Genomic DNA, 49,147 nt, shown 5'->3' on the forward strand with positions numbered 1-49,147 from the left:
CGTGCCGGGGAGGATTGCAGAAGAGCCATCAAATCTTCCAGCCCGAATGGATCGCGACCAGGCCGCCCAGCAGCGGTTCGACCTTCGTCTGTACGAAACCCGCCTCGCCGATCATCCGCTCGAACGCCGGCATGGTCGGGAAGCGGCGGATCGATTCGATAAGGTAGCGATAGCTGTCCTCGTCGTTCGCCAGCAGCTTGCCGAGCTTGGGCACCAGCTTATGCGAATAGGCATCGTAGACATCGCCGAACAGCGGCCAGGTCGTCGTCGAGAATTCCAGGCAGAAGAACCGTCCGCCGCGCCGCAGCGTGCGGTGCGCTTCACGCAAAGCCTTTGGGATATCGGTCACGTTCCGGATACCGAACGCGATGGTGTAGGCATCGAAGAAGCGGTCGGGAAATTGCAGAACTTCCGCGTTCGCCTCGGTCCAGACCAGGCCGTCGATCCCGCGTTCCTGCGCACGCTCCATTCCGACTTCGAGCATCGCCGGGTTGATGTCGGCCACCGTCACGCTCGCACCCGATTTCGCCAGGCGGAAGGCGATGTCGCCGGTGCCGCCGGCCATGTCGAGCACCTGCTCGCCCGGCCGCGGCTTGACGCGCGCGACGAAGCGATCCTTCCACAACCGGTGCATGCCCCCCGACATGGCGTCGTTCATCAGGTCGTAGCGGCTCGCCACATTGGCGAAGACGGCGCCGACGCGGCTGGTTTTCTCTTCCGGGGCGACGTCTTCATAGCCGAAGGACACGGTGTCAGTCATGGCACCCGCCCTAGCGAAGCCTTGTGGCCCCCGCAAACGCAACCTAGCTCTGTCCGGTGCCAGAGCTTCCCGAAGTCGAAACCACCGTCCGCGGTCTTGCGCCCGTGCTCGACGGCCAGCGCCTGTCGTCGGTCGTCACCCGACGTGGCGACCTCAGGCGCCCGTTCCCGGCGGAGCTGGCGCAGCGGATGACGGGAGCGACCGTCACCGGCCTGTCGCGGCGCGCGAAATACGGGCTGATCGATACCGATCGTGGCGACACGATGATCTTCCACCTCGGTATGTCCGGGCGGTGGCGGGTCGATCCGGAGGAATTGCTGGCGCACGATCATCTGGTGATCGAGACGGATGGCGGGCGGCGGTTGGCGCTGAACGACGCCCGACGGTTCGGATCGGTCGATCTGGTGCCGACGGCGGATGTTGCCGACTGGCCCGCGTTCCGCGCGCTGGGGCCAGAACCGCTGGGGCCGGACTTCACCGCCGCGCATCTCGACGCCGCGTTCGACGGGCGAATCGCCTCGATCAAGCAGTTGCTGCTCGACCAGCGCATCGTCGCGGGGCTGGGCAACATCTACGTCTGCGAGGCGCTGTATGAAGCGCGCATCCGCCCGTCGAAACCCGCGGGGCAAGTGTCGCGACCCAGGCTCGCGCGGCTGATCGAGGGCGTCCATCTGGTGCTCAATGCGGCGATCGCGGCGGGGGGATCGACCTTGCGCGACTATGCCCGTCCGGATGGCGAGCTCGGCTATTTCTCGAAGCAGTTCAAGGTCTATGGGCGCGAGGGGCTGCCGTGCGAATGCGGTGGTGTGGTCGCGCGCTATGTCGAGGGCGGTCGATCGACCTTCTGGTGCCCGAAGTGCCAGCGGTAGGTTGACCGAATCACCACTGCACGGTAAGGGCGCCGCTTTCCCGGCTCGTGGAGACTGTCCGCGCGCCTTCAAAACAGCAGGAACCGAACGTAATGGCGAATACGCCTCAGGCGAAGAAGCGCATCCGTCGCAACGAGCGTCGCGCGGAAGTCAACGGCAACCGTATCGGCCGTATCCGGACCTTCGTGAAGAAGCTCGAGTCGGCACTGGCCGCCGGCGACAAGGAAGCCGCTACCGCCGCGATCGCGCAGGTTCAGCCGGAAATGGCCCGCGGCGTCGCCAAGGGCGTGCTTCACAAGAACACGGCGTCGCGCAAGTTCTCGCGCCTGACCAAGCGCCTCGCCGCCCTCGGCTGAGGCTGCCGGCGCCGGTTCGGCGCTGAACGGTTGATCTGAATTATGGCCCCGTCGGGATACTCCGGCGGGGCCATTTTCGTGTCCGCTGACGGTCGGCGGAACGGGGTGAGAACGCGCGAAAAGGTCCGATTTGGGGAATCCAGCTTTTACCGCGATTCGCGCGGACTGATGGGTGTGGTTCCGGATAAGATGCTGATATCGTTGGATAAGAAATTTTTCCGACGCAAATGCGTGAGTCAATCCGCTTTATTTCAGTTTCTTGACGGCCCCGCGGGTTGATCGACTCGTTCAGTCGCGACACAACGGCCCTCCGGTCGGCGGTCGCTGGCTCGGCATTTGACAGATTCGGGGCATTTTGGGTCGGGACAGGCGTTCCGGCTCGGGGGACACTTGTCGGTTGAGAACAGGGGGGCTGGCGCATTTGCGCGGGCCTCGCGGGGAAGGATTGCGCGCGTGGCATTTGGTTTGGCCAGGATCGGGGATGCGGACGACGCCGTGGCGAAAGCCTGGGCGCGCGTGCGCACGAACCTGCGCCACTCGGCCGGCCAGCGCCTGTTCGACCAGTGGCTGAAGCCTGCGACGCTGATCGACGGCAGCGATGCCGATCAGGTCCGTATCGGCCTGCCCAGCGCGTTCATGACGACGTGGGTGAAGAGCCACTACGCCGATCGCCTGTTCCATGAATTCCGCGTGTTCCTGCCGCAGTTGCGGTCGGTGTCGGTCGAGACGGTCAGCGAGACGAAGCCGCGCGCGCTGACGATCGATGCGCCTGCGCCTGCGCCGTCGCCCGCACCCGTTCCGGCGCCGGCACAGGCTGCGATCCGGAGCGCCGAGCGTCCGAGCTTCGACCCGCGCTTCACCTTCGACCGGTTCGTCGTCGATGCGTCCAACCGCGTGGCGTTCAACGCCGCCCGCGCGCTTGCCGAGCCGGGCCGCCCGCGGTTCAGCCCGCTGTACCTCCACTCGGGCACCGGGCAGGGCAAGACGCACCTGATGCACGCGATCGGCCAGGCGTTCCTCGACGCCTGCCCGGATGCGACCGCGCTCTATATGCCGGCCGAACGGTTCATGTTCGAATTCGTCCAGGCGCTGCGCGCCCGCGATACCCATGCCTTCAAGGCACGGCTGCGCGGCGTCGACCTGCTGATGATCGACGATCTGCAGTTCATCTCGGGCAAGGATTCGACGCAGGAGGAATTCTTCCACACGGTCAACGAGTTCATGGGGGCGGGCAAGCGGCTGGTGATCGCAGCCGATCGCAGCCCGATGACCCTCGACGGCATCGAGCCGCGGCTGCTGTCGCGGCTGGGATCGGGCCTGGTCGCCGATATCAAGTCGCCCGAGCTGGAGCTGCGCCGCGCGATCCTGAACGCCAAGCTGGCCGATGCCCCCGACGCCGATGTGCCGCACGACGTGATGGAACTGCTCGCCAGCCGCATCACCGGCAGCGTGCGTGAACTGGAAGGCGCGCTGAACCGGGTCGTCGCCTATGCCCAGTTGAACGGGGAAGCGATCACGATGGACTTCGCGGTCGGCGTGCTGGGCGACCAGTTGCGCGGCAGCCAGCGGCGCGTGACGATCGACGAGATCCAGAAGGCTGTCTCCACGCATTTCGACCTGAAGACGATCGACTTGCTGTCGGCCCGCCGCGCGGTCGCGGTCGCGCGACCCCGCCAGATCGCGATGTATCTCGCCAAGCGGCTGACGACGCGCTCGCTGCCCGAAATCGGCCGCAAGTTCGGCAACCGCGACCATTCGACGGTGATCCACGCGGTGCGCCGGATCGAGGAACTGCGCGGCACCGACCGCGATGTCGACAGCGCGGTGAACACGCTGCTGCGGCAACTGGAGCGCTGACGGACGCCTTCGCACTGCGTCAGCCATTCGAGGCGTCGCGACGTCGGGCAGCGGTGCGGGACAGCCGGTCCGTCTGACGACGTGGCGTCAAGGGCCGTGGTCAATCCGTCGTCCTTAAAGCGCGCGCCGGGCCATCATCTCCGCGGCGCGATCCGTCGCCAGGCGCGTGTCGGTCGCCAGCTTCTTCACTTCGGTCGCCACCACCGCAAAGCCGCGTCCCGCGTCGCCGGCCCGGGCCGCTTCGATCGTCGCGTTCAGCGCAAGCAGGTTGGTCTGCTGGGCGATCGTGCCGATCGTGCGGACGATGCCGTCGACCTCGCCCATGATTTCCTCGAGCGCGCAGGCCGTACGCTTGGCCGCGGTGATATCGGTGGCGATCTTCAGGATGCGGTCGGGACGGCCATCGGGACCGAGCACCGGATTATAGGTCGCCTGCAGCCATAGCACGTTGCCGTGTGCATCCAGCCGACGGTACTCACCCTGGTCGAAGTCACCGCGGCTCAGCGTCCGCCAGAATTCGGCATAGGCCGGCGACGCGGCATAATCGGCGTCGCAGAAGATGCGGTGATGCTGCCCGATCAGGGCCGATCGCGCATAGCCGAACAGTGTGCAGAAGAGCGGATTGACCTCGACGATCGTCCCAGTCGGCGTGAATTCGACGACCGCCTGGGACCGGTTGATCGCGGTCCATGCCGCTTCGATGCTGCCGCGTGCCTGCGTCATTCGTCCTCGCCTCGTGAATCGGGGCTAGGATAAAATACGCAAAATACGATTAACGTACATTAGGCACGCGAGGCTCGATGCTCAGACGAGCAGACCGACTGCATCCTGCGCCTTGCGCAACGTCGGGGCGGCCAGCGCCTGCGCCCGCAGCGCACCGCGTGCGAGTTCGGCGGCGACCGCGGGCTTGTCGCCCAGCAGGGCGACCAGCCGGTCGCGGATCGGCGCGAGCGTGGCGATCGCGAGATCCGCGAGCGCGGGCTTGAACGCTCCGAAGCCTTGTCCCGCAAACCGATCGACCACCGCCTGCGGCGTCATGTCGGCCAGCGCGGCATAGATGGTGACAAGGTTCTTCGCCTCCGCACGGGTCGCCAGCGCGTCGAAGCTGTCGGGCAGGGGATCGGGATCGGTGCGCGCCTTCTTGAACTTCTGGACGATCAGGTCGTCCGGATCGACCAGGTTGACGCGGCTCATGTCGCTGGGGTCCGACTTCGACATCTTCGCGCTGCCGTCGCGCAAGCTCATGATGCGCGGCGCGGCCTTGGAGATGAGGGGCTCGGGCAGCGGAAACAGATCGACGCCGAAGTCGGTGTTGAACTTCTCGGCGATGTCGCGGGTCAGCTCCAGATGCTGCTTCTGGTCCTCTCCCACGGGTACATGGGTCGCCTGATAGGCCAGAATGTCGGCGGCCTGGAGCACGGGGTAGGTGAAAAGTCCGACCGGCGCGCCGTCGCGGTTCTTGCCTGCCTTGTCCTTCCACTGGGTCATGCGGTTCAGCCAGCCCATGCGCGCGGTGCCCTGCAGGATCCAGCACAGCTCGCTGTGCGCGGGCACGCGGGCCTGGTTGAACAGGATCGACCGGTCGTCGATGCCGGCCGCCAGCAGCGTTGCGGCCATCTCCAGCGTCGTCGCGGTGCGTTCAGCCGGGGTGATGTTGCCGGTCAGCGAGTGGAGGTCTGCCAGGAAGAACAGGCATTCTCCCCCATCCGTGCTGGCAGCGTCCTGCATCGACACCCACTGCTTGATCGCGCCGAGGTAGTTGCCGAGGTGCAGGTTGCCGGTGGTCTGGATGCCGGAGAGGATACGCATGGTCAGTCCTTCGTCGCGCGGCGCGCGGTGAGTTGCTTGATGTCCGTCAGGCGGTAGGCGCCGGTCGCGAAGCAGGCGAGGACATAGATGCCGCCGCCGGCGCCCACCAGCAGCGCGAGGCCGAGGAACCGTTCCCAGATGCTGCCGAGCAGCCACGGGTCGAGCATCCGCTGGCCGGCATAGAGCGTCGCCCCCATCATGATCGCCGCCAGCAGCAGGCGCGGCACCCGGCGCTTCACCTGCGCATCGGGCGCGAAGTGTTCGCGCAGGCGCAGCGTGCGGTAGAGGAGTGCGAGGTTGACCGCCGCGGCGATCGCGGTCGCCAGCGGCGGGCCGACATGCTTGATGAGCGGGATGAGCGCGAGGTTGAGCACAAGGTTCACGCCGACCGAGATCGTTGCGAAGCGCACCGGCGTCCGGGTGTCCTCGCGCGCATAGAAGCCGGGCGTCAGCACCTTGATGAGGACGTAGGCCGGCAGTCCTGCCGAGAAGGCGGACAGCGCCCAGGCGCAGCGCTGCGTATCTTCCGGCGTGAACTGGCCATGCTGGAGCAGGCCGCGCACGATCGGTTCGGCAGCGATCATCAGCGCGGCGGTCGCGGGGAGGGTCAGAAACAGCGCAAGCTCGATCCCGCGGTTCTGCGTCGCCATCGCTTCGGCCTCGCGGCCCGAGGTCAGCAGCCGCGACACGGTCGGGAGCAGGATGGTGCCAAGACCGATGCCGATCAGTCCCAGCGGCAGCTGGTTCAGCCGGTCGGCATAATAGATGTACGAGATCGAGCCTTCGTCGAGCAGGTAACCGGCCAGCGCGGTCGAAACGAGCAGGTTGATCTGCACGGCACCGGCACCGGCCGCGGCGGGCAGGATGAGCTTCAGCAGCGCGCGGACTTCGGGGTCGAGCTTCGGCGCGCGCAGCTTCAGCGACACGCCCGCGCGGCGGCACGCCCAGGCAAGCCACAGGAGCTGCAACACGCCGCCGATCGGAACCGCCACCGCCTGGGCCTGCGCGGTCTGGTACGGGTCGCCGTGGAAGACGACCAGCGCGGTGACCATCGCCAGGTTGAGCAGGATCGGAGCCGCCGCATTGACCCAGAATTTCTGGAGCGAATTCAGGATGCCCCCCAGCAGCGAGGCCAGGCTGATCAGCATCAGATAGGGGATCGTGATCCGCGACAGCGTGACGGCGAAGTCGAACTGCTCCGGGGACGGGGCCTGCTTCGAAAAGCCGCCCGACAGCGCCCAGGTGATCGGCCAGGCCGCTGCCAGCATGACGACGGTGAACAGCACCAGGATCGCGAACAGCACCGCCATCGCGCGTTCGGCAAAGGCGAGCGCGATCCCCATCTCGCCGCCCGCCTCGCTCACCTTGCGGTTGAACATCGGGATGAACGCGGCGGTGAACGCCCCTTCGGCGAAGAAGGCGCGGAACATGTTGGGCAGGCGGAAGGCGACCAGGAACGCGTCGGACGCGAAGCTCGCGCCGACATAGGTCGCCTGGAGCGAGTCGCGGACCAGCGCCAGCACGCGGCTGGCGAGCGTCAGCCCGCCGATCGAGCCCAGGGCGCGGACGAGGTTCATGCGCGGATCAACACTCCCCCGTTCGCTCGAGCGCGAACGGGAGGATATGCTGCAAAGGCTTACGCCTGGCCCGCCGGCTCGCCCTCGGCGAGCTGCTCCTGCTGCGCCAGCTGCTGGAGGTAGAGCTGGCCGAAATCGATCGGGTCCAGCATCAGCGGCGGGAAGCCGCCGTCGCGCACCGCATCCGCGACGACGCGGCGGGCGAAGGGGAACAGGATGCGCGGCGCTTCGCCCAGCAGGAACGGCTGGACATGCTCTTCGGGAATATTGCGCAGCCCGAACAGCCCGGCATAGGTCAGGTCGACGACGAAGGCGACGGTGCCGTCGTCGGTCTCGGCCTTGGCATCGATCTTCAGGACGACTTCATGCACGTCCTCGCCGACCTGCGCGGCACCGATGTTGAAACCGATGTCGATCTTCGGCGCGCCGCCGGCCGACTGGTAGATCGCCGGGGCGTTCGGATTCTCGAACGAGAAGTCCTTGATATACTGCGAGATCACGCCCGCGACGGGGCTGGTGTCGGCACCGTTGCTCATCGGTTCGCCGGTGGCGCTGAAATCGTCGGCCATGTGCTAATTCCCTGTTAGGCAACGCACGCGCGCCTGACGCGTTGGCAGGGGCGACGTGCGAAAAAATCGTCGTCGCGCCTAGCAGGGCAGGGCGGCGGTTTCAACGGCGGCAGCGTCGGTTTGAACTCGCCCGCTGCCGGGACTATGTAAGGCGTTCAGTGTTCGGAGGTCCGGTGTTAGTTTACGTCATCCTGCTCGCGATGGTTGCGGCGTTCCTGGCGCTCCGTCTGTATTCCGTGCTCGGCAAGCGGACGGGCCATGAGCAGCAACCGCTGCCGCGTGCCGCCGAGGATCGCCCGGTCGCGCAGGCCGTGCCCCGCACGATCGACGTGACGCCGGAAGTACGGGAAAGCGGCCCGCGCGCCGTCGAGACGGGTGCCGAGGGTGGCCTGCGCCAGATCGTCCAGGCGGATTCGGGCTTCGACGTCGCGCAGTTCATCGAAGGCGCCAAGGGTGCATACCGCATGGTGCTGGAGGCGTTCTGGAAGGGTGACCGCGAAACGCTGGCCTTCCTGGTCGAGGACAATGTCCGCGGCGAATTCGAAGGCGCGATCGATGCGCGCGACGCCGCCGGCGAGACGCTGGAGAATCGCCTTGTGTCGATCGAACGCGCCGCGATCATCGATGCATCGCTGACCGGCAAGGTCGCGCGGATCACCGTGCGCTTCGACGCCGACATCGCCGCGGTGACGCGCGACAAGGACGGCACCGTCATCGCCGGGTCGATGACCGATGCGGTCGAGACGCACGACGAATGGACCTTCGTTCGCGACCTGAAGGCAAGCGATCCGAACTGGAAACTGGCCGATACCGACGAGGCGTGAGGACCCGCGTGTTCCTGCCTGCGCGGGAGCTATGGTGCAGTTTCACGGTATCGGTGGTGTTTCCTATCCCGGCGCCGATGCTTTATGGCGGCCGGGCGGTAGTCCGGCCGTGATGCGTTCCCAAGAGGTTACATGAAGCGTTTGATCGTCGCCGGCCTGACGGCGAGCCTCCTGTCCGCCTGCTCCAACGCCATCGTTCCCGCAGCGCCTGAACCGGTCGGCAGCCGTGCGCCCGCACCCCGATCGCAGTCGAGCTATCCGGCACCCCGTGAATCGACCGTGCCGGTCCGCCAGCCGACGCCGTCCACCCCAATGCTGCCGATGCCCGGTCAACCGACACCCGCAGGCGTCACGACGGCTGCGGCGGCGGGCCTCGTCGCCGGTCCGCCGATCGCCTCGTTGCCCGTTCCGGCCGACGATGCCGCCGCCGCGCTGTCGGCGTTCCGGACGTCGTGCACCGCACTCGTCCGCCGCACCGATGTGTCGGGCCTGACCCGCGGCGCCGACTGGCAGCCGGCTTGCGACGCCGCGCGCCAGGCGTCCGACCGCGACGCGCTGGGCTTCTTTGCGCGCTGGTTCGAGAGCGTACAGATCGCCGACGGCAAGGCCTTCGCGACGGGCTATTACGAACCCGAAATCGCCGGATCGCGCACGCGCGGCGGTGCGTACCAGACGCCGGTCTATGCCAAGCCCAAGGATTTGGTCGAAGTCGACCTGGGGCTGTTTTCCGCCGACCTGAAGGGCAAGCGCATCCGCGGCCGGGTGGATGGTGCCAGCTTCGTACCCTATTACGACCGGACCCAGATTGAGGAAGGCGCGCTGGCCGGTCGCGGGCTGGAAATCGCCTATGCCGCCGATCCTGTCGAATTCTTCTTCCTGCAAATCCAGGGCTCGGGCCGTCTGCGCCTGCCCGATGGCGGCGTGATGCGGATCGGCTACGATAGCCAGAACGGCCGCGAATATACCGGCATCGGCGCACTGATGCGCCAGCGCGGGCTGCTGACGCCCGGGCAGGCGTCGATGCAGGGTCTGATGGGCTGGATCCGCAGCAACGGCCAGGCCGGCACCGACCTGATGCGCGAGAATAAGAGCTTCGTATTCTTCCGCGAACTGACGGGGCCGGGCCCCTTGGGCGCGATGGGCGTGCCCGTCGTCGGCGGGGCGAGTGTCGCGGCCGACCCCAAGTTCATACCGCTCGGCGCCCCCGTCTTCCTGTCGATGGACCGCGCCGATGCCAATGGTCTCTGGATCGCGCAGGACACCGGCGGCGCGATCAAGGGCGCGAACCGCGTCGACACCTTCTGGGGGGCGGGCGATACGGCGCGCGCGACGGCGGGCGGCATGGCGGCGCGCGGGACCGCGTTCCTGCTGCTGCCCGCGGGCACGCTTGCGCGGTTGCAGGGGGGTATGCCGCGTGTCGAACCGTCGCCTCTCCCCTGACGAATCTGCGCTCTGGCGCAAGGTGATGGCGGGCGTCCGGCCGCTCGCGGGCCGCGCGCCGTTAACGCTGGGTGCGCCGTCACTGTCGCCGCCGGTGTCGCCCGTCATGACGCATCCGCAAAAGGTCCGTGCGCCCGCGCTCGCCAGGACCGCCGCTGCGCCGGCGCGCAAGCCTGCGCCGAAGCCGATCGATGCGGCCACGCTGGACGCGTCGTGGGACCGGCGGCTGTCACGCGGGCTGGTGTCGCCGGACCGCTCGGTCGACCTGCACGGCCTGGGCCTGCAGGGCGCCTATACTTTGCTGGACGAAACGCTGGCCCGCGCCATCGCGACCGGCGACCGCGTCGTCCTGCTGGTGACCGGCAAGCCGCCGCCGCGCGAGTCCGAACGGCCGCACGCGCGGGGTGCCATCCGCGCGGCAGTCGGCGACTGGCTGGCCGCGTCGCGTCACGGCGACCGCATCGCCGCGGTGCGTGGGGCGCATCCGCGTCACGGCGGGAATGGCGCAATTTACATCATTCTGAAGCGGCCGCGGTAAAGTTTCTTAACCTTCCCCGTTGATACATGCCCCTCTTCGGAGCGGCAGGTGCCGTCCGACGGGGGATCGCGCGCGTCCGACATGGCCAGTACGTCGCTCATCAATCGCGCGGGATTTTACGCGATCGGTGCCGGGGCGATGGCCTTCGTCCTGACCTTGCTGGCGATGGGCCATGGCTTCTCCGACGGACGCGGGATGACGCACGCGGCCATCGCCGGTGTCGTGTGCGCGACGCTGTGCTGGTTCAGCGTCTATCGCAGCCTGAATACGAGCGCCGCCGCGCTGGACGCCGCCATCGACCGCTTGGTCGCCGCGGCGAAGGGAGACCTGGAGGCCGATGTGCCCATGGTGGTCGTCACCCATGCGCCGCCGCTCGCCCACGCCATGGCCGACCTGTTTCAACAGCTCCATACCCATATCGACGGCGTGCAGCGACTGGCGCTGTTCGACCCGGTCACCGGCCTGCCCAATCGCACGCATTTCCGGCGGGCCGTCGAATGCCAGCTGATCGACCTGCCGCTCGACGCGCGCGCCGCGCTGTTCTTCATCGACCTCGACCGGTTCAAGCGCGTCAACGACACGCTGGGTCACGCGGTCGGCGATCAGTTGCTGGCGATGGTCGCCAACCGGCTGCGCGTGGTGGCGGAGCGGTTCGTAGGGGAGGGGGAAGCGTCGCGCCCCCTGATCGGCCGGCTTTCGGGGGACGAATTCACGATCTTCTACCCCCGGCTGACACGGGTCGGCGACGCCGACCGCATCGCGCGGGGCGTCCTGTTCGCGCTGACCGAACCGTTCGACCTGGCCAACCAGGATGTGACGATCGGCGCATCGATCGGCATCGCGCTCCGCCCCGATCACGGCGAGACGCTGACCGAGCTGATGCGGGCCGCCGACACGGCGATGTATCACGCCAAGGCCACGGGTCGTGGTCGGGCGGAGCAATTTTCCGACCGGCTGGCCGAGGAGCTGGCCGACCGTGCGCAGCTGGAATGCGACCTGCGGGACGCACTGGACCGCGAACAGTTCGGGCTGGTGTTCCAGCCGCAGGTCGGTCTGGCCGATCGCCGTGTCGTCGCAGCGGAAGCGCTGCTGCGCTGGCGGCACCCGTCGGGCGAGGAGCGCCTGCCCGGCGCCTTCCTGCACCGGGCGGAGGAAAGCGGCCTGATCGTCGAGATCGGCGAATGGGTCATCGGCTCGGTCGCCGCGACGATCCGCCGCTGGGGCGCGATCGGGGTCGATCATCGCCTGGCGGTCAACGTCAGCCAGCGCGAGCTGGACCATGCCCAGTTCTTCCATCGCCTGCGCGATGCGATGCGGTCCGCCGGCGCGCCGGCGTCGCTGCTCGAACTCGAGATTACCGAAACGATGGCGATGCGCTGCTCCGCCGAGGTCGTGGAAGCGATCGCGGCGTTGCGCGCCGACGGCGCGACGATCGCGATCGATGATTTCGGCACGGGCTATTCGAACCTCGCGCGCCTGCGCACCTTGCCGATCGACCGCATCAAGCTCGACCGCAGCGTCATCGCGACGGTGACCGAAGGACCCGAGGCGCTGGCCATCGTCCAGTCACTGGTCGGGCTGATCCACGGCCTGGGGCTGGAAGCGGTCGCCGAGGGTGTCGAGCGCTTGGATCAGGCCGATGTCTTGCGCATCATCGGCTGCGACGTGATCCAGGGCTATGCCGTCGCCGAACCGATGGCGGAGGCGGCTTTCCTGACCTGGTCGCGGGCCGAAATCGATCGGGTGCGGCTGACGGCGTAGAGGTCAGGCCAGCGCGGTCGCCAGGAACCGTCGATACACCCGTTCCAACGCGCGCAGATCATCGATCGCGACCGCTTCGTCCAGCTTGTGCATCGTCGCGTTCAGCAGGCCGAACTCGATCGTCGGGCACACCCGCGACAGGAAGCGCGCGTCACTGGTCCCGCCGGTCGTCGACAGCGTCGTCTCGATGCCGAGTTCGTCGCGAATCGCGTCGCCGATCAGCGTCGACAGCGCGCCCGGCTGGGTCAGGAACGCCTCGCCCGACACCACCGCACGGCACGTCGCGCCCGGCGCATGGGTCGCGACGACGGCCGCGATCCGGTCGGCCAAGCCTTGCCCGGTGTGCAAATCGTTGAACCGGATGCTGATCCGTGCGCGTGCCGCCGCCGGGATGACGTTGGTCGCCGGATTGCCGACCTCGATATCGGTGATCTCGATGTTCGACGGCTGGAACCAGTCGGTACCGTCGTCGAGCACCACCGCATCGATCGCCGCCAGCACCGCGACCAGCCGCGGACAGGGATTGTCGGCCAGATGCGGATAGGCGACGTGGCCCTGGCGCCCCGGCACCTCGATCCAGATATTGACCGACCCGCGCCGCCCGATCTTGATGGTGTCGCCCAGCCGTGCGGCCGATGTCGGTTCGCCGACCAGGCACAGGTCGGGCCGGATCCTGCGCGCGGCCATGCGATCGATCAGCGCGCGGGTGCCGTGGACGGCAGGCCCTTCCTCGTCGCCGGTGATGATCAGGCTGACGGTCCCGCGCGTCGGCAGGTCGCCGCACGCCGCGACGAACGCCGCGACCGCACCCTTCATGTCAACCGCGCCGCGGCCGTAGAGCAGGTCGCCGCGCACTGCGCCGACGAACGGATCGCCGGTCCAGCCGGCGCCCGGGGGCACCACATCGACATGGCCGGCAAAGGCGACGTGGGGGCCCTCGCCGGGGCGGACCGCCAGCAGGTTCTCGACCGGTCCATCGGGCGCATCGCCGGCGACGAAGCGATCGACTGCGAAGCCCAAGGGGACCAGTGCCGCCTCCAGCACGTCGAACACCGCACCGCGGGCCGGCGTGACGCTTTCGCAGTCGATCAGCGCCTTGGCCAGCGCTAGGACATCGGGACCGTTGGACATGGGAGGCCGCATTGCCCAAGCTTGACCTCGACGCAATCCCGCAGACCAATCGCACCGGCTACCCCGTGCCCTTCGACGCCCCGGTCGCCGGCCGCTGCTATCGGCGGATGGCGCCGGTGGCCGGCTTCACCCGACTGGGGGCGAGCCATGTGACGCTGGCGCCGGGCGCCTGGTCGTCGCAGCGCCATTGGCACACGGGTGAGGACGAACTGGTCGTGATGCTGTCGGGTGAAGCGGTGCTGGTCGATGACGCCGGCGAGACGATCGTGCGGCCGGGCGACGTGCTGGCGTTCCCCGCCGGCGACCGCAACGGGCATCATTTACAGAACCGCAGCGACACCCGTTGCGTTTTCGTCGCGGTCAGCGCGGGTCCGGAGGACGACCACGGCGAATATTCCGACATCGACATGATCTTCCGCGGCGACGGGTATTTCCGCAAGGACGGGACTCCGTACGGCCGCGACCGGACGCCGTGAGCCGGCGGGCTACTGCGCTGCCTGCTCGAACTTCTCGATCACCCAATCCTCTTCCTGCGCCGCGGCGATCCAGTCCTGCAGGAAGGGGTGTTGCAGCACGGCGTTCATGTACGCGGGAGCGAAGCGCGCGACCGGCAGGCCGTACGTGATGATCCGCGTGACGACGGGTGCGAACATGATGTCGACCGCGCCGAAGTCGCCGAACAGGAACTGGCCGTCACCGCCCCAGCGGGCGCGCGCCTGCGCCCACAGTTCCATGATGCGTTGCAGGTCGGCGACAACATCATCGTCCGGCTGCCGGGGTTCATAGACCTGGCGGATGTTCATGCTGTGCTTGCGGCGCAGCGCAGTGAAGCCCGAATGCATCTCCGCGGCCATCGACCGCGCCATCGCGCGTGCGGCGGGATCGGCCGGCCAGAATTTATCGCCGCCGCTCGCTTCGTTCAGATATTCGACGATCGCCAGGCTGTCCCACACCACGCAGTCGCCGTCCCACAGGATCGGCACTTTGCCCGACGACGGCGCGAACTCGTCGCCCTGGCGCCGCTTTTCCCATGCCTGGTCGTACAGCGGGACGACCATTTCCTCGAACGGCAGGCCCGACTGCTTGCACGCGAGCCAGCCGCGCAGCGACCAGGAGGAATAGGCCTTGTTGCCGATGATGAGCTTGAGCATGGGGCGAGGGGTAGGGAGCGGGGCCGGACGTGTCTAGCCGATCGCTTCCAGCACGGCCGCGCGCAGTTCCGCCACGCCCATGCCCTTTTCGCTCGACGTCTGAATGATGTCGGGATGCGCGGCGGGGCGCTTGCGGACCTCTTCGGCGGTCTTCGCCGTCACGTCGGCCAGCGCGGTCGCCTTGATCTTGTCGGCCTTGGTCAGAACCACGCGGTAGCTGACGGCCGCGGCGTCCAGCATGTCCATGATCTCGCGGTCGACCGGCTTGATGCCGTGGCGACTGTCGATCAGCACCAGCGCGCGCTTCAGCACGGTACGGCCGCGCAGATAGTCGTTCACCAGGAACCGCCACTTCTTGACAAGATCTCTGGGCGCTTCGGCGAAGCCATAGCCGGGCATATCGATCAGGCGGAATTTGAGCGGCTCGCCCACGTCGAAGAAATTGAGCTCCTGCGTCCGCCCCGGCGTGTTCGACGTGCGCGCGAGCGCATTGCGGTTGGTCAGCGCGTTGATCAGCGACGACTTGCCGACGTTCGACCGGCCGGCGAACGCGACTTCGGCCGCGTCCATTGGCGGCAGATGCTCCAGCGCCGGGGCCGATTTTAGGAACGCGATCGGACCGGCAAAGGTCTTGCGCGCGGCCTCGACCAGTTCGGGGTCGAAGCCTTCCGCCGCCGGGGTGGGGACGTCGCTCACTTCGCCGCCGCCGTCTTCAGGCCCGGATGGCGCGAATAGAGCCACTGCTGCTGTGCGATCGTCAGCAGGTTCGACGTGATCCAGTAGACCTGGAGTCCGACCGCGAACGGCGCCATGACGAACATCAGCACCCACGGCATCAGCGAAAAGACCTGTTTCTGCATCTCGTCCATCGGCTGCGGGTTCAGGCGGAATTGCGCCCACATCGAAATGCCGAGCAGGATCGGGATGACGCCGATCGCGATGAAATGCGGCGGCGTGAAGTTCAGCAGGCCGAACAGGTTGACCGGCGTCAGCGGGTCCGGCGCCGACAGATCCTTGATCCACAGCACGAACGGCTGGTGGCGCATTTCGATCGTCAGCATCAGCACCTTGTACAGCGCGTAGAAGATCGGGATCTGGATCAGCGTCGGCAGGCAGCCGGCCAGCGGATTGACCTTCTCGGTCTTGTACAGCGCCATCATTTCCTGCTGCAGGCGCGGCTTGTCGTCCTTGTAGCGTTCCTGGAGCACTTTCAGCTTGGGCTGCAATGCGCGCATCCCCGCCATCGACGCGAACTGCTTCTGCGCGACCGGGAACATGATTCCGCGCACCGTCAGCGTCAGCAGGATGATCGCGACACCGAAGTTGCCGACCATGCGGAACAGCCAGTCGAGATACTTGAAGATCGGCTTCTCGATCACCTCGAACCAGCCCCAGTCAATCGCCTTGCCGAAGTGGGGGATGCCCAGCGTGTCCTCGTAGCGGTCGAGCAGGTTCACTTCCTTGGCACCCGCGAAGAAGTGGCCGGTCGTGACCATGGCGGCCCCCGGCGCGACCGATTTCGGCGCGGCGGTATAGTCGGCCTGATAGGTCTTGTTCGCGCCGCCGCGGAACTGCGCGGTCACGTCTGCGCCCTGGTCGGGAATCGCCGCGGTCAGCCAGTATTTGTCGACGAAGCCGAACCAGCCGCCCTTCGACGTGAAGCTGACCGGTGCCTTGTCGACGTCCTTGAAGTTCACGCCGTAATCGGCCGCGCCGTTGTGCGCGGACATCGGGCCGGTATGGTTCGTCCAGCTGTCGGCGTCCTTCGATACGCCGACACGAGTGACATAGCTGTAGGGCGCGACCGAGATCGGTGCGCCACCTGCGTTCGCCACCGTCTGGCGGACGGTGAACATATAGTTCTGGTCGACCGACAGCTGGATCGCAAAACGCTGTCCGCTCGCGTTCGCCGCGGTCACCGTGACCGGCTGGCCGGGGCTGAGCACCTGGCCCGATGCCTGCCATACCGCATCTGCGGCCGGGGGCACGAAGCCGTTCGCCCCGCGCCAGCCGAACCCTGCGAAATAGGCGTCGGTCGTGCCGGCGGGCGACAGCAGGCGGATCGGCGGCGAATTCTTCGCGATCGTTTCGTCGTACTTGGTCAGGATCAGGTCGTCGATCCGTGCGCCCTTGAGGTTGATCGAGCCCTTCAGCGTCGGCGTCTCGATCGCCACGCGCGGGCTTTCCGCCAGTACGACGGCACGGTCGCGGATCGCGGTCGGCGAATCGGCGGTCGGGTCGGCGGACGGGTTGGGCAGCGGCTTCGACTTGCCGTCGACGATCTTCGTCACCGGCGGGTTGGCGGCGGGAAAGAAGGTGCGCGTGATGACCGGCCAGCCGAACAGGATCAGCGCCGCCAGGGCCGCGAACAGCACGAAATTCTTGTTGTCGTTGCTCAAAAGTCTTCCCCGACGCGTTCTTTACGGGACCGGATCATGGCCATGTCCGCCCCACGGATGGCAGCGCGCAATGCGCTTCGCCGCCAGCCAGCTACCCTTGGCCGCGCCATAGCGGCGAAGCGCCTCGATTGCATAGGCCGAACATGACGGGCTGTAGCGGCACGACGCCGGCAGCAGCAGCGAGGGGCCAAGCTGCCAGCCGCGGGCGAGGGCCATGAGCAGGCGGGCGATCATTGCTGCGCCCCAGGCCCCAAGCCAACGATCGTCATCCCCGCGGAGGCGGGGATCAATAGTCGCTGAAGGTCATGAGGCCCACTGCGTTCAGCCAGAATTGATTCCCGCCTGCGCGGGAATGACGACCGAGGGGTTTGGAGGATCACCGCGGCGCCGCCTTGCGAATCGCCTTCACCAGATCCGCGCGCAGGTCGTCCCACGACCGCTCGATCCCGGCGCCACCGCGCCCGATCAGGATATGGTCCGCGCCCGCGATGCCTTCGCTCGCCAGCACCTCGCGGGCCAGCGCCCGAAAGCGCCGCTTCATCCGGTTGCGGACGACCGCGCGGTTGTCGACCTTCTTGGATACGGTGATCCCGATCCGCGGTGTCGGATCGCTGTCGCTGCGCGGGTACACCAAAAGCACGAAGCCGGGCATCGCTGCCCGGCGTCCGCCGTTCGCCTTCAGATAGTCCGCGCGGGTCGTGACCCGCGCGAGTGCGCCGTGGCTCAGGCCGACAGCTTCTTGCGGCCGCGAGCGCGGCGGGCGCGAATCACGTTGCGACCGCCGACCGTCGCCATCCGCGAGCGGAAGCCGTGACGGCGTGCACGCACCAGGTTGCTCGGCTGAAAGGTCCGCTTCATCGTTCATTCCCAATTCGTCAAAATGTCAAAAGGCCGCCTACACGGGACGGCCACGTCGGCGGCTCCCATAGGCAAGAGCGCAATGTTAGTCAACGCTCGCGGCCGCCTGTTCGCGCGCCCTGCGTCGCCGTGCCGACGCCCGGCGCAAGGCCCGGTCCGCCAGCCGCCCGGTGCGCGGAAACCGCCGCTTGCCGCGCGCGAACTGGTACTTCGCCCAGCGCGAATTCTGCAGGACCAGCCCGGCCCCGCCGGCAAAGGTGAAGATGCCGACCGGCCCCGGCAACAGAGCCACCAGCGGCGTCACCAGAATCAGCAGCGCGCCCAGCGACAGGGCGGCCGTACGCAGGGCCGGATTTCGGGGGCGACTCACTTGCGCGATGTGGCGCGCGCGTATTGACCTTGCAAGACACTTCCAGCGGACAATTGTTGCGCTATGGTCGTCGGTGAAATTTGGGGAAGGGGGCAGGCTTGGTCGCGATCGTCTCGACCGTGGCGTATCTCGGGCTGGAGGCGCGCGGGGTCGAGGTGCAGTGCACGCTCGTCGCCGGGCTGCCCGCCTTCGTCGTCGTCGGCCTGCCCGACAAGGCGGTGGCGGAAAGCCGCGAGCGGGTGCGCGGCGCGATCGCCGCGATGGGCCTGGCGCTGCCGCCCAAGCGGATCACCATCAACCTGTCGCCCGCCGACCTGCCCAAGGAAGGATCGCATTTCGACCTGCCGATCGCGCTCGCGCTGCTGGCGGCGATGGGCGTGGTCGATGCCGAGACGCTGAGCGACTATGTTGTCGTCGGCGAACTCGGGCTCGACGGCCGTATCCAGGCGTCGCCCGGCGTGCTGCTGGCGGCACTCCATGCCTCGGCCGAAGGGAAGGGGCTGGTCTGCCCCGCCGCGCAAGGGCCCGAGGCGGCATGGGCCGGATCGGTCGAGGTGCTGGCCGCGACCGACCTGCTCAACCACTTCAAGGGCCAGCAACTTCTCTCGCCGCCGCAGCCTGGCGAAGCGGAGGCGCCCGGCTTCGGCCCCGACCTGAAACAGGTGAAGGGTCAGGAGACCGCCAAGCGCGCGCTGGAGATCGCGGCGGCCGGCGGGCACAATCTGCTGATGGTCGGACCGCCGGGGTCGGGCAAGTCGCTGATGGCGGCCTGCCTGCCCGGCATCCTGCCGCCGCTCGACCCGGCCGAGGCGCTGGAAGTGTCGATGGTCCAGTCGGTCGCGGGGACGCTGACCGGCGGGCGGCTGACCCGGACGCGGCCGTTCCGCAACCCGCATCACTCCGCGTCGATGGCCGCGCTGACCGGCGGCGGGCTGCGGGTGAAGCCGGGCGAAGTCAGCCTGGCGCATCTGGGAGTCCTGTTCCTCGACGAACTCCCCGAATTCCAGCGTGCGGTGCTCGATTCGCTGCGTCAGCCGCTGGAAACCGGCACGGTCAGCGTCGCGCGGGCCAATGCGCACGTGACGTTTCCCGCCAACGTCCAGCTGATCGCGGCGATGAACCCGTGCCGCTGCGGGCATCTGGGCGACCCTGCGCTCGCCTGCGCCCGCGCGCCGCGCTGTGCGGCGGACTATCAGGCCAAGGTGTCGGGCCCGCTTCTCGACCGCATCGATCTGCACGTCGAGGTCGCGGCGGTCAGCGCCGCCGACCTGGTCCTGCCGCCGCCGAGCGAAGGGTCTGCGCAAGTCGCCGTGCGTGTTGCCGCAGCGCGTGCCGTTCAGCGGGAGCGCTACGCGGGAACGAGCGTGCGAACGAATGCGGAAGCCGATGGCGACTTACTGGAGCGGGTAGCCGTCCTTGACGAACCCGCTCGCAAGCTCCTTGCCCAAGCGGCGGAAGCGATGCGTTTGTCTGCTCGCGGCTTTCACCGTGTAATCCGGGTATCCCGCACGATCGCCGATCTTGCGGGCGTCGAGCCGATCAGCCGTGCTCATGTGGCAGAGGCGCTGAGCTATCGTCGGCGCGCTCCGACGAACTGAAGGGGGAGGCAGCCTGTGAGTGAACCAACTGAAACCTACTTCAGCGTGGCTGCTGACAATGAAGCTGCGGCTGTGGCCCATGTCACTGCCCGAGGCTTTCTACCATTGCGGATCGAGCGAGTCGACGATGGTATCTCCGTGCTGGTCTTTGCGCCTTTGCCTGACGATCAGATGTTTGGTCTCGCACAAGCGCTGCCCATCCATCTGAGCTCGAAGATCGGCATCGTTGGCGGGCCCTTGTTCAAGTGACCCCAACCTGAAAACCGTTGCGCTCCTCGACCGTATCGATCTGCACGTCGAGGTCGCGGCGGTCAGCGCCGCCGACCTGGTCCTTCCGCCGCCGTCCGAGGGCTCGGCCGAGGTGGCGGCGCGCGTCGCGGCCGCGCGTGCGATCCAAACCGCGCGCTACGCCGAGGACAGCGCGCGAACGAACGCAGAGGCCGACGGCCCGGTGCTCGATGCCCACGCCACGCCCGATGACGCGGGCCGCGCGCTGCTCGCCCAGGCGGCGGAGGCGATGCGGCTGTCGGCACGCAGCTACACCCGCGTGCTGCGCGTCGCCCGCACCATCGCCGACCTGGCGGGGGCGGACCGGGTGTGGCGCATCCATGTGGCGGAAGCGCTCAGCTACCGTCGACAGGCGCCGCGGGCCTGACGCTCAGGCGTGCGGGCGTCGGCGCAGGGCGCCGCGCTGCTGCTCGATTTCGGATCGCGCGCGGTTCAGCGCCTCGACTTCGGTTGCCGCCAGCAGGTCGTCGACAACGACGGTCGCGGCGACGGCCGCGGCCTCGCCCTCTAACAGGACGCGCGCCTCTAGCAGCTCGAACGCGCCGAGTTCGAGTTCGTCGGGCGCGAGGCTGCGCGTGGGGGCGCGGTCACATAGAAGCCTGACCCGTGACGCGCCTAGACCAGGCCGCGCATCTCGAGCGCGCTCATCGCCTGGCGGATCGTAGGGCGGCTGACGTTGAATTCCTTGGCCAGCTCGCGTTCGCCGGGCAGGCGCATGCCCGGCGCATAGCGGCCGTCGTCGACGCCGGCGACGATGGCGTTGACGACGCGCTGGTACAGCGATTCGGGACGCTGCTTCACGGCCTTGGTTCTTTCATGCCGGCCGCATCGCCGTCAGGCCGTGCGCGATCCCCGCTTCCAGCCCGCGCAGCTCGGCCAGGCCGCGCAGGCGCCCGATCAGCGAGTAGCCGGGATTGGTTTCGCGATAGAGGTCGTCCAGCATCTGGTGCCCATGGTCGGGGCGCATCGGAATCCGCCGCCCTTCGGCTAGCGACAGGCGATGGACCGCGGCGACGACCGCGGCCATCCCGGCATCGCCCTCCAGATGCGCGGCCTCGTGGAACGCGCCGCCGGCCTCGCGCTGGACCGAGCGCAGGTGGAGGAAGCCGATGCGGCTGCCTAGCCGGTCGACCATGCCGGGCAGATCGTTGTCGGCGCGTACGCCGAGCGATCCCGTACAGAAGCACAGGCCGTTGGAGACGTTGGGCACGCGGGCGAACAGGCGTGCCAGATCGTCCTCGGTGCTGACAACACGCGGCAGGCCGAACAGCGGGAAGGGAGGGTCGTCGGGGTGCACGACCAGCCGGATGCCCAGCGCATCGGCGGTCGGGCAGACGGCTTCCAGGAATGCGACGTGATTGGCGCGCAACTGTTCCGCATCGATATCCGCATAGCTGTCGATCGCGGCGAGGAAGCCGCGGGAATCGAAGCTTTCCTCGCTGCCCGGCAGGCCCGCCAGGACCGTCGCTTCCAGCGCCCTCCGGTTGTCGTCGGACATCGCCGCGTCGCGGGCCGCAGCGGCCGCAACGATATCGGCGGAATAGTCCTGCGCGGCGCCCGGCCGGCGCAGGATGTGGATGTCATAGGCCGCCAGTGCCTCCGGCTCGAAGCGCAGCGCCCTTGCGCCGTCGGGCATGGTCCAGGCGAGGTCGGTCCGCGTCCAGTCGAGCAGCGGCATGAAATTATAGGTCACGACCTCGATCCCGCAGGCCGCCAGGTTGCGCAGGCTGTCGCACCACGCCGCGATCCGCGCGTCCCAGAGCGGGCCGCGCCGCTTGATCTCGTCGTCGACCGGCAGGCTCTCGACGACCGTCCAGTCGAGCCCGGCATCGGCGATCATCGCCTTGTGGTCGCGGACGCCCTCCAGCGGCCAGACGACCCCGTTCGGGATATCGTGCAGGGCGGTGACCACCGCGGTCGCCCCTGCCTGGCGGATGCCGGCGAGCGAAACGGGATCGCTCGGGCCGAACCAGCGCATGGACTGGATCATGCGCATCAGGCGGGCATCCCGGCGTCCAAGGTCCGACCGTCGCAAGCAATTTCGACCACGCGGCCCCTCCCTCTATCACACCCTGTAATCATGACACTGGCCGACTGGCCAGTCCAATACAGCGGGGTGGTCAGAGTTCATTGTCCGGAGCGCTATTCGCGAACCGGGAGTCCCATCAGCCACGGCTTGGGCAGTCCCGTCGGCTTGGGTTTGCCGTCCAGCCGCCGCGCGTTGACGATGGCGATGGGCCTGAACAGCATCTGCCCCTTCATCGCGCCCGATCCGCCGCCGGTCGGCAGGGCCAGGATGCGCTTCACCACGTCCATGCCGGCGACAACGCGGCCGAAGGCGGGATAGCCCTCGTAACTGCCCTTCGCGTCCATGTTGGGCGCGGCCCCCACGGTAATGAAGAAATTGCCGCCGGCCGACCCGCCATAGGCCGGGCGCGCCATGCTGATCGTCGCATCGATGTGCCGGATGCCGGTCTGCGTGGTCTTTTCCAGCGGGAACGTCGGCAGCATCCGCCGCGCGTCCTGGCGAATGCCGCCCTGGATGAACCCCGCCTTCGGATCGATCTTCTTGCGCGCCGAGCGGTAGAACACCGTCCCGTCCAGCCGCCCGTCGTCGACATAGGCGAGGAAGTTCGCCGTCGTCCGCGGCGCCCGCCTGGCGTCGAGGGCCAGGACGATCGGCCCGGCCGACGTGGTCAGCCGGACGCGGACATAGCCCGGCGTCGGCCGATTGATCGGTTCCGCCGCGGCCGCCGGCAGCGCAAGAGTGAAGGCAAGGAGCGAGAACGGGATACGCATGGTCACGACGCGGATATGGGAAGGCGAACGCCGCCCGGCTATCCCGCCGCCGGCTCCTGAGCAAGCGCTTGCCCTGGCTGCCCGCATCGTCTAGCGGATGCGCCCTCGCTGCCCCTGTGGCGAAATTGGTAGACGCGACCGACTCAAAATCGGTTGCCGCAAGGCATGCTGGTTCGAGTCCGGCCAGGGGCACCACCGTTTTTCAGGATTTGCGACCCGGCTGCGTCGGTCTGGCCCTGGACGTCAGCGCGGACGCACCGAAACCTCGCGTGCCGCAAGGGGCGCGGCGCAGTGGGAGCAGGTGGTGATCGGGTGGAAATCCTGCCCGCACAGCCGGTGGGTGTGCACCAGCGGCGGGCCGTCTGCGCCGGCCAGGTGCCGGTTGCCCCAGTCGACCATCGCGATCAGCAGCGGGTAGAGGTCGTGCCCCCGTGCGGTCAGCCGGTATTCGGCGCGCCGTGGTCGCTCGCAATAGTCGACCGTCGCCAGCACGTCCGCCGCGACCAGCCGGCGCAGGCGATCGGCAAGCGTCGCCTTGGGGATGCCGAGCCGCGTCTGGAAATCCTCGAACCGCCGGATGCCCAGGAAGCAGTCGCGCAGCACCAGCAGCGTCCAGCGATCGCCGAAGATCGCCAGGGTGCGGGCGACCGAACATGCCTGCCCGGCGATATCGTCCCATTTCATCGTGCCGCTCCAGTCGGACCGATTGACTCGGTCTTGAAACTGAACCTACTCTAGCAGCAGGTCGAGGAGAGGTGAAGCATGACCGACGGAGTGCCCGGCGTCTGCCTGGTCATCGGCGCCGGGGAGGGCGTGGGCGGCGCCATCGCCCGCTCCTTCGCCGCGGCGGGCCATACCGTCTGCGTCACGCGTCGCGCGCGCAACCTCGACCGGCTGGACGCGCTGGTCGCCGATATTCGCAGCGCCGGCGGCAAGGCCCATGCCTTCGGCGTCGACGCGCGGTCGGAAGAGGAGACGACCGCGCTGTTCGACCGGATCGAGGCGGAAATCGGGGCGATCGAGATCGTCGTCTTCAACATCGGCGCGAACGTCCGGTTCGGCCTGCGCGAGACGACTGTGCGGGTGTTCCACAAGGTGTGGGAAATGGCGTGCTTCTCGGGCTTCCTCGCCGCGCGGGAGGCAGCGCGCGTCATGGTCCCGCGCGGGCGAGGCACCATTCTGGTCACCGGCGCGACCGCCAGCCTGCGCGGGGGTGCGGGCTTCAGCGCCTTTGCCGCGGCCAAGAGCGGGCTGCGCGCGGTGGCGCAATCGGCGGCGCGCGAACTCGGACCGCAGGGTATCCATGTCGTCCACATCATCTGCGACGGGGCGATCGACGGCGTCTTCACCCGGTCGCGGACCGACGATGTCGCCGACCTGTTGGAGCGCGACGTCATCCTGAAGCCCGATGAGATCGCGCAGACCTATGTCTGGCTGCACCGCCAGCCGCGATCGGCGTGGACGCATGAACTCGACCTGCGCCCGTGGGGCGAGACTTTCTGAAGGAGCGGACCCGTGACGATCGAGGTGATTTTCGATTTCGGCAGCCCCAATGCGTATCTCGCGCTGAAGGTCCTGCCCAACATTGCCGCACGGACCGGCGCGCGCGTGTCGCTGACGCCGTGCCTGCTGGGCGGCATCTTCAAGGCGACGGGCAATCGCGCGCCGATGGAGACGTTCGCGGGCGTGGCGGGCAAGCTCGAATACGACCGGCTGGAGATGGAGCGCTTCGTCCGCCGGCACGGCCTGACGCGCTTCCGCATGAATCCGCATTTCCCGGTCAATACTTTGCTGGCGATGCGCGGCATGGTCGTCGCGCAGCACCGCGGCGAGGCGGAACGCTTTGTCGATGCGGTCTGTGCGGGCATGTGGGAGGACGGACGCAAGATGGACGATCCGGCCGAATTCGTCGCGGTGCTCGATGCCGCCGGGCTGGACGGACAGGCGATCGCGGCGGCGACGCAGGATCCCGCGGTCAAGGCCGAACTGGCGGCGAACACCGATCGTGCGGTCGCGCGCGGCGCCTTCGGCATCCCGACCTTCTTCGTCGGCGACGAAATGTTCTTCGGCAAGGAACGGTTGGGCCAGATCGAGGCGCTGGTCAGTGGCCGCTGAGGTGGCGGGCGACGAACCGCACGGGCTGACGCTACTGCGCGACTGGATCGCGCAGGACCGCCAGCCGCCGATGGGGACGACACTGGGCTTTCGCCTGGTCGAGGCCGAGCGTGGGCGCGCGGTGTTCGAAGGCACCCCCGACCGCAGCGTCTACAACCCGCTGGGCGGTGTCCACGGCGGCTATGCGGCGACCTTGCTCGACAGCGCGTGCGGTGTCGCGGTAGCGTCGGCGCTGGGCGAGGGGATGGGTCACACGACCCTGGAGCTGAAAGTGTCGTACCTGCGCGGCCTGAGCGAACGCAGCGGAACCGTGCGTGCGGAGGGGCGGCTGGTGTCGCTCGGTCGGCGCGTCGCCTTTTCGGAAGCGCGGCTGACCGACGGCGACGGCCGGCTGTGCGCGACCGCTACATCGACGCTGCTGGTGTTCGAAGCGGCGCACGGGCGGCCGGGCACGTTCCAGCAATGACCGTTGCCGATAGCAGTCGTGTACTGCCGAAAGTGCTGGCATTCGACGTGTTCGGGACGGTCGTCGACTGGCGCAGCTGCGTCGCGCGCGACAGTGCCGACGCGCTGGCCCGGATCGGCCGGCCGGATGTCGATCCGGCGCACTTCGCCGACATCTGGCGGATGCAGTATCTGTCCACGATGCGCGACTATGCCGCGTCGGGCCGCGCGTTCGTCACGCTCGACGTGCTGCACCGCGAGATGCTGGATGCAGCGCTACGCGGGATCGGCATCGATCCGGCCGGGCTAGACGCCGACCTGCTCGCCGAGTGGACCCGCGCCTGGCACCGGCTGGACCCGTGGCCCGACGTGGTGGCCGGGCTGATGCGGCTGAAGGCGCGCGTGCCGCTGGTGACGCTCAGCAACGGCGGCATCGCGATGATGCTGGCGATGGCGCGGCGCGGCGGCCTGCCATGGGATGCGATCCTGGGCGCCGACGTGAGCGGCCATTACAAGCCCGATCCGCGCGCCTATCTGGAAACTGCGCGCCTGCTGGACATCGCGCCGGGCGACCTGTGCCTGGTCGCGGCGCATCACAGCGACCTGGCGGCGGCACGCGCGTGCGGGATGATGACGGCCTATGTCGATCGCCCGCGCGAATATGGCGGGCAACCTGCACCCGACGCCGCCGCGCGGCAGGACTGGAACTGGAACTGCCGCGATTTCGGTGATCTGGCCGACCGGCTGGGGTGCTAGGGCATGTCGCCGCCGCGCCAGCCGCCGCCCATCGCCTGGTAGAGCGCGACATAGCTGGTCAGACGGTCGGCGGCGGCCTGGACCAGGCTCAACTCGGCGCCGAGCTGGCTGCGTTGCGCGTCGAGCTGCTCGATGTAGCTTGAGTACCCCGCGCGGTAGCGGTTGGTCGCGTTGCCGACCGCGCCGCGCGTCGCCGCCACCTGCGCCTCCAGCGCGGCGACCTGTTCGCCCGCGCGCTGCACGCCGGCCAGCGCGTCGTCGACCTCGCGAAACGCGGTCAGCGCGGTCTTGCGATAGGCGAAGGCGGCCTGGTCGCGCCGTGCGGTCGCGGCATCCTCCAGCGCGGCCAGTCGCCCGCCGTCAAAGATCGGCGCGAGGATGCTGGCGCCGAGCGAGAAGACGCCGACCGGATTCTCGAGCGCGGTCGACAGCACGACGCCGGCCGATCCGGTCAGCGACAGGTTGGGCAGGAACGCAGCGCGCTGGCTGTCGAGCGACAGGTCGGCGGCGACCAGGGTCTGTTCGGCCTGGTAGAGGTCCGGACGGCGGCGCAGCAGGTCGGCGGGCAGGCCGGCGGGGATCGCCGGGCGCAGCAGCCGGTCGAGCGGCAGGCCGCGCGCGATCGGCGCCGGCGTGTCGCCCGCCAGCAGCGACAGCGCATTTTCCTGCCGCGCGATCGCGAGTTGAGCCTGCGGCACGAGCTGCTCGGTGGCGGCATATTCCGCTTGCGCCTGGCGATATTCGAGGCGCGAGGAATACCCCGTCTCGTATCGCCGCCGCGCGATTCTGAGCGCGTCGCTGCGTGCGGCGAGCGTCGCGCGCGCGATGGCGAGGCGCTGGTCGAGCGCGCGGAGCGTGATGTAGCCGCTTGCGGCGGTGGAGGCGGTGGCAAGTCGCACGGTGTCGCGCGCACCCTCCGTTGCCAGCAACTGCGCACGTGCCGCCCGGCTGGCCAGGCGCAGGCGGCCGAACAGGTCGAGGTCGAAGCTGGCGGTGATCGCAGGCTGCGCGCCGATCGCGCGGGACGGCGTGCCGAACGGGCTGAGCGTCTGGCCCTGCGTTTCGGGCACCTGTCCGCCGACCTGCGGTAGCAACTGCGCGCGCGACAGCGCCTCGGACGCGCGGGCTTCCTCGACGCGGGCGGCGGCGACCGCGATGTCGACGTTGTTGGCCAGCGCGCGCTGGACGAGGGCGGTCAGCGCGGGGTCGCCGAACGCCGTCCACCAGTCGGCGGTGACCGGGGCGGTGCCGGGAAGCGCGGTGCGCCAGGACGCGGGCGGGGCGACCGCCGCCGCCGGCGGGGCGGACGCGCGCTGACCCGGTGAGACGCAGCCCGCCAGCAGCAGCAAGGGCAGCAGGGCGCGAGCGCGTCTCATCGCGGCGCCGCTCCGGTATCGATGTGCGCGACGACCGACATGCCCGGGCGCAGGCGTCGCGCAAGCGGCTGTCCGGGGTCGATTCGGATGCGAACCGCCAGGCGCTGCGGCACCTTGGTGAAGTTGCCAGTCGCATTATCGGACTTCAGCACCGCGAATTCGCTGCCCGTCGCCGGGGCGATCCGTTCGACACGGCCGGTCAGCCGGCCGTTCGCGAGCGCGTCGACGGTGAAGCTCGCCGGCTGGCCGACCGCGATACGCGCGGTCTGCGCTTCCTTGAAATTGGCGATGACCCAGACTTCGGGCGGGACCAGGAACAGCAGTTGCGAGCCTGCGGTGACATATTGGCCGACGCGGACGCCGACTTCGCTCAACCGCCCGGCTTCGGGCGCGCGGATGACGGTGTTGGCGAGATCGATGCGCGCGAGGCGCAGGGCCGCTTCCGCCCCCGATACGCCGGCCGCCTGACCGCCGCGACCGACTTCGACCGTGCGCACGTCTTGCCGGGCGATCTCGCGGGCGGCTTCGGCCTGGGCGACCGCGGCCTGCGCCTGGCGCAATGCCGCGCGGGTCTGGTCGCGTTCGCGCAGGGAGACCGAGCCATCGGAGACGAGGTCGTCGACGCGCGCCATGTCGGCCCGCGCGCGCATCAGTTGGGCGCGCGCATTCTCGACCGCGGCGTCCTGCACCTGGACGCTGGCGGCACGGCTGGCGGCGGCCTGGCGGCTGTTGGCGAGCGTCGCCTGTTGCGCGGCGACCTGCGCGGCTGCCTGGGCGACGCGCTGGGCATAGATCCGCTCGTCGATCGTCACCAGCGGCTGGCCGGGCTGGACCGTCGCGAAGTCGCGGACCAGCACCTTTGTCACATAGCCCGACACCTGCGGCGCGATGACCGTCACGCGCCCGCGGACATAGGCATTGTCGGTGCTCTCCTCCGCGGTCGTGAACGGCCCGATCCGCCACGCCATCATCACCGCGGCGATCCCGACAAGCGTCAGCAGCAGGACGACGATCAACGCGGTGCGCGACAGCGCAGGCGGTCGCCAGCCGGAGCCCGTGGGCGCGGCGGGCGGCGTGCCGGCCTCAGCCAGCTTCTCCTCGGTGGCGGGGGCGGTGGCGACGGGCGTGCGGGTGTCGGTCATACGGGTTCCGGACGCCGCGCGCGGATGGCACGGCGGATGAGGAGGAAGGCGAGATAGGCACAGGTCAGCGCGGCGAGAACCGCGACCAGACGAAACACATCGTTGAACGCCAGCACGTTCGCCTCGCGCGTCGCGGCCTGCGACAGCAGCGCGCCGCCTTCCGCGGTGCGCAGCGCGGGATCGCCGACGACACGGCCGACGCCGGCGGCACCGGCCGCCAGGCGCTGCTGGACGATCGGGTCGGTCGGGTCGATCGCCTGGACGAGCGCTGCGCTGTTCGCCTTCTCGCGCACCACCTGGTATGTCCCGAGCAGTGCGGCGCCGCCCAATCCGCCCAGCGAATTGATGATCCCGAACAGCGCGATGAAGCTGATGATGTGGCCGCTTCCTTCCTTCAGCGCGCGGGTCATGCCGAACAGCAGGGCGGGCCCGAGGAAAAAGGTCGCCGAAAACGCGATCAGCGCCTGGGTGACATAGAGTTGCGGCGCGCGCGTCAGGCTGGTCGAATGCGAATCGAAATACGCCGCGACCGCGACCAGCCCGATCGCCAGCATCACCGGATGCGTCAGCCGCTGGACGTCCAGCGTCGCGGCGCTGACCAGCACACCGGCGACCGAAGCGACCGCGATGATCGTGAAGAAGGCCTGCAACTGGTCGTTGGTCTGGCCCAGCACGGTCAGCAGCCCGACCGCGCCCAGGGTCTGTTCGGACAGCACGATCCGCGCCATGACCGTGACGATGGCAAAGCGCACGATGTCCGCGCTCGCCAGCCAGCGCGTGTTGAGCAGCGGATTGGCGCGACCGTGCTCGATCAGCAGGGCAACGCTGAGCATCGGGATCGCCGCGATCAGCGCCCAGCCGATCCACGCGGCCTGCGTCCACCACACGATGCGCCCCAGCCCCAGCACCGCGGCGAACAGCGCCATGCTGGTCGCGAACAGCGCGAAGGTGACGAAATCCATCCGCTCGAACGCCTTTTGCCGGACGGTCGGCGGCAGGCGGAAGACCAGCACGGCGGCCAGGCTGAGCATCGCGAGACCCAGTTCGAACAGGTACAGCGCGCGCCACTGGCTCATCGCGAGCAGCTCCGGCGAGAACATCCGCGCCAGCGGCGTCGCGCATTGCGGGATGCCGATGCCCAGCACCACGCCCTTCAGTCGCGCGGCGGGCGGCATCGCCTGCATGATGTAATACAGCGCAAAGGTGCTGAGTGGTGCCGCGGCCAGCCCGCTCGCCGCGCGCACGGCAATCGCGGAGGTGAAATCGCTGACGAACAGATGCGCCAGGCACAAGAGCGCATAGACGCCCAGAAAGAGCAGCGCGAAGGGCCTGAGACCAAACTGCTGTCGAAACTTGATGAGCAGCAGGTTCACACTGACGTTGGTCATGACGTACACGGTCGGCAGCCACGCGACCTGCACCGGATCGAGCCCCAGCGAACCGCCGAGCGTCGTGGTGTTCACCGCGACCAGCGCGTTGCCCAGCCCTCCAGTCAGTCCCAGCAACACCGCGACCGCGACATAGGCCGCCTTGCGCTGACCGGGATGCGCAGGCGATCCCGGCGACCCCGGCATGACCGGGACCTCATGGGGCGCATAGTCCCACCGCTCCTCGGCAAGGACGCGTCTGATCCGGCTGGCGATCGACATTCTCGCGCTTCTACTCTCCCTTCGCGGCAATACGAAGTGCCGGCGACGCGTGGTTCACGCGACGTGCATTGTGCGCAGGGCACAGCGGCGGCATGGGATCAGGCATGACGGATGGTTCGACGATCGATCGGCGCGGACTGCTGCGCACCGGGCTGGCGATGGGCGGCACGACGGCGCTGGCGCAGTGGTATCCGGCCTGGGCGCAACCGGTGTCGGCGGGACTCGTGCGGGACTTGCCGGTGGTATCGGGCGACGACATCGTTCTGCGCATCGCGCACCAGATGATGACGATCGACGGGCGGCAGAGCCACGCCATCGGCCTGAACGGCACAGTGCCGGGGCCGCTGATCCGCCTGCGCGAGGGGCAGCGCGTGCGGCTGGATGTCGAAAACACGCTGGACGAGGATTCGTCGATCCACTGGCACGGCCTGCTGCTGCCGTTCCACATGGACGGCGTGCCGGGGGTGAGCTTTCCCGGCATCCGCCCGCGCTCGACCTTTACCTACGAGTTTCCGGTGATCCAGTCGGGCACGTACTGGTATCACAGTCACTCCGGCTTGCAGGAACAGATGGGCCACTACGGCCCGATCGTCATCGACCCTGCCGGTGCCGACCCGATCGCGTTCGACCGCGAGCACGTCATCGTGCTGAGCGACCATAGCCCGCTTCACCCGCACGCGATCTTCCGCCGGCTGAAATTGCAGGGCGGCTATTTCAACTACCGGAAGCAGACGCTGGCCGGGCAACTGGCCGGGCGCGGCCAGTCGGCCAAGGAACGCCGCAACTGGGGGGCGATGCGGATGGACCCGACCGACGTCGCCGACGTGACGGGGGCGACCTACACCTATCTCGTTAACGGCCACGGCCCGCGCGACAACTGGACCGCGCTGTTTCGCCCCGGTGAACGCGTGCGGCTGCGGATCATCAATGCGTCTGCCATGACGACCTTCAACGTGCGGATCCCGGGGCTGACGATGACGGTCGTCCAAGCTGATGGCCTGCCCGTCCGCCCGGTCGCTATCGACGAGATGCAGGTGGCGGTCGCCGAGACCTACGACGTCATCGTCCAGCCGACCGACGACCGCGCCTATACGCTGGTCGGCGAGAGCGTCGACCGCTCCGGCATGGCCCGCGCGACGCTCGCCCCGCGCGCGGGGCTGGTCGCGGCGGTGCCGGCGCTGCGACCGCGCCCCATCGCGTCGATGAAGGACATGGGGATGGGGGGGATGGACCACGGCGCCATGATCGGAACGGATCACGACTCAATGTCGGGCATGGACCACGCCGCGATGGGGCACGGCGCACCTGCGGCCACGTCCGATCCCTGTCCGCCCGAGCACGCCGCGATGGGACATTGCACGCCGGCCGCGCCATCCGCCGCTCCGGCCGCGATGGATCATGCGATGCGCGACTTCGCGAACGCGCCGGAGGTGAAGAAGACGCCGACCGTCCAGACCATCGCCCCCATGCCCGTCGATCGCACGGGCGAGCCGGGGCAGGGGCTGGAGGATGTCGGCCACCGCGTGCTCGTCTACCGCGACCTGGTGGCAGCGACGCGCAACCCGGACGTCCGCGCGCCCTCGCGGCAGTTGCGCATCCACCTGACCGGCAACATGGAACGCTATATGTGGGCGTTCGACGGCGAGAAGCTGTCGGAGGTGAAGGCGCCGATCCCGTTCCGCAAGGACGAGCGCGTGCGCGTGACGCTGGTCAACGACACGATGATGGGCCACCCGATCCACATCCACGGCCATTTCTTCGAACTCGTCACCGGCCACGGCGACCACGCGCCGCGCAAGCATACGGTGCAGGTCCAGCCGGGCGGGACGGTGACGTTCGACATCACCACCGATGCGGTCGGCGACTGGGCCTTTCACTGCCACATGCTCTATCACATGCACGCCGGCATGATGCAGGTCGTCAGCGTCCGCGGCGAAGGCGATGCGGCATGATCGCGCTGGCGTTGCTGGCGACCGTCGCGGCGCAGGCGATGAACCACAGCCACATGCCCGGCATGACGATGCCGATGCCCAAACCAACGGCAAAGGCCGGGCCGAAGCCCGCGCGCAAGGCCGCCGTGACCAAGTCCAGGAAGGTGGCGCCGAAGCCACCGCGCAAGCCGGTTGCTGCAATGCCGGCGACGACCTGCTCGCCCGAACACGCCGCGATGGGACATTGCGCGCCGCCCGAGGCAGCGAAGGCAAGCCCCGCCCCGATGACGATGACGATGCCGGCCGCGACCGGGGATTGCCCGCCGGAGCACGCGGCGATGGGGCATTGTTCGCCTGCCACAGCACCCGCCGAGCCGCAGGGCACCGCACGTCCGGCCGGCAATGCTCCGGCCCCGACGGCGCCGTCGGCGACCTACGCCGATCGCATCTGGGGCGCCGAGGCGATGGCGTCGGCGCGCAGCGCCCTCCGGCGCGAGCATGGCGGGATGCAGTTCTCGCAGGTCATGCTGAACCTCGCCGAGGTCGATTTTCGCGGCGGCCGCAATGGCTATCGCTGGGACGGCGAGGCGTGGTTCGGCGGCGATATCAACCGGCTGGCGATCAAGAGCGAGGGCGAGGGGGCGTTCGGCGACCGGGTCGAAGGCGCCGAGATCCAGGCGCTCTATTCGCGCGCGATCGATCCCTATTTCAACCTGCAGGCCGGCGTGCGGCAGGGGATCGGCCGGGGCGCGCAGCGAACCGATGCGGTGTTAGGGGTCGAAGGCCTCGCGCCCTATTGGTTCGATGTCGAAGCTGCGCTGTTCCTGTCCGACAAGGGCGACCTGCGCGCGCGGGCCGAGGGAACGTACGACCAGCGCATCACCCAGCGCCTGATCCTCCAGCCACGCGTCGAGGTGAACTGGTCGGCGCAGGACATGCGCGCCGAGCGGATCGGAGGCGGTCTGACCGATGCCGAGGCGGGGCTGCGCCTGCGCTACGAAATCGCCCGCGAATTCGCGCCCTATGTCGGCGTGGCGTGGGAGCGCCGGTTCGGTCGCACCGCCCGCTATGCGCGAGCGGATGACGAGGGGACGGGCGGCGTCGGTCTGGTTCTGGGCGTCCGCGCCTGGTTTTAACGGAGGCGCTTAACCCACACCATCCGTGCTCCCGCGAAGGCGGGAGCCCAGAGTTACCATGTCCGTCGCTCTACAACCCTCGGCTCCCGCCTCCGCGGGAGCACCGGGTGTGACGGTGGGGTTGCGCGGTTGCTTTCAGCCCGACCCTTCGACCATCTCTGCCAGTTCCAGCCAGCGCATCTCCGCGGCGTCCTTCTCATCCCGCGCGCTTGCGACCGAGGCCATCAGCGCATCGAACTTCTTCGGATCGCGCGTGAACAAATTTGCGTCGTGCAGCGCCGCCTCGTCCCGCGCGATTGCCGCATCCAGCTCCTCGATCCGCTTCGGCAGCAGGTCGTAGTCGCGCTGATCCTTGTACGACAGCTTCGCCGATCTCGGCTTCGGGGCCTCCGCGACCGGCACAGCCTTCACCGGGGTCTTGGCGGCGAACTTCGGCTTCCGCTTGGCCTCCCAATCCGCATAGCCACCCGCGACGACATCGACCGTTCCCGATCCGTCGAGACCCAGCGTCACCGTCACCGTGCGGTCTAGGAAATCACGGTCGTGGCTGACGATCAGCACGGTGCCGGCGTAATCCGCGATGACTTCCTGCAACAGGTCGAGCGTTTCGAGATCGAGGTCGTTGGTCGGCTCGTCGAGCACCAACAGGTTCGACGGCCGCGCGAACTCGCGCGCGAGCAGCAGGCGCGATCGTTCGCCGCCAGACAGCGTGCCGATCTTCGCATCGACCAGGCTCGGATCGAACAGGAATTCCTTCAGATACCCTGCGACATGCTTCTTGGCGCCCAGCACGTCGATCCACTCGCCGCCCTGCGTCAGCACGTCGCGCACGGTCTTGTCCGCCGCCATCAGCTTGCGCTGCTGGTCGATGACGATGCCGTCCAGCGTCTTGGCGAGGCGGATCGTGCCCTCGTCGGGCGCCAGTTCGCCGGTCAGCAGCTTGAGGAGCGTCGTCTTGCCCGCACCGTTCGCGCCGACGATGCCCAGGCGGTCACCACGGGTGACGCGCAGGTTCAGGTCCCTGATGATCGCGCGCTCGCCGAACCGCTTGGTCACACCCTTCACGTCGATGACGACCTTGGTCTTGCTGTCGTCGGCGGCGACGGACAGCGCGGCGGCGCCCTGCGGTCCCTGCATGGCCGCGCGTTCCGCACGCATCTCCTTCAGCTTGGCGAGCCGCCCCTGGTTGCGCCGCCGTCGCCCGGTGACCCCGCGCTGGAGCCAATGCTCCTCGATCTTCAGCTTCGCATCCAGCCGCGCGGCGTTACGCTCCTCCTCGGCATAGACGGTTTCGGTCCACGCCTCGAACCCGCCGAAGCCGACTTCGGCGCGGCGGATCTTGCCGCGGTCGAGCCAGAGCGTCGATTTGGTCAGGTTGGTCAGGAACGCGCGGTCGTGGCTGATCGCGACAAAGGCGCCGCGGAAGCGCGACAACCAGTCCTCCAGCCACTCGATCGCATGGATGTCGAGATGGTTGGTCGGTTCGTCGAGCAGCAGGACGTCCGGGTCCATCGCCAGTGCCCGCGCGATCGCCGCACGCCGCCGCTCGCCGCCGCTTGCGGTCGCCGCCTCGCGGTCCAGGTCGATGCCCAGCTGGTCGGCGATCGATTCGACTTCGTGCGGCTCGGGCGCGCCGTCCCCCGACAGCGCGAAATCGCGCAGCGTCGCGAAGCCGTCGACCTTCGGGTCCTGCTCCAGCAGGATCACCTTGGTCCCCGGCACGATCGTGCGGCGGCCTTCGTCGGAATCGATCGTGCCGGCGATCAGCTTCAGCAGCGTCGTCTTGCCCGCGCCGTTGCGCCCGATGAGCGCCAGCCGGTCGCGCTGGCCGATGAACAGGTCGAGGTCGCGGAAAAGCCAGCCGGAGCCTTGGACGAGGCCGAGCTTTTCGTAGGAAAGGATAGGGGCTGCCATAAGCCGCGCGGCCTAGCGAGTTAGCGCAGCTAAATCGAGGCTCAAGCGCGGGCTCGGCCGGCGTCGCCCAGAGCGACGACCGACGACGCGGCTTTGCCGCGTCGTGACCGCTCGACGACTGTGACCCAAATACCACGCCCCCAGGCCATCCTGACACTCCCCTGCAACGACCATTCACAGTCCGTTCAAAGCGTTGCACCTATCTGGACGCCCATGACGATGTTCCTGACCGCCCTCACCGGACTGTTGCTGACCACAGCTGCGCCCGCGTCGCCATCGCAGACCCGCGAGCAGGATGCCGTGCTGGCCGCGCGGCGGGAGGGGCGGATCCTGCCGCTCGCCGAAATCCAGCGCCGGGTGATCCCGTCGATGCAGGGCGCCCGGTATCTCGGCGTCGACTTCGATTCGGGAACCGCGGTTTACACTCTGAAGTTCCTGCGCGATGGATCGCTGATCTGGGTGATGGTCGACGGACGGTCGGGCAACATCATCGGCCGCAGCCGCTGACACCGGCGACAGGACAAGGGGATATCGAATGCGCGTTCTGATCGTCGAGGACGAACCCAATCTCGGCCAGCAGCTTCGCAACACGCTGGAGGGGGCGGGCTATGCCGTCGATCTGGCGACGGATGGCGAAGAGGGACATTTCCTCGGCTCGACCGAGCAATACGACGCGATCATCCTCGATCTGGGCCTGCCCGAAGTCGATGGCCTGACTGTGCTCGACCGCTGGCGCAGGGAAGGCCGCACCGCACCGGTGCTGGTGCTGACCGCGCGCGACAGCTGGTCGGACAAGGTCGCCGGACTCGACGCCGGCGCGGACGACTACGTCGCCAAGCCGTTCCAGACCGAGGAACTGATCGCGCGCCTGCGTGCGCTGATCCGCCGCGCGTCGGGCAACGCCTCGGCAGAGCTGACCGCCGGCGACATCCGCCTCGACACCCGCTCGGGCAAGGTCACCAAGGCCGGCGAGCCGGTGAAGCTGACCGCGCAGGAATACAAGCTGCTGAGCTACCTGCTCCATCACAAGGGCAAGGTCGTCAGCCGCACCGAGCTGATCGAACATATCTACGACCAGGATTTCGACCGCGATTCGAACACGATCGAAGTGTTCGTGACGCGCATTCGCAAGAAGCTGGGCCAGGACGTCATCACGACGATCCGCGGGCTTGGCTACAGCCTGGACGAACCCGACGAGCGCCGGCCGAGCGAATGATAAAAGCCCTCTCCCCGATGGGGGAGAGGGTTATGACGACCCCCACCGACCCCCCACGCACCTATGTCCGCGTCACCGGATCGATCTCGCGCCGGATGATCGCCATCGCGGCGGCGTGGATCCTCGTGCTCCTGACCGGCGGCGGCTATGCGCTCGACCGGGTGCTGACATCGGCGGTCAGCAGCAATTTCGACGACCAGCTCGATTTCCTGCTGAACACCATGCTGGTCGCCGCCGAAATCGGGCCGGAGGGCGAAGTGATCTTCAGCCGCCAGCTCGCCGACCAGCGCTTTCTGGAGCCAAACTCGGGCGTCTACTGGCAGGTCAGCGGCGGTAATTTCGCGCCTTTCCCGTCGCGCTCGCTGTGGGACCGGCGCCTCGCGACCGATCGCCGGCATGGCGACATGGATGCGCATATCTATGATTCGACGCAGTTTCCCGACGAGAAGCTGCGGGTCGTCGAACGCGACGTGACGCTGCCGGGATCTTCCGTGCGCTGGCGGTTCCAGATCGCGCAGAGCACGATCGTGCTCGACGAACAGATCGCCGCGCTGCGCCGGGTGCTCATCCGCAGCTTCCTGCTGCTGGGCGCAGGCCTGATCGTGATGGTCGCGCTGCAGACGATCTGGGGCCTGCTCCCGTTGCGCAAGCTGCGCGTCGAAATCCAGCGACTGCGCGAGGGCAAATCGACCCGTGTCGAGGGCGAGATGCCTGCCGAAATCGCGCCGATGGTCGAGGAACTGAACGCGCTGGTCGCGCACAACGATCGACAGGCGGAGGAGGCCCGGCGCCACGCCGGCAACCTCGCCCATGCGCTGAAGACGCCGCTGACCGTCATCATGAACGCCGCCGCCGCGGGGCAGGCGGACCTCGCCGAAACCGTGATCCGCGAAGCGCGGACGATGCGCCGGCAGGTCGATCACCACCTCGCCCGTGCGCGCGCGGTCGGCCGGCGCGGGTCGGCGCACAGCCGCGCGGAGGTCTGGCCATCGGTCGAGGCGGTCGAGCGTGCCGTCGCGCGGCTTTACCCGAACGTCCGCATCGATGTGGATGGGCAAAAGGACCTGCTCGCGCGGATCGAGCGACAGGACCTCGACGAGATCCTCGGCAACCTGGTCGAGAATGCCGCCAAATACGGCGGCGGCAGCGTGTTCGTGACGGTACGCGCGACTGCGGGCTTCGTCGAAATCCTGGTCGAGGACGACGGGATGGGCATCCCCGAATCGGACCGCATTCGCATCTTCGACCGCGGCGTCCGATTGGATTCGGGCAAGCCGGGCACCGGCCTTGGTCTTGCGATCGTGCGCGACGTGGCGGAAATCTACGAGGGCACGGCCAGCCTGGAGGAAAGCGAGGACCTGGGCGGTTTGCTCGTGCGGTTGCGGCTGCCGTCCGCCTGAAAGATCCTCCCCGCGAGTGGGGAGGGGGACCGCCGCGAAGCGGTGGTGGAGGGGGTGTGCCGCATAGGGTGTCGCTGGTGGTAAGCCCCCTCCACCAGCCTCCGGCTGGTCCCCCTCCCCGCGAGTGGGGGGGATTCTTACAGCCCCCGCATCACCGCCGCGGCGATGCTCAAACTCCGTTTCCGCGCCGCCTGGTCGTGGATCGAACTCGTCAGCAGAATTTCATCCGCTCCCGTCCGCGCGATGAACGCGCGCAGGCCCGCCGCGACCGTTTCCGGCGATCCGACCGCCGTGCACGACAGCACATGGTCGAGCATCGCCGCGGCCTGCGGCGGCAGGCTGTCGCGATAGCCGGGGACGGGCGGGGGCAGCTTGATGCCGGTCCCGGTCGTGCGGATCGCGACGAACGCCTGCTGCTGCGATGTCGCGAGGACCTGCGCCTCCTCGTCGGTGTCGGCGGCGATCACGTTGAACGCGGGCATGAAATGCGGCTTGGCCGTTCCGGTGAAGTCGCGCTTGTAGATGTCCGCCGCCGCATCGAGCGAATCCGGCGCGAAGTGCGAGGCGAAGCTGTACGGCAGCCCGAGCATCGCGGCGAGCTGCGCGCCATAGGTGCTCGACCCGAGAATCCACAGCTTCACGTCCGCCCCGCCACCGGGCGTCGCATGGATGCCGGTTGCGCCGTCGTCGGCGAACAGGCTCTGCAATTCGACCACATCGCGGGGGAAGGCGTTGGGATCGCTGTCGAGCGTGCGGCGCAGCGCCCGCGCGACCCGCCCGTCGCTACCCGGTGCGCGGCCGAGGCCCAGGTCGATCCGGCCGGGATACAGCGCGTCCAATGTGCCGAACTGCTCGGCGATCACCATCGGCGCGTGGTTGGGCAGCATGATGCCCCCGGCGCCGACGCGCATCGTCCGGGTCGCGGCGGCGAGGTGGCCGATGACGACCGCGGTCGCCGCGCTGGCGATGCCGGGCATCCCATGATGCTCGGCGACCCAGTAGCGCGTGAAGCCCTCGGCTTCGGCGTGGGCGGCGAGGTCGGCGGCGTTCGTCAGCGCCTGGGTGGCGGTGCCGCCTTGGAGGATGGGGACGAGATCGAGGAAGCTGTACGGTATCATGATCGCCGATGTGGGGGTGGGGGCAAGGCTCGGGAAGAGAAGAAGAAGTTTGGTCCGGAGAAGGCGCGAAGGCGCTGAGAGGAATCGCCTGAGGCATCGTCTTGCGTCAGCGAGATTTTCCCGCAGCCACGCAGGGGATAAAGGCTGCCGGCGCGGCAACGGCAACCAGTCTTCGCGCCTTTGCGCCGTCTCTGAACAATCTCTCTTCTTCTTGCCGCGACGTTGCCCTAAGCGCCTCGCCCATGCGCGCCGACCTCGCCCACATCGAAGCCTGGGTCTTCGACATGGACAACACGCTTTACCCGGCGTCCTGCAACCTGTTCGCGCCGATCGAGGCGCGGATGACCGGGTATATCGCCGACAGGCTGGGCCTGCCCGAGGCGGAGGCGTCCGCGCTCCGGCGCGGCTGGTTCCTCAGCCACGGCACGACGCTGGCCGGGCTGATGGCCGACCATGACATCGATCCGCACGAGTTCCTCGATTACGTCCACGACGTCGAGATGGACGTGCTGGAGGAAAACGCGCCGCTCGCCGCGCTGATCGCCCGGTTGCCGGGGCGCAAGATCGTGTTCACCAACGGCGACGGGCCCTATGCCGAAAAGGTGCTCGGCCGCCTGGGCCTGGGTGCGACCTTCGAAGGCGTGCACGACATCCACGCGATGGCGCTCGCCCCGAAGCCGGCGGCATCCGCCTACCAGAGCCTGTGCGACGCCTACGCCCTGGATCCGACCCGAGCCCTCTTCGCCGACGATATGGCGCGCAACCTGGCGCCGGCCAGGGCGATCGGCATGACCACGCTGTGGATCGACAACGGATCGGAAGCACAGCCCGAGGCGCGAGGAGCGCCGTACATCGACCATGCGACCGCGGACCTGACCGCCTGGCTCGCCGACCTGTTGGGAGACCCTGAATGACCGACCTGCAAGCGACCATCGACGCCGCCTGGGATGACCGCGCGTCGCTCACCACTGCCACCACGGGCTCCGTTCGCGACGCTGTGGGCGAGGCGCTGGCGATGCTCGACGCCGGCACCGCGCGCGTCGCCGAGCCTGTGGGGGAGGGCTGGCAGGTCAACCAGTGGCTCAAGAAGGCGGTGCTGCTGTCGTTCCGCCTGAACGACAACGTGCCCATGGACGGCTGGTACGACAAGGTGCCGCTGAAGTTCGCCGACTGGGGCGCCGAGCAATTCCGCGACGCGGGCTTCCGCGCGGTGCCGGGCAGTGTGGTGCGCCGCGGTGCCTTCATCGGCAGGAACTGCGTGCTGATGCCGAGCTTCGTCAACATCGGCGCCTATGTCGGTGAAGGCACGATGGTCGACACCTGGGCGACGGTCGGATCGTGCGCGCAGATCGGCCGCAACGTCCACCTGTCGGGCGGGGCCGGCATCGGTGGCGTGCTGGAGCCGCTCCAGGCCGATCCGGTCATCATCGGCGACGGCGCGTTCATCGGCGCGCGGGCCGAAGTGGCCGAAGGCGTCCGCGTGGGCGAAGGCGCGGTGCTGTCGATGGGCGTGTACCTGGGCGCGTCGACCCGCATCATCGACCGCGCGACCGGCCACGAATATCGCGGCGAAGTCCCGCCCTATTCGGTCGTCGTGTCGGGCAGCGCGCCGTCGAAGACCAATCCGGACGGCCCGGCGCTCTACTGCGCGGTCATCGTCAAGACGGTCGATGCGCAGACCCGGTCGAAGACGGGCATCAACGAATTGCTGCGCGACTGACGGGCACGTTGACTTCGACCATCGCCGGACGCTCGCCGACCAGGATGGCGTAGCGTTCGGCCAGCTCGGCATGGATACGCCGGACCTCGACCTGCTCGCACGCGTCGGCACGCGCGCGCTCGGTGGTCAGGCGGCTGCGGTAATAGGTCAGGTCGATTTGCGACATCGCCGGGTGCCTCCTCGAATGGTACGGGACGCAATACTGATGCGGTACGTACGCGAAACGCTCGGTCGGCGATCTGATACTGGTTAGTGACTAAGGAATTAATGGACTGATTTAACTCAGTTTTCCAACGAAACGCGTGCAACACCCAACCGCGGGATCTCGATCGCCGGACAGCGGTCCATCACGACCTTGAGCCCCGCCGCCTCGGCGCGCGCAGCGGCTTCGTCGTTGACGACGCCCAACTGCATCCACACCGCCTTGGCGCCTATTTTGATCGCCTCGTCCACCGCCTGGCCCGCGGCTTGCGGGCGGCGGAAGATGTCGACGATGTCGATCGGGTCGCCCAGCTGCGCCAGCTCGCGGAAGACGAATTCGCCGTGGACGTGCTCGCCCGTGATCTGCGGATTGACCGGGATCACGCGGTAGCCGTGATCCTGCAACCGCCGCATCACGCCGTAGCTCGGGCGGTCGGGCCGGTCGGACGCGCCGACCAGCGCGATGGTCCGTGCGCTTTCGAGCAGCGCCTTGATGTCCTCGTCGCGGGTCAGCGGCATATCATCCTCCGTTGGCGCGGAGCCAGTCGTCGACCGCCTGCGCCACTCCATCGAACGCCAGGGCGTCCGACCCGTTCCCGGCGGCCGGCGGCGTGCCCGCGTCCGATGCGGCGCGGACGTCGCGGCTCAAGGGGATGCGGCCAAGAAACGGCAGGCCCAGCCGCTCGGCATCCGCCTGCGCCCCGCCCGATCCGAACGGGTCGCTCACCTCGCCGCAATGCGGGCAGGCGTAGCCCGCCATGTTCTCGATCAGGCCGATGATCGGCACGCCGGCCTTTACGAAGAAATCGATCGCGCGGCGCGCGTCGATCAGCGCCAGGTCCTGCGGGGTCGAGACGATAACCGCACCCGCCGGGCGATGCTTCTGGACCATCGTCAATTGCACGTCACCGGTGCCGGGCGGCAGGTCGAGGATCAGCGGATCGGCGCTGCCCCAATGTGCGTCGAGCAACTGGCTGAGCGCACCCGCCAGCATCGGGCCACGCCAGGCGATCGCCTGGGCCCGGGGCACCAGCATTCCCATCGAGACGATCGGGACGCCGGCAGCGGTCGGCACCGGAAACATCCGCTTGTCGGCGGCATCGGGCGTCGCGTCCTCGACACCGAACAGCCGCGGCTGCGATGGCCCCGAGATATCCGCATCGACCAGCCCGACCGGCCGCCCGCGCTTGGCCAGCGCGACCGCGAGGTTGGCGGAGACGGTCGATTTTCCCACGCCGCCCTTGCCGCTGGCGACCGCGATCAGCCGCCGGGCGACCCGCGACGCGGTACGCGCGATCCGTGCCTCCAGCCCCGCCGCGTCGGCGGCCGCGCGCGCGGCGCCTTCGCGGGCGTCGGCCTCGTCCGGCGACAGGCCGGTCACGTCGAGGATGATGCTGGCGCGGCCGCCGTCGATGCGGGCGGTGGCGCCGGGGGGCAGGCCGGGGAGGCCAGAGGGAGTTTGGGGCGTATCATTCATGTCCCTTGGCGATTTAGGTCCGCCCACGCGCCGTGCCACTGTTTTTCTCCGATAGGGCACCTATAAAGACAGGCATGAGCATCTTTTCGGGGCTGGCCACGCTCGGCGGCAGCATCCTTCGCAACGACCCACCCAAGAGCCCCTGGGGCGGCCCGCCCGCCGGCGGTGACGGCAATGGCGGCAAGGGGAGTGGTGGCGGCAGCGACGGCCCGCGCAATCCCTGGTCGTTCCCGCCCGAGGGACGGCGCCCGCGGCCCGGTGGCCCGAGCGCCCTCGACGAATTGCTGAAACGCGCCAAGACCGGCGGGGGCGGCGGGGGCGGCTTCTCGGGCGGCGGATTCCCCGGCGGGGGCCTGCCCGCCAAGCGGCTGTGGGTGATCGGCGTCGCGGTCATCGCCGCGATCTGGCTTGTCTTTACCAGCTTCCAGCAGATCAGTCCGCAGGAACGCGGCGTCGTCACGTTCTTCGGCAAATATTCGCGCGTGCTCGAACCCGGCATCCATCTGGTCATGCCGGCGCCGATCAACAGCGTGACGAAGGTCAACGTACGCGCGATCCGCGAAGAGAATTTTCCGACATCCGGCTCGGGCGAGAACCTGATGCTGACCGGCGATCAGAACATCGTCGATCTGGGCTATCAGGTGCGCTGGAACATCGCCAATCCGCAGGATTTCGTCTTCCAGATCCGCGATCCCGAAAGCACCGTGCGCGCGACCGCTGAAAGTGCGATGCGTGCGACCGTCGCCGACGTGACGCTCGACCAGGCGATCGGCCGCGGTCGTACCGTCATCGAGGCACGCGTCCAGCAGGCGATGCAGCAGGTGCTCGACGATTATAATTCGGGCATCATGGTTCAGGGTGTCGCCATTTCGAAGGCGGACCCGCCCGCGGCGGTCAACGACGATTTCAAGGCGGTGTCGGCCGCACAGCAGCAGGCGCAGGCCAACCTCAACAACGCGCGTGCCTATGCCCAGCAGGTCATCGCCCGCGCGCAGGGTGAAGCCGCGAAGTTCGACAAGATCTACGAACAGTACAAGGTCGCGCCCGAAGTGACGCGCCGCCGCCTCTATTACGAGACCATGGAAGCCGTGCTTGCCAAGTCGAACAAGACGATCATCGAGGCGCCCGGCGTGACGCCCTACCTGCCGCTCCCTGAAGCGGCCAAGCGCCTGCCGGAGCCGACCACGCCCGCACCCGCGGTCCAGCAGGGAGGCGGCCAGTGACCGGTTGGTTGAAGGGCCCGATGGGCCTCGGCATCGCGCTGCTCGCGGGCGTCATCGTCCTGCTGTCGACGTTCACCATCGTCGATGAAAAGCGCCAGGCGGTGATCCTGCGGTTCGAACAACCCGTGCGGACGGTCAATGCGTGGCAGCCGAACACCGATTTCGGCAACACCGGCGCCGGCGTCATCGCGCGCATCCCGTTCGTCGATCGCATCGTCTGGGTCGACAAGCGCGTGCTCGATGTCGATCTGGAGAACCAGCCGGTGCTCTCGACCGACCAGCTGCGGTTGCAGGTCGACGCCTATGCCCGCTTCCGCGTGGTCGATCCGTTGAAGATGGTGGTGACCGCGCGCAGCGAGGAAGGCGTGACTTCCGCGCTCCAGCCGTTGTTCAGCTCCGCGCTGCGGGCGGAGCTCGGTAAGGTCGAGTTCGCGACGCTCCTCAGCCCCGAGCGTGGCCAGGTGATGGACAATATCCAGACCCGGCTCCAGAATTACGCGGCGCAGTACGGCGTCCAGATCGTCGATGTGCGGATCAAGCATGCCGACCTGCCCGATGGCACGCCGCTCGAATCCGCGCTCAACCGGATGCGGACTGCGCGCCAGCAGCAGGCGCTGACTATCCGCGCACAGGGCCAGCGGAACGCACAGATCGTCCAGGCGGATGCCGACGCGCAGGCGTCGAAGATCTATGCCGATGCGTTCGGCAAGGACCCGCAATTCTACGATTTCTACCGCGCGATGCAGTCATATCGCTACACCTTCGGCGCCGACGGCCAGCCGGACGAGGGCCGCGGCGGAACGTCGATCATCCTGAGCCCGCAGAACGGTTATCTGCGCGAATTCGGGGGACGATAGGACGAGCAGGGAGCAGGCGGCGGGAGCGATTGCCTTCAGTTGGCGTTCAGCAACCGGAGGCGAGACTGTCGCCAGAGGGGTCTTCAAGTTTACCGAGAGGAATATCACGCACGTGCGCTACGCCTACGCCTTGACCGCCGCCCTCCTGCTGGGCGGCACCGCCGCCACCATGACCCTGTCGCCGATCGGCGCACAGACCGCGCAGAACGAACCGGGCGCGATCAGCGCATCCGCCCCGCGTGCCGGCGCGCCGATGAGCTTTGCCGACATGGTCGCCAAGCTCCAGCCGGCGGTCGTCAACATCTCGACCACCCAGCGCGTGACGCTGAACCAGCAGCAGAACCCGTTCTCCGGCACGCCGTTCGAGAATTTCTTTGGTGGTCAGGGCGGTGGTAGCGGCAGCGGCGCCCCCGTGACGCGCCAGGCGCAGTCGCTGGGATCGGGCTTTATCATCTCGGCCGATGGCTATGTCGTGACCAACAACCACGTCATTTCGGCGGGCACGCGCAATGCCGTCGTCGAGACGATCACCGTCACGCTCAGCGACCGCAAGGAATACAAGGCGCGGCTGATCGGGCGCGATCCGACGTCGGACCTGGCGCTGCTGAAGATCGACGCGACCAACCTTCCGTTCGTGCGCTTCGGCGATTCGGCGCGCGCGCGTGTCGGCGACTGGGTTGTCGCGATCGGCAACCCGTTCGGTCTGGGCGGCACCGTGACTGCGGGTATCGTGTCGGCGGTGCATCGCTCGACCGGCACCCAGCCGGGCAACGCCGACCGCTTTATCCAGACCGATGCGTCGATCAACCAGGGCAATTCGGGCGGCCCGATGTTCGACCTGAACGGCAACGTCATCGGCATCAATTCGCAGATCTTCTCGCCGACTGGCGGCAATGTCGGCATCGGCTTCGCGATCCCCGCCGAAGTCGCCAAACCCGTCATCGACACGCTGATGAAGGGTCGCAGCGTCCAGCGCGGCTATCTGGGCGTCGGCATCCAGTCGCTGGCCGATCAGCCGGGTCTGGCCGAAGCGTTCGGCGTGCCGAAGAATGTCGGTGAGCTGATCGCGCGGGTCGAGCCGGGCGAGGCCGCCGACAAGGCCGGCATCCGTCAGGGCGACGTCGTGCTGAAGGTCGCCGGGCAGGACGTGACGCCGGACCAGACGCTGTCCTTCCTGGTCGCGAACCAGGCGCCGGGCACGCGTATCCCGATCGACCTGATCCGCGACGGCAAGCGCATGACCGTCACCGCGACGGTCGGCACGCGTCCGCCCGAGGACCAGCTGGCGACCGCCGGTGACGACAATGACGACGACGGCCTGCCCGGCGGCAACGACCAGGGCAACCAGACGTCGGCCGCGGCTTCGCTCGGTGCGCAGGTCGTGCCGCTGACCCCGCAGATCGCTCGCCAGCTGGGGCTTGAGGCGACCGTGCGCGGCGTCGTGATCGTACAGGTCGATCAGTCGAGCGATCTGGCGACCAAGGGCCTTCAGCGCGGCGATGTCATCAGTTCGATCGATCGCAAGCCGGTGACCACCCCGGCCGAGGCATCGGCGGCGATCGCCGCGGCCAAGGCGGCCAATCGCAAGACGGTGCTGATCTATTTCCAGCGCGCGCGCCTGGGTGGCCGCTACGTCGCGGTCGATATCAAGTAGGCTTTGAGTGGTGCGCGGCATCCGCTATCCCCGAACCAAATCAGGTTAGGGGATAGCGGATGGCCGACTCGATCTTCATCGGCGCCAGTGCGGACGGCACGCGACAGGACTTGGTCCTCAAGCGCGCCAACCGCCACGGCCTGATCGCGGGCGCGACCGGCACCGGCAAGACGGTGACGCTCCAGGGCATCGTCGAAGGCTTCGCCCGCGAGGGCGTCCCCAGTTTCGTCGCCGATGTGAAGGGCGACCTGTCCGGCCTCGCCATGGCCGGCTCGCCGCAGTCGAAGACTCACGCGATCTTTGCCGCACGCGCTGCCGAGCTCGGCCTGACCGACTGGACCTACGGGGACAATCCCACGCAATTCTGGGACCTGTTCGGCGAACAGGGCCATCCGATCCGCACTACCGTCAGCGAAATGGGCCCGGTCCTGCTCGCGCGGCTGCTGGACCTGAACGAAGTGCAGGAAGGCGTGCTCAACATCGCCTTCCACGTCGCCGACCAGGAAGGGCTGCTGCTCCTCGACCTCGACGACCTCCAGGCGATGCTGGCGGAATGCGCGAACCGCGCCGACGAACTGACCGTCACCTACGGCAATGTGTCGAAGCAGTCGGTCGGCGCGATCCAGCGCTCGCTGCTGCAACTGCGCAGCCAGGGCGGCGAGCATTTCTTCGGTGAACCAGCGCTCAGCATCACCGATTTCATCGCGACCGACGACCGCGGGCGCGGCGTTGTCAACATCCTGGCCGCCGACAAGCTGATGGCCAGCCCGAAGCTCTATTCGACCTTCCTGCTGTGGCTGCTGAGCGAACTGTTCGAGACGCTTCCCGAGGTCGGCGATCCCGACAAGCCCAAGCTCGTGTTCTTCTTCGACGAAGCCCACCTGCTGTTCAACGACACGCCTAAGGCGCTGCTGGAAAAGGTCGAACAGGTCGTCCGCCTTATCCGGTCGAAGGGGGTCGGCGTCTATTTCATCACCCAAAACCCGATCGACATCCCCGACACCGTCGCCGCACAGCTCAACAACCGCGTCCAGCACAAGCTGAACGCTTTTACGCCGCGCGACCAGCAGGCCGTGCGCTCTGCGGCGGAAACCTTCCGCGCCAACCCCGGGGTCGATGTCGCCACCGCGATCACCGAGCTGAAGGTCGGCGAGGCGCTGGTGTCGCTGCTCCAGCCGGACGGCGCGCCGGCGCCGGTCGAGCGCACGCTCATCAAGCCGCCGTCGAGCCGGGTCGGCCCCGTAACGGCGGTCGAACGCGGCGTGCTGATCCAGACCGACATTATCGGCGCCAAATACGACGAACGCATCGATCGCGAGAGCGCCGAGGAATTGCTGAGCGCGAAGGCTGGCGAAGCCGCTGCCGCCGCCGCCGCGGCCAAGGCGCAGACCGAAGCCGACAAGTCCGCCGCGCTTGCAGCAAAGGCCGATGCGCAGGCCGCCAAGGAGGCCGAACGCGCCCGGTTGCAGTCGCAGAGGGAGGCCGAACGCCAGGCCCGCGTCGACGCCCAGGCCCAGCGCGCCGCCGAGCGCGAGGCGGCGAACAGCCCGTGGAACAAGGCGATCACGTCGGCCACCCGCTCCGCCAGCTCGACCGTCGGCCGCACGATCGCGAACGAGGTGACGAAGGCCGTGCTCGGCGGATCGTCGCGCAGCCGGTCGTCGAGCGGCGGATTGCTCGGCGGGCTCGTGCGCGGCGTGCTGGGCGGATTGTTCAAGGGCTGATCGGGGTTGGCGGGCGGGGCGGGGCGGCGTAGTCTTGCCCCATGAACGCCCCCACCACCCGCTGGACCGCCGCCGGTGCGGCCGAACTCCCTGACATCATCGCGTTGCGCCGCGCGATCCATGCCGAGCCCGAAGTTGGCCTCCACTGCCCGAAGACCACCGCCAAGCTGCGCGCCGCTCTCGACGGCCTGCCGCTCGAAATCCACGAGAGCCGATCGACGACCGGCTTCATCGCGATCCTGCGCGGGGGCGCAGGCGGCAAGGGCGACAACGGCCGCACCGTCCTGCTGCGCGGCGACATGGACGCATTGCCGATGCAGGAGGAAACGGGGCTCGCCTTCGCCAGCACCATCCCCGGCGCGATGCACGCCTGCGGCCATGACAGCCATTCCGCCATGCTGGTCGGCGCGGCGCGCGCGCTGTGTGCACGGCGCGAGGATCTGCCCGGTACCATCGTCTTCATGTTCCAGCCGGGCGAGGAAGGCTATCACGGTGCGCGCTTCATGATCGATGACGGGCTGCTCGACATCGCCCGGCCCGACGCCGCCTTCGCGCTGCACATCTCGCCGAATATTCCCGCCGGCACCGTCGTCAGCCGCCCGGGGCCGCTGCTCGCCTCGACAGACGCGCTCAACTTCACGATCCGGGGGCGGGGCGGCCACGCCGCGATGCCGCACGAATGCGTCGATCCGATTCCCGTCGCGTGCGAGATCGTGACCGCGCTCAACGCCTTCATCGCCCGCACCATCCCGGTCAGCGACCCCGCCGTCCTGTCGATCACCAAGATCGCAGCCGGGTCGGCCTACAATATCGTGCCGTCCGACGTGACGATGCTCGGCACGCTGCGCACGCTGTCGTCGCAGACCCGCGAAACGGCGCGGGCGGGTCTGCAGCGCGTCGCCGAGCATGTCGCGCTGGCGCACGACTGCACCGCCGAAGTGCGGATCGACGAGGGCTATCCGGTCACGATGAACGACCCGCGCGCGATCGCGCTGGTGCGCGACCTGGCCGAGGACATGGACCCGCACGCCGGCTGGATGACGATGCCCGCCCCGATGATGGGCGGCGAGGATTTCAGCTATGTCTTGGCGCAGGTTCCCGGCTGCATGGCCTTCATCGGCGTCGCGCCGGAAGGGACCG

52 protein-coding genes, 1 tRNA gene and 1 pseudogene are annotated in these 49,147 nt (G+C 68.3%); 29 read left to right on the forward strand and 25 right to left on the reverse strand.

Annotated elements, in window-relative coordinates:
* Positions 1-28 precede the first annotated feature (28 nt).
* A complete protein-coding gene (locus tag ASE86_RS15120) occupies positions 29-760 on the reverse strand; it encodes a class I SAM-dependent methyltransferase (protein WP_056428742.1) in 732 nt (243 codons plus the stop codon).
* Between the two features lie 56 nt (positions 761-816).
* Here ASE86_RS15120 and mutM point away from each other — a divergent pair, with 56 nt between their 5' ends.
* The 3 genes from mutM (at position 817) to dnaA (ending at position 3,842) form a co-directional block, all read left to right on the forward strand.
* Positions 817-1,629 carry a bifunctional DNA-formamidopyrimidine glycosylase/DNA-(apurinic or apyrimidinic site) lyase gene (gene mutM, locus ASE86_RS15125; RefSeq protein ID WP_056428745.1) on the forward strand — a complete coding sequence of 271 codons (813 nt, stop codon included), beginning with the start codon at positions 817-819 and terminating at the stop codon, positions 1,627-1,629.
* Between the two features lie 92 nt (positions 1,630-1,721).
* The gene (gene rpsT, locus ASE86_RS15130; RefSeq protein WP_056428749.1) at positions 1,722-1,985 is read left to right on the forward strand and encodes a 30S ribosomal protein S20; all 264 of its coding nucleotides are present in this window, start codon (positions 1,722-1,724) and stop codon (positions 1,983-1,985) included.
* 453 nt (positions 1,986-2,438) lie between these two features.
* Positions 2,439-3,842 carry a chromosomal replication initiator protein DnaA gene (gene dnaA, locus ASE86_RS15135; protein WP_235524137.1) on the forward strand — a complete coding sequence of 468 codons (1,404 nt, stop codon included), beginning with the start codon at positions 2,439-2,441 and terminating at the stop codon, positions 3,840-3,842.
* Between the two features lie 114 nt (positions 3,843-3,956).
* On the opposite strand, the gene ASE86_RS16680 is transcribed toward dnaA, so the two are convergent.
* From ASE86_RS16680 to secB, 4 genes are all read right to left on the reverse strand, one after another.
* On the reverse strand, positions 3,957-4,565 hold the full coding sequence (locus ASE86_RS16680; protein WP_056428754.1) for a methyl-accepting chemotaxis protein: 609 nt from the start codon (positions 4,563-4,565) through the stop codon (positions 3,957-3,959).
* Between the two features lie 81 nt (positions 4,566-4,646).
* The gene (gene trpS / locus ASE86_RS15145; RefSeq protein ID WP_056428758.1) at positions 4,647-5,651 is read right to left on the reverse strand and encodes a tryptophan--tRNA ligase; all 1,005 of its coding nucleotides are present in this window, start codon (positions 5,649-5,651) and stop codon (positions 4,647-4,649) included.
* A 2-nt stretch (positions 5,652-5,653) separates the two neighbouring features.
* Positions 5,654-7,228, reverse strand: coding sequence for a murein biosynthesis integral membrane protein MurJ (gene murJ / locus ASE86_RS15150; protein WP_056428761.1), 1,575 nt, complete (start codon positions 7,226-7,228; stop codon positions 5,654-5,656).
* 59 nt (positions 7,229-7,287) lie between these two features.
* Complete coding sequence (secB, locus tag ASE86_RS15155) at positions 7,288-7,797, reverse strand: protein-export chaperone SecB (RefSeq protein WP_056428764.1); 510 nt, start codon at positions 7,795-7,797, stop codon at positions 7,288-7,290.
* Between the two features lie 173 nt (positions 7,798-7,970).
* On the opposite strand from secB, the gene ASE86_RS15160 reads away from it, so the two are divergent.
* The 4 genes from ASE86_RS15160 to ASE86_RS15175 all read left to right on the forward strand — a co-directional run bounded on the left by ASE86_RS15160 (position 7,971) and on the right by ASE86_RS15175 (position 12,360).
* On the forward strand, positions 7,971-8,621 hold the full coding sequence (locus tag ASE86_RS15160; protein ID WP_156347215.1) for a Tim44/TimA family putative adaptor protein: 651 nt from the start codon (positions 7,971-7,973) through the stop codon (positions 8,619-8,621).
* 132 nt (positions 8,622-8,753) lie between these two features.
* Entirely contained in the window at positions 8,754-10,061 is a 1,308-nt protein-coding gene (locus ASE86_RS15165; RefSeq protein WP_056428770.1) for a murein transglycosylase A, read from the forward strand.
* A gap of 25 nt (positions 10,062-10,086) precedes the next feature.
* The gene (locus ASE86_RS15170; RefSeq protein ID WP_056428773.1) at positions 10,087-10,599 is read left to right on the forward strand and encodes a Smr/MutS family protein; all 513 of its coding nucleotides are present in this window, start codon (positions 10,087-10,089) and stop codon (positions 10,597-10,599) included.
* Positions 10,600-10,680: 81 nt separating this feature from the next.
* Positions 10,681-12,360 carry a putative bifunctional diguanylate cyclase/phosphodiesterase gene (locus ASE86_RS15175; RefSeq protein WP_056428776.1) on the forward strand — a complete coding sequence of 560 codons (1,680 nt, stop codon included), beginning with the start codon at positions 10,681-10,683 and terminating at the stop codon, positions 12,358-12,360.
* 3 nt (positions 12,361-12,363) lie between these two features.
* Here the strand turns inward: ASE86_RS15175 and dapE are convergent, their stop codons facing one another.
* Positions 12,364-13,491, reverse strand: a complete 1,128-nt coding sequence (gene dapE / locus ASE86_RS15180) for a succinyl-diaminopimelate desuccinylase (protein WP_235524138.1) — start codon at positions 13,489-13,491, stop codon at positions 12,364-12,366.
* 11 nt (positions 13,492-13,502) lie between these two features.
* On the opposite strand from dapE, the gene ASE86_RS15185 reads away from it, so the two are divergent.
* Positions 13,503-13,967 carry a cupin domain-containing protein gene (locus ASE86_RS15185; protein ID WP_056428784.1) on the forward strand — a complete coding sequence of 155 codons (465 nt, stop codon included), beginning with the start codon at positions 13,503-13,505 and terminating at the stop codon, positions 13,965-13,967.
* 9 nt (positions 13,968-13,976) lie between these two features.
* On the opposite strand, the gene ASE86_RS15190 is transcribed toward ASE86_RS15185, so the two are convergent.
* The 7 genes from ASE86_RS15190 to ASE86_RS15220 all read right to left on the reverse strand — a co-directional run bounded on the left by ASE86_RS15190 (position 13,977) and on the right by ASE86_RS15220 (position 18,269).
* A complete protein-coding gene (locus ASE86_RS15190) occupies positions 13,977-14,642 on the reverse strand; it encodes a glutathione S-transferase family protein (RefSeq protein ID WP_056428785.1) in 666 nt (221 codons plus the stop codon).
* 33 nt (positions 14,643-14,675) lie between these two features.
* Positions 14,676-15,338, reverse strand: coding sequence for a ribosome biogenesis GTP-binding protein YihA/YsxC (gene yihA / locus ASE86_RS15195; RefSeq protein ID WP_056428788.1), 663 nt, complete (start codon positions 15,336-15,338; stop codon positions 14,676-14,678).
* Entirely contained in the window at positions 15,335-17,041 is a 1,707-nt protein-coding gene (yidC, locus tag ASE86_RS15200) for a membrane protein insertase YidC (RefSeq protein ID WP_056428791.1), read from the reverse strand. Before yidC ends, yihA begins: the two co-directional genes overlap by 4 nt.
* Before the next feature lie 21 nt (positions 17,042-17,062).
* Positions 17,063-17,275, reverse strand: coding sequence for a membrane protein insertion efficiency factor YidD (gene yidD / locus ASE86_RS15205; RefSeq protein ID WP_056428794.1), 213 nt, complete (start codon positions 17,273-17,275; stop codon positions 17,063-17,065).
* A 142-nt stretch (positions 17,276-17,417) separates the two neighbouring features.
* Positions 17,418-17,768, reverse strand: a complete 351-nt coding sequence (rnpA, locus tag ASE86_RS15210) for a ribonuclease P protein component (protein ID WP_082441982.1) — start codon at positions 17,766-17,768, stop codon at positions 17,418-17,420.
* Positions 17,765-17,899: a 50S ribosomal protein L34 gene (gene rpmH, locus ASE86_RS15215; RefSeq protein ID WP_029724273.1), complete on the reverse strand. Its 135-nt coding sequence runs from the start codon at positions 17,897-17,899 to the stop codon at positions 17,765-17,767. Before rpmH ends, rnpA begins: the two co-directional genes overlap by 4 nt.
* Before the next feature lie 85 nt (positions 17,900-17,984).
* The gene (locus tag ASE86_RS15220; RefSeq protein ID WP_235524139.1) at positions 17,985-18,269 is read right to left on the reverse strand and encodes a hypothetical protein; all 285 of its coding nucleotides are present in this window, start codon (positions 18,267-18,269) and stop codon (positions 17,985-17,987) included.
* A 98-nt stretch (positions 18,270-18,367) separates the two neighbouring features.
* On the opposite strand from ASE86_RS15220, the gene ASE86_RS15225 reads away from it, so the two are divergent.
* The 4 genes and pseudogenes from ASE86_RS15225 to ASE86_RS16655 all read left to right on the forward strand — a co-directional run bounded on the left by ASE86_RS15225 (position 18,368) and on the right by ASE86_RS16655 (position 20,666).
* Positions 18,368-19,867 carry a YifB family Mg chelatase-like AAA ATPase gene (locus tag ASE86_RS15225; protein WP_056428799.1) on the forward strand — a complete coding sequence of 500 codons (1,500 nt, stop codon included), beginning with the start codon at positions 18,368-18,370 and terminating at the stop codon, positions 19,865-19,867.
* A gap of 15 nt (positions 19,868-19,882) precedes the next feature.
* Positions 19,883-20,116: a hypothetical protein gene (locus ASE86_RS16160; protein ID WP_056428802.1), complete on the forward strand. Its 234-nt coding sequence runs from the start codon at positions 19,883-19,885 to the stop codon at positions 20,114-20,116.
* 19 nt (positions 20,117-20,135) lie between these two features.
* A pseudogene (locus tag ASE86_RS15235) lies at positions 20,136-20,522 on the forward strand (ATP-binding protein); the annotation flags it as partial.
* 9 nt (positions 20,523-20,531) lie between these two features.
* Positions 20,532-20,666, forward strand: a complete 135-nt coding sequence (locus ASE86_RS16655) for a hypothetical protein (protein WP_268795331.1) — start codon at positions 20,532-20,534, stop codon at positions 20,664-20,666.
* Positions 20,667-20,770: 104 nt separating this feature from the next.
* Here the strand turns inward: ASE86_RS16655 and ASE86_RS16610 are convergent, their stop codons facing one another.
* From ASE86_RS16610 to ASE86_RS15250, 3 genes are all read right to left on the reverse strand, one after another.
* Positions 20,771-20,956, reverse strand: coding sequence for a winged helix-turn-helix domain-containing protein (locus ASE86_RS16610; RefSeq protein ID WP_056428808.1), 186 nt, complete (start codon positions 20,954-20,956; stop codon positions 20,771-20,773).
* A gap of 13 nt (positions 20,957-20,969) precedes the next feature.
* Entirely contained in the window at positions 20,970-22,145 is a 1,176-nt protein-coding gene (gene uxuA / locus ASE86_RS15245; RefSeq protein WP_235524140.1) for a mannonate dehydratase, read from the reverse strand.
* A gap of 152 nt (positions 22,146-22,297) precedes the next feature.
* Positions 22,298-22,954, reverse strand: a complete 657-nt coding sequence (locus tag ASE86_RS15250; RefSeq protein WP_056428815.1) for a peptidylprolyl isomerase — start codon at positions 22,952-22,954, stop codon at positions 22,298-22,300.
* Between the two features lie 110 nt (positions 22,955-23,064).
* On the opposite strand from ASE86_RS15250, the gene ASE86_RS15255 reads away from it, so the two are divergent.
* Positions 23,065-23,149: transfer RNA gene (locus tag ASE86_RS15255), tRNA-Leu, on the forward strand.
* A gap of 48 nt (positions 23,150-23,197) precedes the next feature.
* Here the strand turns inward: ASE86_RS15255 and ASE86_RS15260 are convergent.
* On the reverse strand, positions 23,198-23,638 hold the full coding sequence (locus ASE86_RS15260; protein WP_056428817.1) for a winged helix-turn-helix transcriptional regulator: 441 nt from the start codon (positions 23,636-23,638) through the stop codon (positions 23,198-23,200).
* Positions 23,639-23,716: 78 nt separating this feature from the next.
* Between ASE86_RS15260 and ASE86_RS15265 the strand changes: the two genes are divergently transcribed.
* From ASE86_RS15265 to ASE86_RS15280, 4 genes are read left to right on the forward strand one after another with little or no spacing between them, the layout of a single operon-like run.
* Entirely contained in the window at positions 23,717-24,457 is a 741-nt protein-coding gene (locus ASE86_RS15265; protein ID WP_056428819.1) for an SDR family NAD(P)-dependent oxidoreductase, read from the forward strand.
* A 12-nt stretch (positions 24,458-24,469) separates the two neighbouring features.
* A complete protein-coding gene (locus tag ASE86_RS15270; protein WP_056428823.1) occupies positions 24,470-25,069 on the forward strand; it encodes a 2-hydroxychromene-2-carboxylate isomerase in 600 nt (199 codons plus the stop codon).
* On the forward strand, positions 25,059-25,535 hold the full coding sequence (locus ASE86_RS15275) for a PaaI family thioesterase (RefSeq protein WP_056428827.1): 477 nt from the start codon (positions 25,059-25,061) through the stop codon (positions 25,533-25,535). Before ASE86_RS15270 ends, ASE86_RS15275 begins: the two co-directional genes overlap by 11 nt.
* The gene (locus ASE86_RS15280) at positions 25,532-26,269 is read left to right on the forward strand and encodes a haloacid dehalogenase type II (RefSeq protein WP_056428828.1); all 738 of its coding nucleotides are present in this window, start codon (positions 25,532-25,534) and stop codon (positions 26,267-26,269) included. Before ASE86_RS15275 ends, ASE86_RS15280 begins: the two co-directional genes overlap by 4 nt.
* Here ASE86_RS15280 and ASE86_RS15285 read toward each other — a convergent pair.
* The 3 genes from ASE86_RS15285 to ASE86_RS15295 are packed head-to-tail and all read right to left on the reverse strand — an operon-like array spanning position 26,266 to position 30,436.
* Complete coding sequence (locus ASE86_RS15285; protein ID WP_056428830.1) at positions 26,266-27,645, reverse strand: efflux transporter outer membrane subunit; 1,380 nt, start codon at positions 27,643-27,645, stop codon at positions 26,266-26,268. The two genes, ASE86_RS15280 and ASE86_RS15285, sit on opposite strands and share 4 nt — an antisense overlap.
* Positions 27,642-28,787 (reverse strand): HlyD family secretion protein, encoded by a 1,146-nt coding sequence (locus tag ASE86_RS15290; protein WP_056428831.1) that lies wholly within the window; start codon positions 28,785-28,787, stop codon positions 27,642-27,644. Before ASE86_RS15290 ends, ASE86_RS15285 begins: the two co-directional genes overlap by 4 nt.
* A complete protein-coding gene (locus ASE86_RS15295; RefSeq protein ID WP_056428836.1) occupies positions 28,784-30,436 on the reverse strand; it encodes an MFS transporter in 1,653 nt (550 codons plus the stop codon). The genes ASE86_RS15290 and ASE86_RS15295 overlap by 4 nt, the downstream gene beginning before the upstream one ends.
* Positions 30,437-30,540: 104 nt before the next feature.
* Here ASE86_RS15295 and ASE86_RS15300 point away from each other — a divergent pair, with 104 nt between their 5' ends.
* Positions 30,541-32,388: a copper resistance system multicopper oxidase gene (locus ASE86_RS15300; RefSeq protein ID WP_082441964.1), complete on the forward strand. Its 1,848-nt coding sequence runs from the start codon at positions 30,541-30,543 to the stop codon at positions 32,386-32,388.
* On the forward strand, positions 32,385-33,503 hold the full coding sequence (locus ASE86_RS15305; RefSeq protein WP_056428838.1) for a copper resistance protein B: 1,119 nt from the start codon (positions 32,385-32,387) through the stop codon (positions 33,501-33,503). The genes ASE86_RS15300 and ASE86_RS15305 overlap by 4 nt, the downstream gene beginning before the upstream one ends.
* Before the next feature lie 135 nt (positions 33,504-33,638).
* On the opposite strand, the gene ASE86_RS15310 is transcribed toward ASE86_RS15305, so the two are convergent.
* The gene (locus ASE86_RS15310; RefSeq protein WP_056428842.1) at positions 33,639-35,417 is read right to left on the reverse strand and encodes an ABC-F family ATP-binding cassette domain-containing protein; all 1,779 of its coding nucleotides are present in this window, start codon (positions 35,415-35,417) and stop codon (positions 33,639-33,641) included.
* A gap of 213 nt (positions 35,418-35,630) precedes the next feature.
* Between ASE86_RS15310 and ASE86_RS15315 the strand changes: the two genes are divergently transcribed.
* The 3 genes from ASE86_RS15315 to ASE86_RS15325 are packed head-to-tail and all read left to right on the forward strand — an operon-like array spanning position 35,631 to position 38,033.
* On the forward strand, positions 35,631-35,924 hold the full coding sequence (locus ASE86_RS15315; protein WP_156347216.1) for a hypothetical protein: 294 nt from the start codon (positions 35,631-35,633) through the stop codon (positions 35,922-35,924).
* A gap of 28 nt (positions 35,925-35,952) precedes the next feature.
* Positions 35,953-36,633 carry a response regulator transcription factor gene (locus ASE86_RS15320; protein ID WP_056428844.1) on the forward strand — a complete coding sequence of 227 codons (681 nt, stop codon included), beginning with the start codon at positions 35,953-35,955 and terminating at the stop codon, positions 36,631-36,633.
* A 32-nt stretch (positions 36,634-36,665) separates the two neighbouring features.
* Positions 36,666-38,033 (forward strand): sensor histidine kinase, encoded by a 1,368-nt coding sequence (locus ASE86_RS15325; RefSeq protein ID WP_056428848.1) that lies wholly within the window; start codon positions 36,666-36,668, stop codon positions 38,031-38,033.
* 137 nt (positions 38,034-38,170) lie between these two features.
* On the opposite strand, the gene ASE86_RS15330 is transcribed toward ASE86_RS15325, so the two are convergent.
* Positions 38,171-39,151, reverse strand: a complete 981-nt coding sequence (locus tag ASE86_RS15330) for an LLM class flavin-dependent oxidoreductase (RefSeq protein ID WP_056428851.1) — start codon at positions 39,149-39,151, stop codon at positions 38,171-38,173.
* A 242-nt stretch (positions 39,152-39,393) separates the two neighbouring features.
* On the opposite strand from ASE86_RS15330, the gene ASE86_RS15335 reads away from it, so the two are divergent.
* Positions 39,394-40,065: a pyrimidine 5'-nucleotidase gene (locus tag ASE86_RS15335; RefSeq protein WP_056428853.1), complete on the forward strand. Its 672-nt coding sequence runs from the start codon at positions 39,394-39,396 to the stop codon at positions 40,063-40,065.
* On the forward strand, positions 40,062-40,871 hold the full coding sequence (gene dapD / locus ASE86_RS15340) for a 2,3,4,5-tetrahydropyridine-2,6-dicarboxylate N-succinyltransferase (RefSeq protein ID WP_056428855.1): 810 nt from the start codon (positions 40,062-40,064) through the stop codon (positions 40,869-40,871). The genes ASE86_RS15335 and dapD overlap by 4 nt, the downstream gene beginning before the upstream one ends.
* Here the strand turns inward: dapD and ASE86_RS15345 are convergent.
* The 3 genes from ASE86_RS15345 to ASE86_RS15355 form a co-directional block, all read right to left on the reverse strand.
* The gene (locus ASE86_RS15345) at positions 40,849-41,037 is read right to left on the reverse strand and encodes a hypothetical protein (RefSeq protein WP_056428858.1); all 189 of its coding nucleotides are present in this window, start codon (positions 41,035-41,037) and stop codon (positions 40,849-40,851) included. The genes dapD and ASE86_RS15345 overlap by 23 nt on opposite strands.
* Positions 41,038-41,153: 116 nt before the next feature.
* The gene (locus ASE86_RS15350; RefSeq protein ID WP_056428859.1) at positions 41,154-41,591 is read right to left on the reverse strand and encodes a CoA-binding protein; all 438 of its coding nucleotides are present in this window, start codon (positions 41,589-41,591) and stop codon (positions 41,154-41,156) included.
* A 1-nt stretch (position 41,592) separates the two neighbouring features.
* Positions 41,593-42,549, reverse strand: a complete 957-nt coding sequence (locus ASE86_RS15355) for an Mrp/NBP35 family ATP-binding protein (protein WP_056428861.1) — start codon at positions 42,547-42,549, stop codon at positions 41,593-41,595.
* A gap of 74 nt (positions 42,550-42,623) precedes the next feature.
* Between ASE86_RS15355 and hflK the strand changes: the two genes are divergently transcribed.
* The 5 genes from hflK to ASE86_RS15380 form a co-directional block, all read left to right on the forward strand.
* Entirely contained in the window at positions 42,624-43,772 is a 1,149-nt protein-coding gene (gene hflK / locus ASE86_RS15360; RefSeq protein ID WP_056428868.1) for a protease modulator HflK, read from the forward strand.
* Positions 43,773-43,792: 20 nt separating this feature from the next.
* Positions 43,793-44,629 carry a protease modulator HflC gene (gene hflC, locus ASE86_RS15365; RefSeq protein WP_056428871.1) on the forward strand — a complete coding sequence of 279 codons (837 nt, stop codon included), beginning with the start codon at positions 43,793-43,795 and terminating at the stop codon, positions 44,627-44,629.
* 112 nt (positions 44,630-44,741) lie between these two features.
* A complete protein-coding gene (locus tag ASE86_RS15370; protein WP_056428873.1) occupies positions 44,742-46,283 on the forward strand; it encodes a Do family serine endopeptidase in 1,542 nt (513 codons plus the stop codon).
* Positions 46,284-46,342: 59 nt separating this feature from the next.
* Positions 46,343-48,007, forward strand: a complete 1,665-nt coding sequence (locus ASE86_RS15375) for a helicase HerA-like domain-containing protein (RefSeq protein WP_056428875.1) — start codon at positions 46,343-46,345, stop codon at positions 48,005-48,007.
* A gap of 41 nt (positions 48,008-48,048) precedes the next feature.
* A partial coding sequence (locus tag ASE86_RS15380; protein ID WP_056429154.1) for a M20 metallopeptidase family protein occupies positions 48,049-49,147 on the forward strand: 1,099 nt, incomplete at its 3' end.

It is taken from the genome of Sphingomonas sp. Leaf33 (genome assembly GCF_001421785.1).
Classification (GTDB): Bacteria; Pseudomonadota; Alphaproteobacteria; order Sphingomonadales; family Sphingomonadaceae; genus Sphingomonas.

Bases quoted from the DNA above. Each gene is read 5' to 3' on its own strand.
- ASE86_RS15120 (WP_056428742.1), bottom strand. From the start codon at position 760: ATGACTGACACCGTGTCCTTCGGCTATGAAGACGTCGCCCCGGAAGAG.
- rpsT (WP_056428749.1), top strand. From the start codon at position 1,722: ATGGCGAATACGCCTCAGGCGAAGAAGCGCATCCGTCGCAACGAGCGT.
- ASE86_RS16680 (WP_056428754.1), bottom strand. From the start codon at position 4,565: ATGACGCAGGCACGCGGCAGCATCGAAGCGGCATGGACCGCGATCAAC.
- trpS (WP_056428758.1), bottom strand. From the start codon at position 5,651: ATGCGTATCCTCTCCGGCATCCAGACCACCGGCAACCTGCACCTCGGC.
- murJ (WP_056428761.1), bottom strand. From the start codon at position 7,228: ATGAACCTCGTCCGCGCCCTGGGCTCGATCGGCGGGCTGACGCTCGCC.
- secB (WP_056428764.1), bottom strand. From the start codon at position 7,797: ATGGCCGACGATTTCAGCGCCACCGGCGAACCGATGAGCAACGGTGCC.
- ASE86_RS15165 (WP_056428770.1), top strand. From the start codon at position 8,754: ATGAAGCGTTTGATCGTCGCCGGCCTGACGGCGAGCCTCCTGTCCGCC.
- ASE86_RS15170 (WP_056428773.1), top strand. From the start codon at position 10,087: ATGGCGGGCGTCCGGCCGCTCGCGGGCCGCGCGCCGTTAACGCTGGGT.
- ASE86_RS15175 (WP_056428776.1), top strand. From the start codon at position 10,681: ATGGCCAGTACGTCGCTCATCAATCGCGCGGGATTTTACGCGATCGGT.
- dapE (WP_235524138.1), bottom strand. From the start codon at position 13,491: ATGTCCAACGGTCCCGATGTCCTAGCGCTGGCCAAGGCGCTGATCGAC.
- ASE86_RS15190 (WP_056428785.1), bottom strand. From the start codon at position 14,642: ATGCTCAAGCTCATCATCGGCAACAAGGCCTATTCCTCCTGGTCGCTG.
- yidD (WP_056428794.1), bottom strand. From the start codon at position 17,275: ATGATCGCCCGCCTGCTCATGGCCCTCGCCCGCGGCTGGCAGCTTGGC.
- rpmH (WP_029724273.1), bottom strand. From the start codon at position 17,899: ATGAAGCGGACCTTTCAGCCGAGCAACCTGGTGCGTGCACGCCGTCAC.
- uxuA (WP_235524140.1), bottom strand. From the start codon at position 22,145: ATGATCCAGTCCATGCGCTGGTTCGGCCCGAGCGATCCCGTTTCGCTC.
- ASE86_RS15250 (WP_056428815.1), bottom strand. From the start codon at position 22,954: ATGCGTATCCCGTTCTCGCTCCTTGCCTTCACTCTTGCGCTGCCGGCG.
- ASE86_RS15260 (WP_056428817.1), bottom strand. From the start codon at position 23,638: ATGAAATGGGACGATATCGCCGGGCAGGCATGTTCGGTCGCCCGCACC.
- ASE86_RS15265 (WP_056428819.1), top strand. From the start codon at position 23,717: ATGACCGACGGAGTGCCCGGCGTCTGCCTGGTCATCGGCGCCGGGGAG.
- ASE86_RS15280 (WP_056428828.1), top strand. From the start codon at position 25,532: ATGACCGTTGCCGATAGCAGTCGTGTACTGCCGAAAGTGCTGGCATTC.
- ASE86_RS15285 (WP_056428830.1), bottom strand. From the start codon at position 27,645: ATGAGACGCGCTCGCGCCCTGCTGCCCTTGCTGCTGCTGGCGGGCTGC.
- ASE86_RS15290 (WP_056428831.1), bottom strand. From the start codon at position 28,787: ATGACCGACACCCGCACGCCCGTCGCCACCGCCCCCGCCACCGAGGAG.
- ASE86_RS15295 (WP_056428836.1), bottom strand. From the start codon at position 30,436: ATGTCGATCGCCAGCCGGATCAGACGCGTCCTTGCCGAGGAGCGGTGG.
- ASE86_RS15300 (WP_082441964.1), top strand. From the start codon at position 30,541: ATGACGGATGGTTCGACGATCGATCGGCGCGGACTGCTGCGCACCGGG.
- ASE86_RS15305 (WP_056428838.1), top strand. From the start codon at position 32,385: ATGATCGCGCTGGCGTTGCTGGCGACCGTCGCGGCGCAGGCGATGAAC.
- ASE86_RS15310 (WP_056428842.1), bottom strand. From the start codon at position 35,417: ATGGCAGCCCCTATCCTTTCCTACGAAAAGCTCGGCCTCGTCCAAGGC.
- ASE86_RS15315 (WP_156347216.1), top strand. From the start codon at position 35,631: ATGACGATGTTCCTGACCGCCCTCACCGGACTGTTGCTGACCACAGCT.
- ASE86_RS15320 (WP_056428844.1), top strand. From the start codon at position 35,953: ATGCGCGTTCTGATCGTCGAGGACGAACCCAATCTCGGCCAGCAGCTT.
- ASE86_RS15325 (WP_056428848.1), top strand. From the start codon at position 36,666: ATGACGACCCCCACCGACCCCCCACGCACCTATGTCCGCGTCACCGGA.
- ASE86_RS15330 (WP_056428851.1), bottom strand. From the start codon at position 39,151: ATGATACCGTACAGCTTCCTCGATCTCGTCCCCATCCTCCAAGGCGGC.
- ASE86_RS15335 (WP_056428853.1), top strand. From the start codon at position 39,394: ATGCGCGCCGACCTCGCCCACATCGAAGCCTGGGTCTTCGACATGGAC.
- dapD (WP_056428855.1), top strand. From the start codon at position 40,062: ATGACCGACCTGCAAGCGACCATCGACGCCGCCTGGGATGACCGCGCG.
- ASE86_RS15345 (WP_056428858.1), bottom strand. From the start codon at position 41,037: ATGTCGCAAATCGACCTGACCTATTACCGCAGCCGCCTGACCACCGAG.
- ASE86_RS15350 (WP_056428859.1), bottom strand. From the start codon at position 41,591: ATGCCGCTGACCCGCGACGAGGACATCAAGGCGCTGCTCGAAAGCGCA.
- ASE86_RS15355 (WP_056428861.1), bottom strand. From the start codon at position 42,549: ATGAATGATACGCCCCAAACTCCCTCTGGCCTCCCCGGCCTGCCCCCC.
- hflK (WP_056428868.1), top strand. From the start codon at position 42,624: ATGAGCATCTTTTCGGGGCTGGCCACGCTCGGCGGCAGCATCCTTCGC.
- hflC (WP_056428871.1), top strand. From the start codon at position 43,793: ATGGGCCTCGGCATCGCGCTGCTCGCGGGCGTCATCGTCCTGCTGTCG.
- ASE86_RS15375 (WP_056428875.1), top strand. From the start codon at position 46,343: ATGGCCGACTCGATCTTCATCGGCGCCAGTGCGGACGGCACGCGACAG.